The 40,949-nt window shown below is 44.0% G+C and carries 33 protein-coding genes and 1 pseudogene; 26 read left to right on the forward strand and 8 right to left on the reverse strand.

All coding sequences use genetic code 11. From position 1 onward, the window contains the following. Window positions 1–291 precede the first annotated feature (291 nt). The gene (locus BM210_RS32225) at window positions 292–729 is read left to right on the forward strand and encodes a hypothetical protein (RefSeq protein ID WP_091176784.1); all 438 of its coding nucleotides are present in this window, start codon (window positions 292–294) and stop codon (window positions 727–729) included. 190 nt (window positions 730–919) lie between these two features. Here the strand turns inward: BM210_RS32225 and BM210_RS32230 are convergent, their stop codons facing one another. Continuing rightward, entirely contained in the window at window positions 920–1,312 is a 393-nt protein-coding gene (locus BM210_RS32230) for a hypothetical protein (protein WP_091176813.1), read from the reverse strand. 767 nt (window positions 1,313–2,079) lie between these two features. Here BM210_RS32230 and BM210_RS32235 point away from each other — a divergent pair. The 4 genes and pseudogenes from BM210_RS32235 to BM210_RS32250 all read left to right on the forward strand — a co-directional run bounded on the left by BM210_RS32235 (window position 2,080) and on the right by BM210_RS32250 (window position 6,204). Continuing rightward, window positions 2,080–2,904, forward strand: a complete 825-nt coding sequence (locus BM210_RS32235) for a hypothetical protein (protein ID WP_091176785.1) — start codon at window positions 2,080–2,082, stop codon at window positions 2,902–2,904. Window positions 2,905–3,053: 149 nt separating this feature from the next. Next, window positions 3,054–4,418, forward strand: a pseudogene (locus BM210_RS32240) (IS4 family transposase). Between the two features lie 863 nt (window positions 4,419–5,281). Next, window positions 5,282–5,494 (forward strand): hypothetical protein, encoded by a 213-nt coding sequence (locus BM210_RS32245; protein WP_091176786.1) that lies wholly within the window; start codon window positions 5,282–5,284, stop codon window positions 5,492–5,494. 203 nt (window positions 5,495–5,697) lie between these two features. After that, window positions 5,698–6,204, forward strand: a complete 507-nt coding sequence (locus BM210_RS32250; protein WP_091176787.1) for a DUF4188 domain-containing protein — start codon at window positions 5,698–5,700, stop codon at window positions 6,202–6,204. Between the two features lie 760 nt (window positions 6,205–6,964). Here BM210_RS32250 and BM210_RS32260 read toward each other — a convergent pair. The 3 genes from BM210_RS32260 to BM210_RS32270 are packed head-to-tail and all read right to left on the reverse strand — an operon-like array spanning window position 6,965 to window position 10,402. Then, window positions 6,965–7,270 carry a helix-turn-helix transcriptional regulator gene (locus BM210_RS32260; protein WP_091176789.1) on the reverse strand — a complete coding sequence of 102 codons (306 nt, stop codon included), beginning with the start codon at window positions 7,268–7,270 and terminating at the stop codon, window positions 6,965–6,967. 42 nt (window positions 7,271–7,312) lie between these two features. Next, window positions 7,313–8,608, reverse strand: coding sequence for a response regulator (locus BM210_RS32265; RefSeq protein ID WP_091176790.1), 1,296 nt, complete (start codon window positions 8,606–8,608; stop codon window positions 7,313–7,315). Window positions 8,609–8,614: 6 nt separating this feature from the next. Further along, on the reverse strand, window positions 8,615–10,402 hold the full coding sequence (locus BM210_RS32270; protein ID WP_143101140.1) for a sensor histidine kinase: 1,788 nt from the start codon (window positions 10,400–10,402) through the stop codon (window positions 8,615–8,617). A 187-nt stretch (window positions 10,403–10,589) separates the two neighbouring features. Between BM210_RS32270 and BM210_RS32275 the strand changes: the two genes are divergently transcribed. The 9 genes from BM210_RS32275 (at window position 10,590) to BM210_RS32315 (ending at window position 19,669) form a co-directional block, all read left to right on the forward strand. Next, window positions 10,590–12,107, forward strand: a complete 1,518-nt coding sequence (locus tag BM210_RS32275; RefSeq protein WP_091176792.1) for an ABC transporter substrate-binding protein — start codon at window positions 10,590–10,592, stop codon at window positions 12,105–12,107. 64 nt (window positions 12,108–12,171) lie between these two features. Beyond that, the gene (locus BM210_RS32280) at window positions 12,172–13,122 is read left to right on the forward strand and encodes a carbohydrate ABC transporter permease (RefSeq protein WP_218185008.1); all 951 of its coding nucleotides are present in this window, start codon (window positions 12,172–12,174) and stop codon (window positions 13,120–13,122) included. 8 nt (window positions 13,123–13,130) lie between these two features. Then, window positions 13,131–13,967, forward strand: a complete 837-nt coding sequence (locus BM210_RS32285; protein WP_371263576.1) for a carbohydrate ABC transporter permease — start codon at window positions 13,131–13,133, stop codon at window positions 13,965–13,967. Between the two features lie 43 nt (window positions 13,968–14,010). Continuing rightward, window positions 14,011–14,802 (forward strand): SDR family NAD(P)-dependent oxidoreductase, encoded by a 792-nt coding sequence (locus tag BM210_RS32290; RefSeq protein WP_091176793.1) that lies wholly within the window; start codon window positions 14,011–14,013, stop codon window positions 14,800–14,802. A gap of 19 nt (window positions 14,803–14,821) precedes the next feature. After that, window positions 14,822–16,033: an enolase C-terminal domain-like protein gene (locus tag BM210_RS32295; protein WP_091176794.1), complete on the forward strand. Its 1,212-nt coding sequence runs from the start codon at window positions 14,822–14,824 to the stop codon at window positions 16,031–16,033. 240 nt (window positions 16,034–16,273) lie between these two features. Further along, a complete protein-coding gene (locus BM210_RS32300; RefSeq protein ID WP_143101141.1) occupies window positions 16,274–17,038 on the forward strand; it encodes a hypothetical protein in 765 nt (254 codons plus the stop codon). A gap of 546 nt (window positions 17,039–17,584) precedes the next feature. Continuing rightward, the gene (locus BM210_RS32305) at window positions 17,585–18,106 is read left to right on the forward strand and encodes a nucleoside deaminase (RefSeq protein ID WP_305728478.1); all 522 of its coding nucleotides are present in this window, start codon (window positions 17,585–17,587) and stop codon (window positions 18,104–18,106) included. Window positions 18,107–18,606: 500 nt separating this feature from the next. Further along, window positions 18,607–19,053: a VOC family protein gene (locus tag BM210_RS32310; protein WP_091176796.1), complete on the forward strand. Its 447-nt coding sequence runs from the start codon at window positions 18,607–18,609 to the stop codon at window positions 19,051–19,053. 190 nt (window positions 19,054–19,243) lie between these two features. Then, entirely contained in the window at window positions 19,244–19,669 is a 426-nt protein-coding gene (locus BM210_RS32315; protein ID WP_177238135.1) for a GNAT family N-acetyltransferase, read from the forward strand. A 455-nt stretch (window positions 19,670–20,124) separates the two neighbouring features. On the opposite strand, the gene BM210_RS32320 is transcribed toward BM210_RS32315, so the two are convergent. Together BM210_RS32320 and BM210_RS32325 are read right to left on the reverse strand one after the other, a co-directional pair. After that, window positions 20,125–21,351 (reverse strand): MFS transporter, encoded by a 1,227-nt coding sequence (locus tag BM210_RS32320; RefSeq protein ID WP_091176798.1) that lies wholly within the window; start codon window positions 21,349–21,351, stop codon window positions 20,125–20,127. Window positions 21,352–21,871: 520 nt separating this feature from the next. Then, window positions 21,872–22,066, reverse strand: coding sequence for a hypothetical protein (locus BM210_RS32325; protein ID WP_091176799.1), 195 nt, complete (start codon window positions 22,064–22,066; stop codon window positions 21,872–21,874). Window positions 22,067–22,290: 224 nt separating this feature from the next. Between BM210_RS32325 and BM210_RS32330 the strand changes: the two genes are divergently transcribed. The 7 genes from BM210_RS32330 (at window position 22,291) to BM210_RS32360 (ending at window position 31,945) form a co-directional block, all read left to right on the forward strand. Continuing rightward, the gene (locus tag BM210_RS32330; RefSeq protein ID WP_091176800.1) at window positions 22,291–22,599 is read left to right on the forward strand and encodes a heterocycloanthracin/sonorensin family bacteriocin; all 309 of its coding nucleotides are present in this window, start codon (window positions 22,291–22,293) and stop codon (window positions 22,597–22,599) included. A 187-nt stretch (window positions 22,600–22,786) separates the two neighbouring features. Further along, the gene (locus BM210_RS32335) at window positions 22,787–24,706 is read left to right on the forward strand and encodes a putative thiazole-containing bacteriocin maturation protein (RefSeq protein WP_091176801.1); all 1,920 of its coding nucleotides are present in this window, start codon (window positions 22,787–22,789) and stop codon (window positions 24,704–24,706) included. After that, the gene (locus BM210_RS32340) at window positions 24,703–26,643 is read left to right on the forward strand and encodes a TOMM precursor leader peptide-binding protein (RefSeq protein ID WP_091176802.1); all 1,941 of its coding nucleotides are present in this window, start codon (window positions 24,703–24,705) and stop codon (window positions 26,641–26,643) included. The genes BM210_RS32335 and BM210_RS32340 overlap by 4 nt, the downstream gene beginning before the upstream one ends. A 21-nt stretch (window positions 26,644–26,664) precedes the next feature. Continuing rightward, window positions 26,665–28,242: a SagB family peptide dehydrogenase gene (locus BM210_RS32345; protein WP_091176803.1), complete on the forward strand. Its 1,578-nt coding sequence runs from the start codon at window positions 26,665–26,667 to the stop codon at window positions 28,240–28,242. 702 nt (window positions 28,243–28,944) lie between these two features. Beyond that, window positions 28,945–29,751, forward strand: coding sequence for a stalk domain-containing protein (locus BM210_RS32350; protein WP_091176804.1), 807 nt, complete (start codon window positions 28,945–28,947; stop codon window positions 29,749–29,751). Between the two features lie 894 nt (window positions 29,752–30,645). Beyond that, on the forward strand, window positions 30,646–31,482 hold the full coding sequence (locus tag BM210_RS32355; RefSeq protein WP_143101142.1) for an RCC1 domain-containing protein: 837 nt from the start codon (window positions 30,646–30,648) through the stop codon (window positions 31,480–31,482). A gap of 13 nt (window positions 31,483–31,495) precedes the next feature. Further along, window positions 31,496–31,945: a zinc dependent phospholipase C family protein gene (locus BM210_RS32360; protein ID WP_091176806.1), complete on the forward strand. Its 450-nt coding sequence runs from the start codon at window positions 31,496–31,498 to the stop codon at window positions 31,943–31,945. A 397-nt stretch (window positions 31,946–32,342) separates the two neighbouring features. Here the strand turns inward: BM210_RS32360 and BM210_RS32365 are convergent, their stop codons facing one another. Then, window positions 32,343–33,104, reverse strand: a complete 762-nt coding sequence (locus BM210_RS32365; protein WP_091176807.1) for a DeoR/GlpR family DNA-binding transcription regulator — start codon at window positions 33,102–33,104, stop codon at window positions 32,343–32,345. A gap of 207 nt (window positions 33,105–33,311) precedes the next feature. On the opposite strand from BM210_RS32365, the gene BM210_RS32370 reads away from it, so the two are divergent. The 5 genes from BM210_RS32370 (at window position 33,312) to BM210_RS32390 (ending at window position 39,903) form a co-directional block, all read left to right on the forward strand. Continuing rightward, window positions 33,312–34,484 carry an alginate lyase family protein gene (locus BM210_RS32370; protein ID WP_091176808.1) on the forward strand — a complete coding sequence of 391 codons (1,173 nt, stop codon included), beginning with the start codon at window positions 33,312–33,314 and terminating at the stop codon, window positions 34,482–34,484. Between the two features lie 25 nt (window positions 34,485–34,509). After that, window positions 34,510–35,277, forward strand: coding sequence for an SDR family NAD(P)-dependent oxidoreductase (locus tag BM210_RS32375; protein ID WP_091176809.1), 768 nt, complete (start codon window positions 34,510–34,512; stop codon window positions 35,275–35,277). A gap of 74 nt (window positions 35,278–35,351) precedes the next feature. After that, window positions 35,352–39,083: a PKD domain-containing protein gene (locus BM210_RS32380; RefSeq protein WP_177238137.1), complete on the forward strand. Its 3,732-nt coding sequence runs from the start codon at window positions 35,352–35,354 to the stop codon at window positions 39,081–39,083. A gap of 194 nt (window positions 39,084–39,277) precedes the next feature. After that, window positions 39,278–39,580: a Rossmann-fold NAD(P)-binding domain-containing protein gene (locus BM210_RS32385; RefSeq protein ID WP_091176811.1), complete on the forward strand. Its 303-nt coding sequence runs from the start codon at window positions 39,278–39,280 to the stop codon at window positions 39,578–39,580. A 14-nt stretch (window positions 39,581–39,594) separates the two neighbouring features. Continuing rightward, entirely contained in the window at window positions 39,595–39,903 is a 309-nt protein-coding gene (locus BM210_RS32390) for an NAD(P)-dependent oxidoreductase (protein WP_143101144.1), read from the forward strand. 786 nt (window positions 39,904–40,689) lie between these two features. Here the strand turns inward: BM210_RS32390 and BM210_RS32395 are convergent. Next, a partial coding sequence (locus BM210_RS32395) for a transposase (protein WP_143101145.1) occupies window positions 40,690–40,949 on the reverse strand: 260 nt, incomplete at its 5' end.

Consider the following 40,949-nt stretch of genomic DNA (forward strand, 5'->3'; position numbering starts at 1 on the left):
AGTATAAGGAGCACACAATTTATCCTGCACAAATGAGGTTTGACTACAACACTCATGATTACCTACCGCTAAGGTTTGATTATTACCGCTACATCCACTCATAAATTAGGTTTCCTCCTATAAATCAGTATTGAATATATAACTATGTAACTAGAAGATAGCCTGTATCCGCTAGTACCTCTAATAACTTGCCCATTTGCAACGCATATTCGATAAATGGTTATTTGTCTTAGTACGGTTTACCCATAGCATAAATAAACTAAATTCCAAGGATGTTAATGGAGAGCGAGGTTGGGGGATTTGAAAACAGTTACTCAAACGATACGCCAAAAGACCGTTGTTAATGTAAAAACAGGCTGCTGCTCATCAAAGAGGAAAAAGAAGAGATGCAAAAAGAAGCCGAGATTTGATATATGTGGAAAAATAAAAATATGCGGTCGTATATTTCAAAAATGCGATGGAGAGTCCCGTGTTTACTTTCGGACCGTAGGTATTCGCCGCCCATCTACAAGTGTCTTAAAAATCGAAAACGAATCGGACTGCAAAATGAAAGCTACCATAAATATGAAGTCAAAAAAGAAAATTGAGCAGACAATAGATGAATATCAAGAGGCTGTTTTTGTTGTAGGCTCTATTAAAAACTTAAGAATAATGTGCACCAGAACAAGCGAAGAGGGTAAAATTTGCAAAGGTAAATTCGAATTAATGATTCGCTCCAGAAGTGCATAATGATTGTTCATATGTCTGCAAAAAACTGAACATTTATTTTCTTTTTCTTAGACATTCTCGCATTGCCTACTGCAGTCCATTTTATCAGCTAGTCTATTTGCTTATTGTGAAATGCAAAGCTATTTCAGTAGAGTCTGCGGTATGGTAGGCTGACGGGAAACGGGACTTGTGTATGCATTCTATTTCCCTTCTATGCGATTTGCGTAATAACAAGGTGTGCTGAAACAGGCCTTGTTCCTCCAGCGAGAGGAGTGATGGTAAGTGCCGTGGAATTGCCAGCAGGATTACGTACAGTGAGTACTGAACTGATGACTGTTGTTTGCACAAGAGCCATTCCTACTATCTGAGAAGTACCTGTTGCTCGCCCGACCACCGTATAGACTAGGTCAGTACCATTGAGAGTTAAAATCAATTGGCCTGCTTCGGTCACACTCACCTGAAACAAGACCTGATAAGTGCCAATTGCGGACAAGTTAAAAGTACTGGTTCCAGTACGGGTAATAACAGTTCCACTCGTAGGTCCATTTTGCGGGAAACTTACGTCTGTACCTGGAGCAACTGTTGCTGCGTTATCAGAAGGCATCAACGCATAAAAATCTGCAAAGCTTAACATGTTTACTGTCATGCCTCTACAAACGTGGCAACAAGAAAAATGGGAATCACTTACATATATTCTCTGAGACACCTTAACCACACCCTTCGAGTTTATTGATAACACACTAAATAAACATCCTTAATGGTGGAAGAGCTTTTGTAGCCCTACAAACAAACGAAAGGAAGTTGAATCTATTGATAAGCTTGCAGATTAATAGGACAACGCTTTACAAACTAGACGCAAGTCATACCTGAATAATAAGCTCGTTTGTAGATTGAGTTTTTTTGGCTGGATTATCAGCATTTAAATATACCAATTTCCGTTGATGGATTGAGAGAATTTAGTTTATGGTTCAGACACAAAATTTCTTTGATATTTCAAATTATATAATTTAGTTAATCAACAACCTGTTTTATATAGCTATAATATGCATATTAAGATGTTCGGGGATATGCATTAATACTATGGTGTTTTGCACATTTTCATATTATTTTCGATATAGATTTTGTCATTGATTTTGACAAAAGTCTGTACCCATTAATAACTGAAAACGTGTGGGATATTGTAGTAAAGCCAAGGATGAAACTATCTCATCATTAACCTATTTTTCGAAAAATAGTTTTTAGTCTAGCTAAAGCAGGTTATCAGTCCAATCCTGAAATAAACTACCCACGAACACTGAACCAGATCTATAGGGAGATGTCATTAAATGAGTTGTCTAGATGATAAGAAACGGTGTAAAAAGAAAACCATAATTGTTTGCCCTCCGAAGAGAAAAAAAGAAACGTTGTCTTCGAGTAATAAAAAAAATAACTCAGGTAACTTGTCCACCGCCTGAAGTAAATATTACTACTCCAACGGTTGTTGGCCCTCCGGGACCACAAGGCGTACAAGGCCCTGCAGGAGGGCCTCCCGGACCACAAGGAACTCAAGGCCCGCAAGGCCCGCAAGGTGCTCAGGGAATTCAAGGAACTCAAGGTGCACAAGGAACTCAAGGCCCGCAAGGAGCTACAGGTGCACAAGGGGCAGCAGGATCCGGAGGATTAATTCCATTTTCAACGGGTATCATCATCAGCGGTGCTACAGTAGTATCAGCTGCTCCAATTTTAATGGGTTTTGGTAATCACACGGTTGAAGTTATTGACGGTTCTGGAGAATCAACTATGCCACCCGAAGCAGGTGGTTTTGCTTTCCCAATTCCCTTTGCAGGTACTGTTCAAAATTTACAAATAAGTGCTGATTTATTGGTTGCTTCTGTCGTTTCTATAAATACTCTCGGTCTTCAATATGATTTTACAGTATTCCTCGCACCATCAGTTCCTAATAATGGGATTGATCATATTTCTTCACCTTACGTTACAACGCCGCTGACTAGTTCGGTTAGATTCGGATTTCCGAATAATATCATTACAGCTGGTACTTTCCGTACCGCAACGAATATAAATGTTGGGGGATCATTAATAGTTGCTGCGGGTGATCGTATTAATATTCGCGTAAGGACGCTTATGTCGACGGATCCCTCAGCAGCTGATATCACCCAACTATCATTTAGTGCCAGTCTATCTTATACTCCTTCTTAATAAGCCTTCAGCATTGTAATACACCAATAACCGTCCTTATTAGGGGTACCGCCACATGCCCATCAAGCTAAATGAATCTATACCCCAAACTGGAAAAATAATCTATCCTTTCTATATCAAGCATAATTCCATAGAAAGGATGGTTTAACATGAATTCTATTCCACTTTCTATCAGTGAAGAAATGCATTTACTAGCCCAACAGCTTCAATATCATTTTTCTCCTACCCAACTTGAGGAACTCGCTAGAAAAGCTGGCTTCGTCCAACGAAAAAGCAAATATACCGCGCAGGATTTGGTTTCCTTATGTGTCTTTTTAAATGATCATGTATCTATGACTCCCCTCACTCGATTATGTAGCCAACTTGATGCCTCCAATCATCTTTCGATGAGCGCAGAGGGATTGAACCAGCGGTTCAATCCCTCTGCTGTTGCCTTCCTGCAGTCTCTTTTTTCAACGCTTCTCCAAGAAAAAATCTCGGCTTCCTTCTCACTGCCTTGTGAATGTAACTCCTATTTTCATCGAATCCTTATTTTGGATTCGACTGTTTTTCAACTTCCAGATCCCTATGCCGACCGTTACCAGGGATCCGGAGGAAGTTCTCATACGGCTGGTATGAAAATTCAATTCGAATACGAGTTGAAAACCGGAGAATTCTTACAAGTGGATGTTGGCCCCGGAAAAAACAACGACGGTCTATATGGTTCAAAACGAGCAAAAACGGTGGAAATAAACGACCTTTGTATTCGAGATTTGGGCTACTTTTGTTTAGAAGACTTCGAAGAAATAGAGCAGCGAGGAGCTTTTTATGTTTCGCGGTTAAAATTGAATATCCGCGTATATGAACAAAATCAGGAAGTTGAACAATTCAAGGATGGCAAGGTAAAAAAACAATCATTGTTCAAAGAAATCGATTTGGAAGCGATCATGAATTGCCTTCAATCCGGAGAAATGGTAGAACTTCCCGAAGTGTATCTGGGTCTCTATAAAAAATTTCATACACGGCTTCTCATTTGCAAACTTACGGAAGAACAGACTCAAAAGCGGCTCCTGATGCGTGCTAAACAGGAGAAAAAGAAAATCATGACTTACAAAGAACGAACAAAACGCTTAAGTGCCATCAATATCTACATGACCAATGCCCCTGACATTTACTTAAAAAAAGAGCATGTCCATGACCTGTATTCCCTACGCTGGCAAATCGAGATTTTATTTAAAACGTGGAAATCCATCTTCCATATTGACCGATGCAAACCAATCAAACCGAACGTTTTGAATGTCATGTATACGGGCAGTTGATCGCCATTTTGCTTAGTTCTTCTCTCATGTTTCAGATGCGCAGGCTTTTGTTGATGAAAAAGAAAGAAAGCGGCTGATGTCCAGCGGGTGCTTCTCCAATTCTATCGGATGATTGAAAAGAATGGACGCAAGTCACATCGGTATGAGAAGAAAACCGTATTTGACATTCTAGGTGTAGTCTATGAGTATAGACAGAAATCACGATCCGCTGCCTAGGGAAAGAAATTTTTAAAACGAAGCCCCAAGGCTTATTTAAGTTTGTACAAAATCCAGTTCTAAGCTAATTGATTTGGATCAAGTGACGAACGTTAGCATCTGTTCCTTTTTCTTTATTCTTAGCTTGATGGGCATGTGGTGGGACCCCTATAAGAGGTGAAATTGAACCATATTACCTTATTTATGCATTGAGCTTTGTGGCTGGAGCAAGGATATTTGTTGTAGTTGAAGAAGTGATTCCAAGCACACAAGAAAAAGGAAATAAGGATCTCGAATCGGCAGCCTTCTCCAAAGAAATTAGGGATTTTTGAAAACTATTATTTGATGATCGAAAAAACACATTATATGACTTAAAGAGTAATTGTCGTGTGACAAGAATATAGTCCGATTAAGATCCTCGTAAATAGCGACGAGCCAATGACAAGAAACAGATCCCATTCCAGACGGATCGGTTCATGACTTTTTTTGTTATGCAAATGGATGGATAGCTTAAGGATATAAAAAATGAATATGGTGGGATTTTCAAGAGATGATAATCAATTCTCAACTAACGGACAGAAGTGAACAATAACGATATGTATGGTCCATTATAAAAGTGCTGAACGAAAAATTTGACTTCAGGAGACAATAATTCTGCTCTATTGGAAAAAATTGTTGACAGCTTGCGATGGCTCATGTATTTATTAAGTAATAAATATGGAGAGCATCAAGAAGTGGTCAAAGAAGACCGCAAACAACAAATTGTCGAAGCCGCCATAACCGTCTTCGCCAAGTAGGGATATTACACATATCGCTCACGCAGTGGGGATTACGCGGCCGAATGTGTTTCATTTTTCAATACGAAGGAAGATCTGTTTATCGCAGTGCTGCAGCAGTCCGTCCAACGTATTGCAGGCATATTCGGGGAAGTTGTGGCGCCGGCGGAGCAACTGATGGATCAGATGGGTACAGCGTTCTATGACCTGTTGGAAATACACCAGAACAAAACGCTTCTGTCGATTCAGGCGTTCACGACGGCTGAGCCGATCATTCGTCAAAGGTCAAGGAAGGCTTTGCCCATATACATCAGGTGGTAAAGGGAAAATTCGAGCGAGTTCAGATTCCGCAGCCCGGTTTTCAGGCGTCTAGCTTCATTGGCCTTGGGATGGCTGCGGTAATGTCAGAGGTATTGGAGCTGCCCGAGCTTTCACCTTACTGTGAGAAGGACTAACAAACTTTTTCCTATTTTTGATTACATATATATTAATTAATAACGATATGTTCAGGGAGATGAATCTCAATGGCGAAAGTAATACCGGGAAGATACACAGCTCGTATGGAGGGGGATTTCGTCGTCTTCCTAATCGGCATGCGCGTCAATCGGCTCTGGGCTGTACACAAATGGCTACCGGTATTTCTGGCAATGGGACCCATGGTGCGGGAACTTTACACCAATCGCAAGCTCGGCTTCCGTGGCACGGAGTTCATGCTGGGCTGGCGCAGCGTCCATCTGCTCCAATATTGGGATTCGTATGAGCAACAGGAGTCGTATGCCCGAGGAGGGCAGCATCTTACCGCATGGCGAAATTTCAACCGCAAGGTCGGAACGGATGGAACAGTCGGAATTTACCATGAAACCTTTAAGATCAGAGCCGACGAGTATGAGTGCGTATACGGTAATATGCCGGTGTTTGGGCTTGCGAAGGTGTCGGAGCATATTCCGGCTGTTGGCAAAATGGAGACGTCGCGCCGCCGTATGGGAGGGGAGAATGAGCCCGCCGTGCCGACTCCAGTAAATCCTCAATAATCGTCGTAGAGCATTGCGCTAACGAGGTGCTTGGATACTAAAGGAACGTTTAGTAATTGGCACATCTTTTCAATCCGAAATTCAAATCGATGTTCATAGATGAGTCTGAACGTAATTATTTCAGATTTTTCGCAAAGTAGGCGCCGCCTTTTTTAAGATTTCATTCTTTTCTTTTAAGTCTACGAGCTGCTTGCGTAGCTTGCGCATCTCCTCATCTTCAGGCTTTAAATTTCCATTGAAGCGTCGCCAGCTACTGCAGCGCAGCATACCTGAATGCGGTATCACGTGATTGGGCGGAACGCTCGGCTGGCCGGCAACCACTCTTATCCTTATAAACACAATAAGAAATCTTATATTACTTTATTTATCAACAGATATCCGAGATATTCGAGATATCTGTTTTTACTTTTTCCATAGTCAGTTCACGTAGCCTTTTCTTTGGAACAAATAATCGTATCCCAGCGTCTGTTTCATTGGGTACAGGAGTCGGGCAAATAAAATGCAATAAGTTACTGCTCAACCATAATCGGCAACTATACATATACAAATCATAAAACATATCAAAAATTTGCTTTTCCTTAAAAACAAGGACCCTTGTAACAAGTATCGCAAAATTTAGTCATAGTAACAACGCAGCCCCGGTGCAAGTATTTCAATTGCATAAAATAGGAATTGAAACAGAGGAGAGAGAATGGGTTACACAGATAGAACTAATGCCAATAATTGTACAATCGTGCTGGGTATACATAAACAATTTCACCTAACCTCCTTTACGATAAGAGCTGGGGCTACAACCAACGTTTTGGCGGAACAGCCGCGTAAAATAGTTGTAATCGGGAATTCCAATTTTCTCTGCGACCTCCTGCACCAGCAGGCTGGTTTCGGTTAACAACCGTTTGGCCTGAATCATGCGAAAGTTGGTCAAGTAATCGGTGTAATTGATGCCAATTTCTTTTTTGAAAATCGAGCTGAAATAATTCGGAGTAACGTTTACCTGCTGGCAAATGTCGGTGATAGAGAACGGCGTATGGTAATGGGCGGTGATGTACAGCAGAGCCCTCTCCACAACTTCACGGTAATGGACGTTAGGGTCACTTGCGTGTGGAAGCTACAGTTCCGTTTGTCTGTTTCGGGTCAAAAGTTGAAGGAAGGGTTCGACATCATGCAGCGTTTCTACCATTTGCAGCTTTTCTATGTATTTATGCACTGTCGGATCCAACTGGAAGAGGTGTTCTGCCGTCTGCTCCAGCCAAGCCATGACCTGTAAAGGGTGAAACCGCGCTTCTTCTAGTTTGGAGATGAGGAGCTCGTGAATCTCCTTCTTGATATAGCTTGGATCAGCCGCGCTGTTGACGCTTTCCAACGCATTGTTTAGTTGTCGAACTGACTCTTTATCCATAGAGGCGTAGCGGTCGTCCGGCGTGTACATGGAAAAGCTGTTGTTTCCTGAATAAAAGCGCTGCTTGCCCGCAGTCTCCGCTTCCCGAAGAGCTTCCTTTAATGAATGGTGCAAAAATTTCGACAGCGGTAGACCGGGCGGACGCGGCTTTATACTGCTGAAGCTGACCGATAGGGTAAATGGCAAATATTGTATGGCTGCATGGCTCATCTTCGTAAATACCGTTAGAGCCAATCGTTCATACTCTTCGTCTTGCCTTATACAGGCCTCATTCCAGTGAAGGAGCAGCAGAAGCTCACCATCATTCCAAGCCAGAATGTTGCATTTACAGCAGTGAAAAGAAAGTTCCTCCAAGATCTGGGCAAGCGCATATTTAAAGAGCGCCATATCTCGGGTAGAATACGTTTGATGAAGGCCGGTGTAGTCATCAATATGAATAACGGCCGCCGAAAAAGCGGAGGTAGGAGGATGAAGCTTCAAATCGATTAACTGTTGGGCAATTTCCTCATTAGCAAAGGTATTATTCAGCACATCCAGCACAAATTGTTTGCGGAGAACCGGGAGCTGTTTATGCAGCAGATGCCGGACGTTGATTTGGTCCAGCATATGGGAGCGCTCCTCCTCAATTTCTAAGCGGGCTTGCTTCAGCAAGGCCAGCAGCTCTTCATTCCACGACGTCACCTTCAGCATATATCCCAGTGCTCCGAGGGCAACGGCTTTGCGGGCGAACTCGAATTCCTGATAATTGGACAAGATGATGACCTTGATTGTCGGATGCTTTTCTTTTAACCTGAGTGTCAGTTCAAGTCCGTCCATTCGGGGCATGACGATATCCGTGATCACGATATCCGTATGCAATTGTTCACACAGCAGTAAAGCTTCTTCACCGTCCTCGGCGTCGCCTACGATTTCGAATCCATTTTCCTGCAAAGCGAATCCGTAATGGAATCTTTCTCTAACCAAGGGTTCATCGTCGACAATAATCAACCGGATGTTCTGATTCATAAAAATTCACTCCCTTTCAGATCGATTTGGAAACACAACAGGGTAATGAATCTCAACACGCGTACCTTTGTTTACCTCGCTCCGAATCTTTAAGCCGAATTCCGGGCCGAAGTGGAGTTGCAAACGGTCATGCACGTTTTTCAAACCAATGGAGTTATAGCCTGCAAGCTTCGTTAAGGTCGTTTGATCCACCTGTTCCAGCAGAGTAATAATCCGCTCTGGCGGTATCCCCACTCCGTTATCCTCAATGTATAGCATTACCGAAGAACGGTCCGGTAGAACGTCACCTCCAATCTTAATGATGCCTTGCTTTCGCTTCCCTTTGATCCCATGGAAAATGCAGTTTTCGACGATAGGTTGCAAAGTCAGCTTCAAGATCCCCAACTTCAGAAGCTCTTCGCTCAGGTGATACTCGACCCTAAACTTATTGGCGTAGCGGATTTGCTGAAGCTCGACATAATACTGCAGCCCGGTTAGCTCCGTTTCGACAGGGACCCATTCGCCCTGCTTGTCCATCGTATATTGAAATAACCTCACGAGAGAATGAACAATGACCGGTATTTGCTCGGTCCGTTTGAGATCCAACAAAGCGTTAATGGAGTTCAGCGTATTATATAAAAAATGCGGATTAATTTGCGCTTGAAGCGCTTTCAATTCAAATTGTTTTTTCATCACCTCCACTTGCGACTTTTCCTCAATCAGTGTTTCGATCTGGTTCAACATGTCATTGAAGGAATTGCTAAGGGTTAAAAACTCGTCATTGCGCGAAAATTGAATCCGGGTTTGCAGGTTTCCTCTCTTTACCTTTTCCATGTCCCGAATCATTTTGGTGATGGGTTTATTAATATATCCGGACAAATGAAGGGACAGCACAATCATGACCAGTGAACAAATGATGGCCAAATAAGAGGCGAACGATCTCAGATCATTCACTTTGGACAGAAAACTGTTCTCATCCACAAAATAGACTAGGGAGAAATCATTAAAGCCGATAAAGGAACGGGTGACCAAATAACGGGTATGGGTTTCCTTGACCTCGATAAAACCACGAGTATGCTCTTTATCTTGCAGCCATGCTTTGAGTACAGGCATCAAATGGCTGTACTTGTCACTTGTCATTTTGATGTCGGTCAGCACGGGATCGTACTGTTTATTGTACAAAATCATGGAGATATGGCGGTCAAAATTAATTTTGGCGATGGAATCGTTCAGATTGGACAAGTTGACATCGGCTACGAGTACACCATTGATATCGGCGCCGATACGTACCATTCTGGAGAGAGAAAAGGTCAACCCCTTCGCAGCATCCAAATAAGGGCCGATAGAAAACAGGTTCGTATTGTCTTGGACGGTTTCGTCGACTATTTGCTTGAGCTTGTTTTGAGGAGGGTCTTTGGTGCCTAAGGACGGGTATTTGGTTAAATCGTTGGAGATGTAGTAAACTTCCTGCCAGAAAGAGGCAGATCCAAACTTGTATTGCTCCAATACTTTCACAATATCTGCATGTGTCAAGGTCGAACCATTTCGGACAATATCGCTCGACAGCAAACTGAAAGCCATGCGCATATCATACAAATATTGATTCAGCTGGTCATCAGTTCGTTTGGCAAGCATCTGGATACGCTCGTATTCGTTATTCGTAATTATGGTAATGGAATAATGAAACACTATAAACCCTAAGGTCAACGCAGCCGTCAGCGGTAAAATCGAGCTGATTAGAAAAATTTTGAACCGAATTTGGTTGAAAAAAGGGAGAATATTGCGCTTGACCATTTTTTTTAGAATTGAATTCACCTCTGCCGCAAGTTTGACTCCATTTTAATATGCGGTTTCCCCGTTGTAAACACGAATTGTAGATTGAAGAGCGATTCAAAGCATTGATGTTTACACCCTGATCGTAGAATGTTACACAATGGCTTCCCACTGCAAGGTATTATAATGAAGAGGAAGCTGCACAATAGTTAAGGGAGGCGTTAGCCAAATGAAAAGTCCAGAAAGGAACTACAAACGAATCGCAGGCTTGGTTGTACTTACTACGACATTATTTGTAAGCGGTTGCTCCGGCATTGAATCCGGTCCATCCGGTGATTCGGGCAGAGGAAAAAATAGCGACAACTCCAAGAAAGTAGTCAAGCTAGTCTTGCCCACGGGAGGGACAGCGGATGAAGAGCCCTATTACCAAGGCCAGGTAAAGAAATTCAATGACCTCAACCCGGATATTGATTTGCAGGTTCAATTCATTCCTTCCGCGCAGTACGGCAATACGACTACATTAATGTTCGCTTCCGACGATTGGCCTGATATTATTCGGATGAACGGCAGCATAGCGACGAAAATGACGATTTCTTATGAGAAAGGTTGGATTCGTCCGTTAGATACTTATGTTACGGAGGAATTTAAGAAGAGATTTCCGAACAACTTTTTTAGTCCAGGAGGCAGACTGTATATCGATGGCAAATTATACGGCATACCGTTCAACGATAACCGGGAAACGGCATTTCGCCCGCTGTACGTCAATATGGACATTCTTAAAAAGTTCGGATACAGCGCCCCACCGAAAACCTGGTCGGAATTAAGGGAGATGGGGGCCAAGATGACGAAGGATGGTGGCGGCAAAGTATACGGTTATTCTACAACTTCCTCGGTGAACTTGGATGGAATTAACTTGTTTGAAACCAATAATGGCAAATATTTGGATGCGCATTTGACGGAAGGCGCCTTTATTTACGATACGAAGACTGGCAAATCGGCGGCCAGCAATCCGCAGCTGGTGGAAGCGGTCAAATTCCTGCAAAGCATGAATGCAGATAAAACGTTTATGCCCGGGTTTGAATCTGTCGATTTGGCCAAGCTGTACCAACAATTTGCTACAGGAAGTGTAGCGATGTTTATAGGACAAAACTGGGTGGCTCCCGAAATTCGCAAGCTGAACCCGCAAATCAACATGGTGCTCGCACCGATGCCGGTTCCGGATTCAGGAAGAAAAGGATATAAGGCGATTTATGGGGTATCTGAGCCTTTCTACGGCATTACTTCGAAGTCGAAGCACCCTGAAGCAGCCTGGAAAGCGATTGAGTTCTTCAGTACGCCGGAATTTCACGAAGGCTGGTACAATATTGTGCAGCTGCCGACCGTATTTTTCGATAAGTATAGATTCGCGCAGCCGGATGAGGGACGTGACAAGGTTGCCAGACAAATTCTTGAGGGCGCCAAAACCGATCTCCGTGTAGGCCCTTATCCGACCCAAATCGATCCTAATGCCGAAAAGCTGCTTTCCGCTATACAGGCGAATGCGCCCAAGCCGAATCTGAACGAGCTCATCAACCTCGCTGTCATTGGGAATAAAGATTACGAGTCGCTGGCCAAGGATTATGATCAGAAGATGGAAAAAATTGTGGATGAGCAAATAGCGGCCATGGCCAGCAGTGGTATCAAAATTTCCCGCAATGTTCTCATTGCGCCATCGGATTGGGACCCTACCAAAGATTACATCAAGTAAGATTGTGCCTAATCATTGAATGAGGATGAGACAAGATGAATATTAATCTTTTAGGAGCATGCATATGACGACGACCAAGATGAGTCTTTCTTCCGAGGTTGCAAAACCAAGACGGAATAAGCTGCTTTCCCGAATGTCACAGCATACATGGCACTATATCTTCGTTACTCCGATGCTGATCTTGTTTGGGATGTTTACATTATGGCCGATGGCGGGAAGTATTTATTACTCTTTCTTTAATTGGGATGGCGTAGGAGCACCGACGAAATTTATCGGACTGGGTAACTTCAAGGAGATCATTATCGATCCGTATTATTGGAACGCGTTCAAGAATAATTATATTTTCGCTTTTTCCCAAGTCGCCATTCAATATCCGCTCGCTCTAATCTTGGCGATGATACTCAACAACATACTATTAAAGGGAAGAAATGTGTATCGCCTGTTCATTTTCTTACCGGTTATTACAACGACAGCGGTCATTGGCTTGGTATTCACGTTATTGCTACATCCGGTGGGGGGAGCGATCAGCGCCTTTTTAAAAATGGTCGGGATGGAGCCTATTAATTTCTTGGGCAATCCAAAGTTGGCTCTGTCCACAGCTATTGCTGTAGCTATCTGGAAAAATATTGGAATCACGATCATTTATTGGTTGGCTGCGCTGCAAACCGTTCCTGCGGAGCTGTATGAGGCTGCCAAAATTGATGGGGCCACACGGACGAAAGCGCTCATCCACATTACTATACCGTTGATTGCACCGATCGGGTCGGTCATCCTGCTGCTGACGTTTATCGGCAGTCTCCATCCGTTCGACCTAATCAAAACCTTAACGAATGGCGGCCCGATGTATACGACGGATGTGGTGGATACTTACGTTTACCGGTATGCCTTTTCTCCCGAGAGCAACCTTCCGCGCTATGGATTTGCCTCCGCCGCAGGGTTTTTATTCGGAGTCACGGTCATGCTAATCACATTGCTACAGGCCCCAGTTCTGAAAAAAGTCGGACAATATCGTTAAATTGTGAGGTGATTATATTGAGCAGGAAACTCGGCCAATCCGTCTTTCATATCGTCTTTATCCCGCTTGTCGTCCTTTGGAGCTATCCCTTTTTATGGATGATCTCCTCGGCATTCAAGTCACAGAAGGAAATGCTTCTTGGCGGGGCGCATTTAATCCCGGAAACCTTCACCTTGGCTAATCTGGAGCGGGCGTGGGTCAAAGCCAAGTTTGCAGCTTATTTCTTCAATTCCGTAGTGGTCACCTGTTCTGTCGTACTGCTAATTCTCATCATATCTGCGACGGCAGGCTATGCGCTTGCTCGTGGAAATATGCCGGGCAAAAAGTGGATTGTTACAGGGCTGGTGGCTACCATGTTTCTGCCGAAGGGGGTCACGATACTACCTGTATTCGAGCTGATTCAAGGGCTGGGGCTCAATAATTCCTATGCCGCAATCATATTGGCTGAAGCGGGGCCGGCCAACATCGTGGCGATTCTGCTATTCATGGGCTACTTTTCGAACATCCCAGCGGAGCTAGAAGAGTCTGCAGTTATGGATGGAGCCAAATTTCTAGTGATTTTCTCGAAAATTATGCTCCCACTCACGAAGCCGATTATCGGTACGGTAACCATTTTTAATTTCATCGGCTCCTGGAACGCCTTTTTGGTTCCGTTGGTATTCACGCTTTCAAAACCCAAATTAAGGACACTCGGTGTGGGGATGTATTCCTTTTTCGGGGAGAGTGCTGTGGATTGGGCCGGCTTCGCCGCAGGCGCCCTGATTTCGGTTACGCCGACGATCATCATCTTTTTGTTTTTCCAAAGATACTTTATTGAAGGGCTGGCTGGAGCGGTCAAAGGATGACTGCAATGAACGAGAATGGGGAAATGCGAGAGGAGGCGCTGCCATGAAACGAAGTCGAACGGCTATCGTTACTGGAGCCAGTACGGGAATTGGCCAAGGAATTGCTTTGAAACTGGCTTCCTGCGGATACGATATCTTTATGTCACACCTAAATGAGCCGGAAGAGGCTAGAGAAGTCGCACGGGAAATCGAACAGGTTCACGGCAGAAGGTGTGTAGTTTTCCAAGGGGATCTTTGCTTGGCGGAAACGTCAGGGCAGTTAGTTGAAAGTGCACTTAAAGAGTTCGAGACTATCGATGTTTTAGTCAATAATGCCGGAATTACCCGCCTTGGAAAAATTACCGAGTATACCCAAGAGACCATGGACTTCCTCTTTCATTTGAATTATAGAGCTCCGATGCTGATTACCGGCCTTGTCTCCAAGCATATGATCGAAAAGCAGATCGGAGGCAGCATCCTGTATACGACATCGTCTCGAGGAACAAGAGCTTACCCGTCGGACGCAATTTATGGTGGGCTCAAGGCGGCGTTGGATCGTTCCATCCAATCAATCGCTCTCGAGCTCGCACCTTATGGCATTCGTGTCAATGCGATTGCCCCAGGCGCCATCAGGGTCAGACCTGCGGCCGAGTATCATGAGAAGCTGGGAAAGCGGATTCCGCTTGGAAGGATGGGACTCCCCACGGATATCGGTGGCGCCGCAGCGTTCTTATGCTCCGATGAGGCTTCCTATATTACTGGCATCACTTTACGGGTCGATGGTGGTCTGATTTTGCCGGGAATGCCCGAAACACCTAGCGTGGACCCAGACAACATCTGGGGAAAATTGAATTAGAAAAGGACGGTATCAAGCTATGGCGATGAGTGAAAAATTGGTAATCCGAGATGTTAAAACGATATTAACCGCCCCCGAGGGCATCAATCTGGTCGTTGTGAAGATCGAGACAAACGAACCCGAATTATACGGGTTGGGCTGCGCGACGTTTACCCAGCGATATTTGGCTGTTGCTACGGCGATTGATGAATATTTAAAGCCGTTTTTGATTGGAAAAGATCCATCCCGCATCGAGGACATTTGGAATACGGCACTGGTCAGCTCGTATTGGCGTAACGGTCCCGTGCTTAACAATGCGATATCAGGGATCGACATGGCTCTTTGGGATATCAAAGGGAAAATAGCGGGCATGCCGGTATATGACCTGCTTGGGGGCAAATGCAGAGAGGCGGCTGCGGTCTATCGTCATGCTGACGGCACAAGCTTGCAGCAGGTCGAAGAGAACGTCATCCGATATAAAGAGCAAGGCTATAGGTATATTCGCTGCCAATGGGGCGGATATGGTGGTAAGCAGAAAGCCATGCATACCCCCGAAGGGGCAGTTGCGGGAGCTTATTATGATCCGGATGCTTATGCCCGTAGCGTACCTGCCTTGTTCGAGCATATCCGTTCCAAAATCGGATATGAAGTGGAGCTGCTCCACGATATTCATGAACGGGTCGCTCCGATCGAAGCTGTACGTCTAGCCAAGCAATTGGAACCGTATCGTTTATTTTTCCTGGAAGACCCGCTCGCTCCGGAGGATCTGAACTGGTTTCACGCCATTCGTAATCAATGCTCCACGCCGATTGCAATGGGGGAATTGTTCGTTCACCCGCAGGAATGGATTCCGTTGATCAAAAATCAATTGATCGACTTTATCCGCTGCCACATCAGCGCGATCGGGGGCATCACACCTGCGCGAAAGCTGGCTGTGTTGTCAGAGGCGTTCGGCGTACGCACCGCTTGGCACGGTCCCGGCGACGTATCGCCTGTCGGTCATGCGGCTAATCTGCATCTGGATATGAGCTCGCTGAACTTCGGCATCCAGGAATGGTACAATCCCTCCGATGTGATCCGCGAAGTATTCCCGGGCACACCGGAAGTCCGCAACGGCTTCGCTTACTTGAACGGTAAGCCGGGCCTTGGCATTGACATTAACGAGGAGTTGGCGGGCAAATATCCGACCGAGAACAAGCTGCCGGCTTGGACGCTGGCGAGAAGGCCGGATGGCACATCGGCACGACCTTAGGGATTGGAGTGAATTATAGGCTGTCCCTATGTCTAACGATGGGGGACAGCCTTTTTGATTTGGGGGAATGGTTCGCGGTAAATAGGTGGAAATACATGGTATAATAAGACAAAACCAAGGGGAGATTGATCCATAATGTCCAAATGCACTATCACTCTGAGCAATAGGCGAATAAATGTTGAAGTGGCACGCCCTGGTGAAATATATCAGGGTTCCAGATTTGATTGGAGCGGACAGATTATGAAAGTGACGTTGGATGGTGAACACACCTTCACATCCACTGAATCCTTGATTTCTGGTGAGGGAACAGGTGGTTTCGGGCTCTGCAATGAGTTTGGCATGAATCAACCGATTGGATACCACAACTGTCTTCCCGGAGAAACTTTCCTAAAGCTCGGTATTGGTTTACTAACTAAGCCCGATGAAGCGGAATATAACTTCTTTAGAAATTATTCGGTTAACCCATCCCCAATTGAAATCACGCAAACTAATAACAGCATTACATATGAATCGGTTACCCAAGCCTGTAGGGGTTACGGAGCCCGACTGAAAAAAACAATTTGTATTGAAGAAAATATGTTGAGAATAGATTATCAATTGATCAATATTGGCAGTAAAACGCTAGAAACCGATGAATATAACCACAATTTTGTTAATATTAATGAGTCAATACTTGGACCGTCATACCGACTACAATTGCCCTTTCAGATTTCATCCTCGCTTCCTAAGATATTTAAACTAAGCGGTGATATTCTTCAATGGTTGTCAGAACCACATGAAACCTTCTATTTTCGGGAGGATTGTCCTGAAATAAGCAATCCTTCTTGGGTATTAACACATGAACCAAGCGGTGTCGCAATAAAAGAAAGCTTAAATATGCCTTTGGTTAGATTCGCTCTTTGGGGAAGGTCACATGTAGTAAGCCCAGAAATGTTTATAAAAATTAAAGTTGATCCCGGAGAGACCCTTGAATGGCGTAGAGAGTACTGCTTTATATCAAAATAGTGGTTTTGGTGCAACAATTACAACTGTTCTCGTTGAACTTAAACTGCGAGCATGACGGTTTGCTCATCTTGCACGTTCAGTTTCTATGAACTCTGAAATGTTGTTGATCTATCATGGAGATTGCTTCAACAATAATTATTAAAAACCATCACTCACAATTCGTGGATCAGGCATAGAGTATTAAAGTTGTGGAACTCTTCAAAATAAATTGGTTAAAAGTTGAATCGTTATCTGACGTAGGAGTGCAGAACGGCTATGTACTTCGTGACTATTTGGTATCAATATAACCAATCATATTCGCAAAATAACCGGTAGAATATGGCACCCAAAAGAAGGAGTGTGGTCTTTTCCTGATTCAGAAGAATCAATTCAAGGGGTAGTACAGAAACTACCCATTCAAACCGTTCATATTCATCCAGCATTTGCTTGAGGCTGGAACAGAATTGATTCGTGTAACAATCTCCCATGTAAGATTATTACATGAAATAGGTGCAAAGATACAAGAGTTATGTGAAATGACCTAAAAGAAAATTGGAAGGTGATCAAGTGATTGATGATCGTAAATTTTTATTAGAAGCATTTAAAGAAGCTGAAAAATCGAAAGAAGAAGGTACTTACCCAATTGGAGCAGTAATTGTAAATTCAGATGGTATGATTATTAGTAGAGGTAGAAATAAGGTTTTTTCAGATTGTGACACAACGGCACACGCTGAGGTTGATGCAATTAGAATATCTGGGTTGGCTATGCTAGATATAGAGAATAAGAGGTTTTTAAAGGAGGATTTTACTTTATATACAACCTGTGAACCTTGTCCAATGTGTAGTTGTTCAATATTATTATGCTTTAGTATAAAGAGAGTGGTATGGGCGGCGAATGATAAAGAAATGGGTGCAATGAGAAAGTTTAAAGAAGGACCGCACTTTCTAGATAGATTTAATAAGATTTCTTATGATGCTGCTCCCTTTAGAGATTTAGAAATTAGACAAAGGAAAATGATGGCTGAATGGTCAATAAGTCGAGGATTTAAGGATACACCTTGGCAATATGATAATGAAATTGAGGAATAGATATAACAATCATTTTTGAAAGCAGGTTCGAGAGGCCGGTCACTTCTCATAACACCGTGTCTATGCCGCGGGCCATACGGCGCTTGGTCTGCAGTGGAATTTCGAGGAAGCATATTCAGCAGACAGCCCTGCACTGCCTAACCGCGTCGCGGTGACTGGTAATGGTTTTTCTTAGGGTGTGGGAACGATAGAAATCAATGGTTGGATTCAGTGTTTGATGAAAGTGTTGATCAATCAAATAAAGATCAAATGTTATCGGCAATCGAAAAGCATTTTGGTCTGTCATGATTTATTGGAGAGACTTATAGAGCTATCGAAGAACTATAACTCAATAAATAACTAAGACGCGGCTGCTGGCATAGATCGGCAGCCGCATTGTGCTAACGGGAGGATAGTTGAACAGGGGATTATTTCCAAACAAGAAGGAAAGATTATAATAAGCATTGAATTTATCTAGGGGTGAGTGATTACTGCATCTCTATAACAGGAGGTTGTTAGGTATGTCGAGAGAATTATGGTTGAACCTGCCAGTGCGAGAACCAGAACGGGCAAAGGCATTTTATACCCAGCTCGGTTTTCAGTTGAATGAGCAGTATGCGAGTCAAGATGGCTCATTCAGCTTGATCGTCGGCGATAATCAGGTTGTTTTGATGCTCTTCCCGGGATCCGCGTTCCGTAGTTTTGCTGGTAATGAGGTTGCGGATTCGTGGCAGGGCACTGAAGTATTATTCTCTCTGGGGGCGAACTCCAGGGATGAAGTTGATGAGTTCGCTTTGAAAGCCGAACGTGCCGGCGGCACTGTATTCAGCAAGCCGGGCGAAAAGGATGGCTGGATGTACGGCTGCAGTTTTGCCGATCCGGACGGTCATCGGTGGAACCTGTTGTATATGGATATGAGCAAATTGCCGCAAGTAACGGGTGCGTTAGTTGAAGAAAAAAGGACATAACATATTAGTCATATAAAATATGTTGTGTCCTTTAATTTATCTATCTTTTTTCAATTTCGGTCTTGATAATATCACAAAATAAAGTATTAGTCTGGATATAAGCATTAAGCTAACTGACAGGATAACGCATTCTATAGTTCAATAAATGGTATACATTCATTGTTGTGCAAGCCATAAAAAGAGGTGTGTTATGAGTGAAGTTCAGATATGTCCAATGAGGATTGAGGATTATGATAAGATAGCTCATTTTTGGTCAAAAATCTTTGGCAATACTATTTCTTTGGAGTTCGATAGTAGAGAGAGGATTAGCGCATATTTAAAACGTAATCCAGAGTTCAGCACTGTCGCTAAGAAGGGTGATGATATTATTGGAACGGTATTATGTGGTCATGATGGGCGACGCGGCTCTCTATATCATGTTGCTGTTTCGGAAGAGTATCGACATAAAGGAATAGCAAACGAAATGGTTCAGCGAAGTCTTTCTTTACTCAAACAAGAGGGTATTGGTCACGCTATGTTGTTCGCATACCTTGAGAATACAACTGCAATTCAGTATTGGAAAAAGAATAGGTGGGTAGCTTTGCCTAACGTCCTATATCATTACAAGCACCTATAAAGAGGTCTTATTGGACATTAAGCTGTCGTAGAACGATAGTCGAAGAGTTGCTATGCAGCATACGCTATACTTGGTTAAATGAGTCAAGATGATATCCTTTGAAAAAGAATCATGTAAATTTCAGTTTAGGATAGGTTGTATCATAATAAATAATAATAATAATAAGATTCTATTATAAAGGGCAATCGAAAACCAAAGATGGTTTTTACCTGGCGGGACAATTGAAAGAGAAATCTGGGAAGAGTTCGCTGTTTCTGTTATTGACAAAAAACTTATATGGTTAGTGGAGAACGTTGCTTTGCCTCAAGATAGATCGATTTATCTTCAAAAATCTGAATTTATTAGTAACAAATAAGTCCGGCGACACACAAACAAGATGTCATTGTTTTGCCAGCATCTATGTGAAAATCCGGACATTTCTCGCCATCATTTGGTTCATCTTTTGCTTTCTTTAATTATGTACGCACAGATACACGAAGTAATGAGAGGCAAAGTATGCCAAACAACAACATTCCCACGGATGAAGCACCAAGCATAACGCTGACACCAAAGCGATCATAAATGTTGCCCGTTGCTACAGGCCCCAGCCCGCTGCCGAGAAATAATGAAAAAGCAAACACCGAAACAGCCGTTGCCCGTCCTTGCGGAAGAAGGTCCGTGGCATAAGTCTGAAGCGTTGAATGGCAATAGCTGAATCCGAATCCGAGTACGATAAAACCTATTGTCAATGTGATGATGCTTTCCCAGCCCCATACCAAGCAAAAACCAAGCGCCATTAGTAATGAGCCTACTATCGGCATACGTGGAGCTCCGATGTGCTCTATAACCTTTGTTATCGTCCGGCTGCCAAGAAAGGCGCCAGCGCTGTAAGTCGCAGTAAGCAGTCCAATGAATAAATAGGATAAATGAAGCACGGACACACCATAAACGCCGAGAAACGTAAAACCGCCAAAAAACAAAAAGCCCTCAAAAAAAACGAGCATGTAAATCAACCATGCTCTGCGCATTTTTATTAACGTAACATAACGTTGGCAGAGAGGCTGCGGCTTCGCCGAAGGAACAGCACTATGCTTGCGCTGCTGCCATAACAACCATAGGACGGGAAATGCCACAAGTCCAAGAATCAAAAATAATAGCTGGTAGCTGGCGAATTGAGCGACCAGGCCGCCTATTACAATCCCCAATGCTTGACCCGTGGTCGACAACGACATAAAAAAAGCTATCGCCCGCGGCCTCTCAGAAATGTCATACTGATCCCCGATCAATGCCAGCGTAGTCGGAATAATACCCGCGGCAAACATGCCGGTAATAAAACGTAAAAGTAAAAGCCATGCGAAGCTATCGATCAGCCCGCAGGCAATCGTGCCGATTGAAAATAAACTTAAGGAAATTAGAATCGTTTTCACTTTGCCGAACCGATCCACGATCGGACCATAAACCAATTGAAATACACCATAAGGTATCGAATATGCTGTAATAAGCAATGCCGCATCCGAAGCGTTCGTATGAAAGAGGTCTGCGATTGCCGGGAGCATAGGAGTGATCGCCCTGTTATCCGCGTTAACAAGAAAGCTGGCAAATCCGAGTGACCAGAGCATCTGCTGCTGTCTGGCCCTACTTCGCATGGATGCGCTATGTACGTTGGAATCTTCCTGGGTCATATTCTGATTTAATGTGCTCAAAGCTGGATGCCTCCTAGCGATCAACTAGTTTTCATCATATCATTTTTTTGAACAAAGTTTCATATACATTTCGCAAAAAGTCCAAAAAATAATTGGGGAATGTGAGATTCCTGTTATAAAGTAGAGTGGGATCCGCTGATACTAATTGCATATCAAGAAGCAATAGAAAAGCAAAAAGAACAATTATTTCAGAGACGAAATTAAATAAGTACCTTAAAATCGACTATCATACATAAGTCCTCACAAGCGGAAAGTTATTACTAAAATTTTATCTGAACATTCCGATGGAAAGCGGACAACTGAAGCACGGGTGAATTGGAACAACACTAATATATGGACGAAGATCCTGTCGGGCAGCATATCCGACCTCCATGAAACATGTCAAAAGATATACCCGATTCCGCATCAGGTCCTCGACTGTAGCTTCATAGCTTCATGCCCACCTCCAGTGAATGGTGATTATCTTTATAAAAGCTTGATCAGCTTGGAAAATAATCCATACTGATATCGTAATCTGTCCTTATACGGGAAAGGAGCGTTCTTTTTCGTACCTTCTATATGAATTGGTGGATTCGGAATGGCGAAATAGCTCAAACGAAACCCGATATCGTTTCAGATTAAGCGGGTAAATGCGGTTGATCACAGCTTTCATCCCGGGCAGCAGTAACAACGCATGTTTACGTGAAAGCTGCAGCATCTGACCATTCAACAACATTTCACCGCTACCCCAGACACTCGATTGTGCGAATCAATGCTTCATTGGGGAGACTCATCCCATGCTCCTCCGATCACAACAGCTTGATTTAGTACAAATGCCCATAAAATGGGCGTTTGAATCAGGAACAGATGCGGATACTTACCATAGATTGAATATATGTTAAGTTCATTCATTCCTTCATGGTTGTATCTGTGAACAGAAAAAAATAGGAGGTTTTTACAATGAATCAATTCCAAAATGATCTGCAACAATTGAGTGTTTCCCAGTTTCAGTCTGGAGAGATGACACCTTGGAACCAGCAAGGCCAGTACCCGGGAGTTCAGTATCCAAATGGCGTCAATCAGGTGGATCCGTCACGGCAATGCATTGGCTTCGGCGGCTTTTGTGTAGGTTTTTGCGGTGGTTTTTGTGTTGGCGCTTGTGTAGGTTTCTGTGGTGGATGCGGCGGCTTTCGCTGTGGTGGATGTGGCGGTTTTCGCTGTGGGGGCTTTCGCTGTGGTGGATGTGGCGGCTTTCATCGTTGTCGTTAACTCTATTGGTTCAAGATTGTTAATTTAAAATCGCTTCGGCTGTGGAGAAGAGCCCGCCCCTTACAACAACAGGTTGTAAGGGGCATTTATTCATTACAGGCAAGGCATGTGGGACGAATTAACGTACATACAATATGGAAGAGAGGGTTTCACAATAGAGAAATTAGCAACAATTAGGAGGAGACAAATGACAAGTCTAACCCCTGCTGCACGCTTAAAAGTTAAGGATGACACGTTTTTTCTCCCTGTTCCGAACGACGGCGTGTACTTCCGTAATAACGTAGGCACATTCCGCATGGAAGGCGGGATGATCGATCGGTGGATTGAAAAGCTGGTTCCTATGTTCAGTGGAGAACATACATTGGCGGATTTGACAGACGGATTGTCGTACACGCACCGTGAACGGGTTTATGAAATCGCGAATGTGTTATATCAACAAGGATTTGTTCGGGATGTTAGTAAAGACCTAACGCATCAATTAACGGACGGGATTATCCAAAAGTACGCTGGACAAATAGCCTTTTTAGAAAGTTTCGGCGATTCCGGCGCATACCGATTTCAGTGTTATCGAGAGGCTGACGTATTGGCGGTCGGGTCAGGTCCGATCTTCGTTGCATTGATTTCCGCATTAATGGAGTCAGGGATGCCTAAAATCCATATGTTGATAACCGATTCCGTGCCAACGAACCGGAAACGGCTTGTGGAATTGGCAGGGAAGGCCCACCTGACGGATCCTGAGGTGGTTCTTAAGGAAATCATGAAGCGAAGGGAAGGAGCAGACGGTTGGAGGGACGTTGTCCAGCCATTCCAATCGGTTCTGTATGTATCTCAAGAGGGAGATATAGAGGAGTTCCGGCAACTCCATACAGTTTGCAAAACGGAGAAGAAGATTTTGCTGCCGGCCATGTGCCTGCATCAGATTGGAATGGCAGGTCCGGTTGTACATCCGGATGCTGAGGGGTGCTGGGAATCAGCGTGGCGTCGGGTCCACCAGCCAGCCGTTATTAAGGATCCGGAGCTGCATAATTTCTCATCCACAGCGGGAGCAATGCTTGCCAATGTGATCGTGTTCGAGCTATTTAAAACAGTTACCGGGGATTCAGAGCTGAGAAACTCGTTTTTTTTGTTGGACCTGGAAACGTTGGAGGGCAGCTGGCACCCCTTCATGCCGCATCCTCTGATTCATGGTTTTGAGGAAGCCCGAACGGTTCAAGCATCAAAGCTTCGTCTTGATGGGAGTGAAGGGAACGCGAACAAAAATGTACTGCTAACGTATTTGAACCGTTTGACTTCGGCACAATCAGGGATTCTCCATGTTTGGGAAGAGGGAGACTTGAGACAGCTGCCACTCTCGCAGTGTCGTGTTCAGACGGTTGATCCATTATCGCAGGGTCCTGCTGACCTGCTGCCGGAGCTCATCGGTACAGGAATGACACACGAGGAAGCACGGCGGGAATCGGGACTGATTGGGCTTGAAGCTTATGTATCACGATTGGCCGACATCAACCTAAACACGCAAGAGGTTGTCGGAATCGGTGTAGGTGAAACGGCAGTAGAAGGCGTTTTGCGAGGTTTAAAAGCCAATTTGGCCAAGCGGCACGCCATGAAGCAGGTTCATGAGCAAACTGTCACTCGGGTTGAGTTAAATAGGGTGGAGGATCAACGCATCCGGTATTATTTACAGGCTTTGACCACTATGAGGGGAGAACCGGTGATTGGATTGGGAGAGTCGGTGTTGGGCTTTCCAGCAGTATGGGTCGGTACGGGCGAATTTTGGTATGGCAGTACGGACTTGAATATAACCATGGCGCTGCAGAAGGGACTACAAGCTGCACTCCAGAAGGTGCAAAATAATTCCGAATATCCTTCGAATCAGGTGCTGGAGCTGGAAGCTTCGTCCGTGAGATTTGGCAAGGATACCGTTGTTGACCTTGTGATCCCCTCAAGTGAAGGAAATTTACAGTCCGAAATTCTACAGGATGCTTTGCAAATATTGAAAAAGAACGGCAAACAGCTCTTTGTTATGGATCTGGCCGTGGAACCGTTTTTGCAAGAAGAACTCAGAGGAGTGTTTGGCGTGCTGCTGCGAGAGGGGGAGTACCGATGAACAGAGGGCTGGCTATTATCGGAGAGGGAGGGTTGGCGGATCTTGTGACCCGAGAACTGTCCGCCTTATGCAGGATTGTGCGTCTGAGCGACTTTAAGGGAGGCGTACCGAAAGACGTCGATTTCGCTTTGGTGCTGCACGATACATGGCATCCCTCCGTTCATCAGGAAGCGGAAGAGCTTTTCCGGAGAGCAGCTATTCTATGGCTGAGAGGTTTTGTTGCATTCGGCGAAGGTGTGATCGGACCACTAGTCCGACCTGATTTATCCGGGTGTACACAATGTGCTGACACTCGGCGTCTCATGGCGGGACGTGACCGTAAAGAGACGTGGATGCTGGAGCAGCGTCTGAAGACCGGTGCGAATTCTCGTGACGCCTGGTCATCAAGTGCAGGACTATTGCAGCTGGCACACATAATTGTGAAAGAGTCGATGGATGTGCTTCAGGGCAACCCTTCCCGCTTGGAAGAACGAGTGTTTTTCATGGATATGAAAACATTAAGGAGCACCAGCCACTGTTTTCTGCCGGACCCACTCTGTCCATTTTGCAGCTATATGCCTGAAGATACACCAGCAAGGGCCCGCATCTCTCTTCAATCAAGTCCCAAGATAAGCACAAAAAGCTACCGAAGCCGGTCGTTAGAGGAGCTTTCAGGCTTTCTAGTGAAAGATTATCTGGATTATAAGACCGGCTTCTTGAATGGGAAAATGGTTGATCTCATGTCGCCTTTTGCTGATGTGAGTGTAAATCTCCCCATGTTCGACCATGATGAAGCTACAGCAGGCCGTACGCACTCGTATGCGGAAAGCGAACTGACTGCTATTATGGAGGGCTTGGAGCGATACTGCGGTATGGCGCCCCGCGGTAAAAGGGTGATGGTCAACGACAGTTACCGTAATCTGGCGGAGCATGCCCTTCATCCTGCTACGGTAGGTTTGTATGCGAAGGAGCAGTATGAGCGGCCTCATTTTCCTTTCAAGCCATTTCATCCTGACGAGCCAATCGATTGGGTATGGGGCTATTCGTTTGAGCGGCAAAACCCAATATTAATTCCGCAGCAGCTTGCTTATTACAGTTCGAGCTGTGGTCAAGGATTTATCTATGAAACGTCCAACGGCTGCGCATTGGGAGGAAGCTTAGAGGAGGCTATATTTTACGGCATAATGGAAGTGGTGGAACGCGATTCTTTTCTATTGACCTGGTACGCAGAGCTGCCGCTCCCCAGGCTTGATCCTTATTCTTCAGGGGATATGGAACTGGAGCTCATGATCCAACGCTTGCAGACGGTGGCCGGATTTGATGTGTATTTGTATAATGCAACGATGGAAAATGGAATTCCAAGCGTGTGGGCAATGGCCAAAAACATGAAGTCAAAGGGAGTCAACCTGATTTGCGCTGCTGGAGCTCATCCGGACCCCGTTCGTGCTGCGAAAAGTGCGGTTCATGAATTATCGGGAATGACGTTGACACTTGATGGAAAGTTCGAAGAAAACCGGGAGCAGTATACGCAAATGCTCTATGACCCAGCCTTGGTGACCGGTATGGAAGACCATTCGATGCTTTACAGCTTACCGGAAGCAGAAGATCGTCTGCAATTTCTGCTGGAAGAAAACCGACCTCTAAAGACATTTCAGGAGGAATTCAATAGGGTGCCAATGCATTCGGATTTGACCGATGACCTGAAGGACGCCCTTCAGGCGTTCCACCGATTAAATCTCGACGTGATCGTGGTAGATCAGACAACGCCTGAATTACAACGAAATGAATTGTACTGCGTGAAGGTATTGATTCCAGGCATGCTTCCGATGACGTTCGGTCAACATCTCACCCGTGTGATAGGGTTGGACAGAGTGTTAAAGGTACCGGCGCTGCTCGGGTATGTCAAACAGCCGCTGCTCTTGAACCAACTGAATCCACATCCGCATCCGTTCCCTTAAAACGACTGAGGAGGAAGGAAGATGAGTCTGGACACATTCCTGCGTAGTCTCCATGAGGATACAAATGAGTCCGGACCGCAGGACTGGCTAGTCGACTGGGATGACGCGCCACTTCCATATAAGCTATATCGCAGATTGCCAGTCTTTCCTTTATCCCTGGAAATCCCGTTGTCATTGAATAGAAATCGACCACCCGCCAATCCCGATCTGACAACAATCGGTCATTTTCTATGGCATGTATATGGCCTTACCCGATTGAGCCAATACCCTGCGGCCCATTCCATGAACCAAAAGTTAGGCCCGTTGCAGATGTTCCGACGTTTTGTCCCTTCAGGTGGCGGGTTGTATCCAAACGAGCTATATGTATATCTGAAGATAGTCGATGCTCCTGTTGGTGTCTATCATTACGATGCGGCGCACCATCGGCTAGTATTGCTTCGTGAGGGGAACTTTGATTCCTACCTAAATCAGGCACTCGGAAGTAGATCTGAGATATCGGGTTGTTTTGCAACGGTTTTGGTTTCCGTCATGTTTTGGAAAAATTTTTATAAATACAATAACTTTGCTTATCGATTGCAAGGATTGGATACGGGTGTAATGATTGGTCAATTACTTGAAGTGACCCGACAGTATGGTTACGAATCCGGGGTGTATCTTCAATTTCTGGATCGGGCGGTTAATCATCTGCTTGGGATATCCGATAAGGATGAGAGTGTGTATGCGGTGATCCCACTTTCGTCGAAGCCCATGACGTCTTGGTTGCTCAACGGGAGTGATGAAGTGGGGGAGAGTTCTGCGGTTCAATTGTGCAAGGAATTACCAGTAGTTCGACATGAACATTACGTGCGGTCCCTTAAAGTCAAAGCGTACCCGATGCTGACCCAGATGAACGAAGCGTCCATGTTGGACTCAATAGGATCGTTTCGACACGTTGTGGAGACGAAGCATGTTGAAAGCAGACTACAGTCGGTATATATGCCCAACGTGAAGCGGTTATCGTATGATCTGACCTCTATTTGCCAAAATCGGTATTCACCAGAATCGGATTTCGTATTGAGAAAGGTGACGCATTCGGAAGTGGCGGCTTTATTACAACAAGCGACGTCGTCGTTATTTTATTATAATGACCTAAATGCTCCTAATAAAAATTCCGAATCTCGTATGTCATTGTACTGTTGCTTGTATAACGTTGAAGGTATTCCTGATGGTGCCTATCGCTATGACAGTAATGCCCATTTGTTGTGCCGGGTACGTCCAGGAGATCATCGGATAAGATTGCAGCAGGGAATGTCCATGAATAACGTCAACTTGTTTCAAGTACCTCTCTGCCTGCATGTGGTAAGCGCACAGGACTACAACAAATCGGTACTAGGGTATCGGGGATATCGTATTCAGCAGATGGAGGCGGGGATGCTTGTGCAAAGCTTACTGTTAGCGGCGACCGCCATGGGTATGGGAGGGCGACCATTGCTCGGATTTAATACTGCTATTTGTGATGAGCTGTACAAATTGAATGAGAGCGGAAAAACCAGTCTGATTCAGATCCCGATCGGTCACCACCGTCAGCGTCCTCGGTTGGAAGGAAGTTTGCATAGCTAGCTATATCATCACGATGTCAGTTCAGAGCAATCGTTGGAGAAAGCTAAATTGTCTGAACTCAAAATTATGATTACATTAAAGGTCACCTAAATTGAATGGCGGCTTCTTCCGTATGGACAACTGTAAGCATATCCCATTTTAACCTTTGTATTTACACTTGGTGACAGCGACGCTGATCTGAACCCATCATAAATAGTAACAGGATTTAGTTCAGATTTAAGGAATGAGGTTGATATTATGTATCGATTGCTATTACCAGCTTTTGAAAACAAGTAAATGAGACGTAAAACAGGTTTGTCTCAAAGTGAGTAAATATGCAATGGCCACTTGGAAAGCAAAATTAATAAATGAAAACCGTTAAATCCTTTGTTGGATTAACGGTTTTTTTAGCTGGATTGTAGCAACAATACAATCTATCTTTGTAGCCAAAGCTTAATGTAGTCCGCTTAAACCTCATTTTTTATGATATATGTGACTAAAGTATGAACGAGTAATAGAATGTATATTTTTGAATTTAATCCTATTTTAAGATAATATGGAATATTGAGTTATGTTAATGCTGTTAGTATATTTCAAAGATTAATTATATCTCTGTCGAGATTAAGTTTCTTAGGAAGTGTTCTGAATGGAAGACCAGGTTGAAGTAGTTGCCTTATCTATTAAAGTAAACAATAATAATATTCGAAATTAGGGGTGGGAAAATTGAAAAAAATAGTACTAGGCATAATCATCGGGATTTTACTGACGATCTCAACATCCGTCATGGCTGAGGATGGGTTGGAGAAAGTGGAAGCTTATTTAAGAAAAGGGCTTCCCATATTCTTAGACGGTAAGGTGTTGCAATTTAAAGATTCAGCTTTAGTTCTTAATGGAACAACATATCTACCATTTAGGGAAATGGCAAACCAACTGGGTAAAGGAGTTGTGTGGAATGAAAAATTACAACAAATTGAATTATATACCGATTTAAGTATGGATGATGGAAACCAGTCTAGTAATTTGATTCAGAATGGTGAAAGTAGATCGCAAGTAAATGAATTTAATGTACAGGCAGGGTTCACACCTGCAATAAAAATTAATGGGTCAGTATATATGTTTGAAAGAGGATACGACTTATTTAAAGATAGGAAAAATGAATACTATTCAGATTGGAGCAATAGCCCAGTATATACCATCGTAAATGTTGCTTATAATAATTACAAAATTAATGCAACGAATAATCCTTATGCTTCCGGGATCATAACGATTAAGGATGACGGAATAAAGTTTGCAGAATCCCAGGTAAAATATATTTCGGCTGGTCAATCCTATATCGATTTTAAATTTCACAATAAAGAAATAAACAGGTTTTATGAGGTATCCACCAAGCCCGATGAAGAAATTGGATTATTCAAAAGTTCTAATTCAAAGTTTTTATTGCCTGTAAATGGTGTTTTGACAAAACTAAATATTAAATATAAAGTCGAAGTGAATGAATCGAGCAAAATGATAATATTTGATTTGGATTAGATCCATTGATTTGGTAAAAGAAGCGAAACTTCATATCGCTTCTTTTTTCATTCAAGGAAAAAAGGGATAATGGCTACCCTAAAAGTCACATAACCGAAAAAAAGGAGTAAGACTAGTTGGTAGGGCATTTGAAAAAGAAATAGGATGGCTAATTAGAGATCAAGCGGAAAGTGATACTGGAATCGATTCAATTGTTGAAATTTTAGATTTCAGTTCGAAAAGGAAGCTTCTTAAAATCGCTGAGAATATTTCAGATTATGATCGTGGATTCCAGGCATTAGTTGCTGCGAAGCCATTTATGGACGAATTACATGATAGAAATCAATTTATCCTAGAAGCAGAAGAATGGGTCAACATACTTAGAGGTCTTGGTCAATAATCGTGACTGCAGTATAGACCATCAGAATGAATCTGTTTTTGTGTGTTGGTTGCGCTAACGGATGTTAACGGATAACGTTAGTTTAAAAACACCGGCAGTCTGGACATTAATTTTCAGTCCACACGGCTGCGGTTGTCCGGAATGCAACTGGTTTGGATTCAACGTACATGTCGGGTGACAAGAACATATAAACTTAAGAGGCCGCATATCTGCGGCTTTTTTCATTTTAACGATATATGTTCTTATCAAAAGTCAGTGACAAGAACATGTATCGTTTCCCTCTGTGGAGGATTATTCTCAATTTCTAAATGTTTGAAAGTCGGGGTAGAGGAGCGGCAGCGTTTTAATTTAAACTAAATGACAGTTTTGCTTAGTGACTATTTGTATAAAAAGGAATTTATTCTACCCTCACGAATAATTAATTCATTACCCTAATTAAGGAGACTACATATACTCATGAAATTATCAATAAAATTTTAGCTGTATTTTTCCTGTTTTCTGCATTGTTCGGAAATTTGAACCGAGCTTATGCTGGGGTTGGCTCTAGTAGTTGGAAGGATATCGCTGTCGGTGGAGGTTTTAGTCTTGCAATAAAAATGGATGATACCCTCTGGGCATGGGGCAAATCTCCTTCAAAACTCAATGATTTTTCTGACATCATATCTATTTCAAGCGGTTACGGAAATAACTTAATTTCAGCAAAGAAAGACGGCACCGTTTGGACGCTTGATCGCGGAAAAGCAATTCAAATTCAGAATTTAAATGATGTCGTAGCTGTTGCGGCAGCCTCATACGATTTCTACGCTTTGAAAAAAGATGGCACTGTGTGGATTTTTGGTTCTAACGGAGTAGGAAAGGTTGCCGGTGAATCAGTGCATAAGCAATACAGTCCAAAAATAGTTGAAGGTATTGCGGATGTCGTTACCATACAAGCTACGGCAGGTGGACCCCTCTATTTGAAAAAAGACGGAACCGTATGGGCGAGTGGCCGCAACTCCGGCGGGCAATTAGGAATAGGTTCATATGAAGATAGCAACGTACCCGTTCAAGTTAAAGGTTTACATAAAATAATAAAGATTGCGGCACACGGTACAGGTTTTCGTTCCAGGGCTATTCGAGAAGATGAAACCTTATTTTCTTGGGGTGGGGGCTTTACGGGAGATGGAACCAAATGGTATAGGACTGAATCTGTTTGGATTAAAAGCAGTGAGAGTGACGATTTTGTAGAAAACTTAATTAACGTTACAGTTAATGGAAAGCTCCTCGAATTTGAACAACTACCTGTTCTGGTTGATGGAACAACCATGGTTTCCCTACGTAAAATTTTTAAATTGCGTGGTAAAATGCGGTAGAAGGAGGGATTTTATGGGTTCTCGGGTAATGCATTTAATAATTGGTGAGATGGTCGCTTCTAGCCTTGATGTAAAAAACAAGAGAGATTTTTTAATTGGTTCAATTGCTCCTGACGCTGCTTTCTCGTTTGAAAGGAAAGCTATTACTCATTATTTCGAAGGAGATGTTGACAAGAGAACTAGGCAGGTAAACTATCAAAGATACATTGATACATATTTATCAGATGTAAAGGATGATTACTCATTAGGATATTTGATACATTTAATTTCCGATAACGTGTGGATGGAGTATATCTATTACCCATATGAATTGAAGCAGAAGCAAGACTTAGACCCGACTTTTTTATCAAGATGGTATTCAGATTTTAGAAAAAAGAATACAAAATTACTTTGCCATTATGATATGGGATACCTAAAAGATTGGTTGGCGATTGATGCTCTCCCGAGATATAGAAAAAAATAAGGATTGCAAACTTGAAGTATATAATTTTGATGACATTATCGAGTACATAAACTTATCGAAATCTAAGGCTATTGCTGTCATTGAAGAAATTACTTCTGATACCACACACAATTAAGCTAGCGGATACTAGATGACAAGAACATTATCTCATTAAATGCCGCATAAATAGCGGCTTTTCTGTTTTATCCCACTCCCTATCGATGTCGGTAGGAATCATTGCCATTGTTACTTATGGTAAATACAACCTCCAAGCTAATAGAAAGCTCGTCACCACGAACGGAATATTGACGGATGCTAAATACAATACGATTAAATATTCGCAGCCTAAAGAATGTAGAATTAAAGGGCATGTTCGTTGGATAGAGAATGAGGCTGCAGCGGTCAACTGCAGCGGCCTTTATAACTTTTGAATTATTTGAATGCCCATTTCTTGAATTTTTTGCAGAAGTGTCTTTGGTGTTTTATTATCAGTTATTAATACATTTACATCTTCAACTCGGGCAAAGGATATTAAAGCTGTGCGTTCGAATTTTGTATGGTCGGCCAAAAGGACCGTTTTCTTGGAAGACAGAATCATTTGTTTTTTTAATTCAGTTTCTTCGCGATTAAGTATGGACAGACCTCTTTGAAGATCTATCCCCGTACAACCGATAAATGCGATATCCACATTGTAATCCTTCATCATGTTAACCGTATTTTGGTCGGCAATAGTAAAGGTGCCTTTTCTCCGGAAGCCTCCAAGAATGCACAAATCAATCGTATTGCTTTCAATGAGCTCCGCAGCGATCTCGGTATCGTTAGTAATAACCGTTAGTGTACGATGCTTCAGTAATTTAGCCAGCTCGAAGGTAGTCGATCCTGCGTCTAACAGAACTATCTGGCCATCCTCAATAAGCTGATATGCACTCAAAGCGATGTGTTCTTTTTCCGAATGCTCTCTATCGCGCCTTTTGAAAATAGGAAGCATGGAATGAGTGTCTTCAGGTAATATGGCTCCGCCATGGACTTTTTTCAAAATCCCTTTTTTCTCCAATTTTTCTAAGTCCTCACGTATCGTTTTTTCCGTTACTTGCAAGGTTTTGCTCAATTGGGTCACCTTCACGGAACCGTCGGAATTGAGGAAATCGACAATTTTGGAATGTCTTACATCGGATAACATAGTTTCAACCACCTGGCCTTTACATGAGCATACCGCATTAGTTTAACAATTTTTGAATTAAAAATCGAGAAAAACCCTTCTTACGTTCGTTTAGGTATTATTATTACCGAAAATGTTTGATTATGCAACTGTCTTGTGTTAAGTTGGGGATAGACCATCATGCTCAACAAGTATTTAAACTATAGAATTGGCAGGTGATGAAAAAAGATGAGCTTTATTTTTGTGGATCGTGATTTTCCTATAACCATCAAACGAAATATGACGAAAGGTGAAGGCGTTTGGTATACTATTCGTCGTGATTTCAAGGAAAAAGCGGATCAGGCGATGCGTAGGGGACCTTGGAGTGTCACCTATTTTGGGGTCGTTGCACCGAGTGGAGATATTCATGATTACATCAGCGAAGCCCCCTACTGGTGGCCAAACCCTAACGATCCAGATGGTCCCTACATAAGAAAAGACGGCGTTACCCGGCATGACAGATTTATGGGTCATAGGCAATCCATCGATGAATTATCCGAAGCTTTGCTGATCCTTTGCAGTGCGGGTTATTATTTGGACGAAAAGCAATATCTGAGTCGTGCTGCGGAGCTGCTAAACATTTTCTTTTTAGATCCCGTAACCCGGATGAACCCTCACATCGAGTACGGTGAAGCCATAAAAGGAATTTGTTCGGGGCGGGCAGCCGGAATTATCATGCTTCGGCAAATCGACCGGATTGTTCATGCACTTGGATTTTTGGGTGAATATCCGGAGTGGGGCGACGAGATTGAAGGAATGCGGGAATGGCTGTCGCACCTGCTGGACTGGCTAACAACCAGCGAAATCGGTAAAGCCGAAAGCAATTCCGGCAACAACCACGCCGTTTGGTGGACTACTCACGTTGCTGCTTATGCGGCCTTTACCGGCAATAAAGAGAAGCTGCAGCTCGCTATTAACCATTTTAAAAGCGTTATCCTGCCCGAACAGCTTCAGTCGGACGGCAGTCTTCCCAAAGAGCTTGATAGGACACGTTCCTTTCACTATACTTTATTCAACTTGGATGCCATGGCCCTGCTATGTGAAATTGCTTATCATCGAGGTGAGGATTTGTGGAATTACACTACACAGGACGGTCGGGGCATTCGGCTTGCCATCCAATTTGTTCTTCCTCATCTAGATAATCCTTATTTATGGAAATGGCCGCAAATTGACGGTGAGATTCCTAATGAACACCTTTGCATACAGCTGGCAGCCCTGCGTTTGAACATTCCTGAATGCACAGTGTTGAATATCAAAAGACGGGGAGAAAGCAAGTTAATTATGGATTGCGAAGAAAGAATGGGTCCCTTGGTATTTTGGCCGGGCAATCCTTTAGCTGAGGTTTCTGCATTAATAAAATAAAACTATACGATTGGAGCACAGGAACATGAAAATTGATTTAAGCAATCGGGTTGCGTTGGTTACAGGATCCAGCGGAGGTATCGGACGCGCTGTTGCCATCGAATTGGCAGGCTGCGGTGCGAAGGTGATCGTCCATTACCTCGGAAACAAAGAGGGTGCGGAGGAAACCGTAAATACAATTCACAATTCCGGCGGAGAAGCGGTACTTATTCAAGCCGATGTGACCGATCTGGAGCAAATCGAGTCGCTGGTCGACCAATCCGAGAAAGCTTTCGGCAGCGGAATTGATATCCTTGTTAATAACGCAGGCAATTTGGTTGAGCGCCGTCCAATCGCGGACATGGACTATGATCTATATAAATACATTATGGATGTGAATCTGACGTCTACCGTTTTTGTAACTAAGGCTGTGATTCCGGGGATGAAAGCGAAGGGCGCAGGCTCCATTATCAATATGAGCTCGTTGGCCGCACATAATGGGGGAGGACCGGGTTCCGGTATTTATGCCGCTTCCAAGGGTGCTGTTTTATCGTTGACCAAGAGTCTTGCCAAAGAATTGGCTCCACATGCGATTCGCGTAAATTGCATCGCTCCAGGCTTTATTGAAGAAACTAAATTTCACTCCACCTTTACGTCTGCAGAAGGCAAAAAAGCTTCCATTGCCAGCATACCTCTTGGACGCAGTGGCGTACCTCAAGATATCAGCGGTATCGTAGCGTTCTATGCATCCTCCTATAGCGCTTTCGTCACAGGCGAAACCATTGAAATCAATGGCGGCAATAACATGCGTTAAACATCATACCGGGGTTTCAGCCCCGGTCTCTTAAACAGCCTTATAATTAATCGTAATTCAAGAGGAGGATGGCAATGTCCAAGAGAACGAAGAAAAAGTTTATAACAGCGGTGCCATTGTTTCTTGCAGGAAGCTTGCTTTTCAGCAGCGCCAATATAGTGAGCGCTTACAATTATACTAGCTACCAAGGCTTGCAAATTGCTGACCAGGCGCGGATTCCCGCCGAATCGAGAACCTCCGATGCAGATAAAAAAATGGACGTGCTGATCGGCAAGTTGAAAGATCCCAAGCTGATTCTGGCCAATCTGCCGACCGAGGAAGTACATCCGAGCCTTTGGTTCCGTGACAGCGAGCTGCCTGATTTTCAAAAGCGCCGCCATATCAAGGATTCTTACTATGAGAAGCTTTGGGCGAAAATTCAATCGGATGTGGAGCAATACAGCCAATATGACTACACTGATGCCAAATTGCATGAAAACAACCGCAGCCGTGGTGCTAAGCTTTTAGCATTTTACTACATAATGATTAAAGATGATCCTTCGATCAACACCGGCAAAAAAGACATGATTCTCCGCAAGGCCAAAGAAGCAGCGGTATTTATGTATACCGGAACGGTGGAGGAGCGCACGAAGGATGACGGCGATATTTATTGGGCCACTTACCTTCAGGATTATGCGGCCACCTATGACTGGTTATATCCTTTTTTCACTGAAAAAGAAGAGAAGCAGGCCCGCAGCCGTTTGAAAAAGGAAGCTCAATTTATCGCGGAATGGTTGGCAGCCCCGCAGCCGCCCAGGCCTCATAACCACAGATCGAAGCCAGCGCTTGGCTTGGGAACGGTGGCATTAACGTTATCCAAGGAACCGGAAGCCCAATATTGGCTGAATCTTGCTATAGAGCGGACAAACAATGTGTTCGAGTATCAGTTCAGCACCGATGGGATTTCTCGTGAAGGGGCGCATTACGGGCAATTTACTCTTGTAAATCTGATCCCTTTCTTGTGGAATTATCGAAACGTATCCGGCACGCAAGGTGATCAGACTGTTTCTCCTGAAGTATTGATCCAAAAGTCTCAGCCGATCTTTGAATGGGCCGTGAAGACCCGAATGGGCAACGGCTGGCTGCCGAATACAGAGGACAGCTATGTGAAGCCTTACGCGACCCATATGGCTGCCGGATTGTATAAGAACACCGATGCTCCGCATTACGGTAATGGAATGAAGCTGTCGGAAGCGCTTCAATGGAGCTATGCGAATACGCATATTTATTTGGCCGATTACACCGGAGCCACGTCCCAATATCAAATCGCCATCGACGAATATTTAACCTATGATGCTTCGGTCCAAGCCAAACAGCCGACTTCGTCGAGGACCATGTTTATGAACGGGGGCATCAACCCGGTAACGAAACAGCCTTACGGAGGAAATGCTATTCTCGGCAACCAGTGGAACGCCAAAACGGAAACAGACGGAGACAAAACCTTATGGCTTATGTTCAACGGCACGCCCGAATCGGATAACCATCAGCACCAGGATCAGCTGCATTTTAATATTTACGGCCACAATGCGCTTTTCGCGACAGATACCGGCTATGGGCAGTACAGCGCTTTTAATTCCTATTTGAAAACACCGCAGGCGCACAATGTTATTACGTTAAACGGAAGAAGCGTACGCAACGAGAGCGATCCTTATCAATCGCTTGAATCCAAATATGAGATGGATACCCCTTTCTTTGATTTTGCGCAAAAAGAGGGCAGCTATTACGATGATGAATCCAAGGTGATTGGAAGCCATAAGCGGGCGATCGCGTTCCCGGGCCAGCAATATTTTGTCGTGGCGGACCAGGCACAATCGACAAACGGCAAGGCGGACTGGAGCATGTCCCTTCACAGCTTGGGAGCTCTCCGTCTGGAAGGGACCCATGCCCAATGGCAGATTACCAAGGAAGCGACACCAGAGCTTACCAAGAAGCCGGAAGCGGAATTGGAGAGCACGGTTCCTTTTTATGATCTTAACGAAGCCAAGATGGAAACCTATATATTCCCTACATCTCAGACGGTCCAATCAAAAAACGGTGTCATGAGCTTATTTAAAGAGGATCTGCCTGATACATATCTGGAGGCGAAAACGTCTTCCGACAAAACCAGATTCCTCACTGTATTGGTGCCTCAAGGCTTGAAGGAACAGGCGCCTAAAGTACAGGATCTGAGCACCAATGAATTTACGGCAGCTCGCGTAGAGCTTAACGGCAATACGGACACCTACTTGCTGCAGGATAGTTCGGGTAAGAAGAGCATTGCCGGTCATCTCCAATCCGACGGCACATTCGCATGGGCCCGGGAGACCGGTTCCTCGACAACCGGTGTGATGATGCGCGAGGGCAGTCAATTGACGGTATCGGGGACGGATCTGCTTCGTTCCGACGCACCGATGACCGTCGCTTTGCAGACAGCAGCCAACCTGTGGACCATAGAGGTAACCGACCCGGGCAAGGCTTCCCGGTTGTCCTTGATGCTTCCGGAAGGGTTAACCGCAGCGGGATTATCTTTGAACGGTCAATCCGGCGCTGCTTTTGAAACAAAAGGATTAACGGTTGAAATTCCTGTGAAACAGGCAGGCACTTATGAATTGGCGATCCAGGGAATTGGAAAAAGCTTGTCCAACTCCGCTCCGACAGCTGATTTCAAGGTCGATGCGCAGAGCGGCTACGGGGTTCGCGACAAGGGAACAAGGACCATTCAGGTGGATGCTTCGGCTAGCAAGGGAGACGATTTAACATATAACTGGAATTTCGGTGACGGCACGACATCAGATAAGAAGTCCGTCATTAAGGAGTTAAAGGCGTTCGGAACCTATCTTGTCAATCTTACTGTGACGGATAACAAGGGACGTATCGATTCTAAAACGGTCGTTGTAGAGAACCTGGACCCGAACCATGCGCCAGAAGCTAAATTCACTTCCGATGTGAACTCCGGACGGCCACCTTTGACCGTTCACTTCGATGCTTCGGAATCATTTGATCCGGATGAGAAGGATGGAGACCGGGTTGTGAAGTACAAATGGGACTTTGGCGACAAAACACCTGTTATCGAGGGTACTAGTCAACAGAAGGTGGAGCACCTATTCAATAAAGTCGGTTCGTTCCCTGTTACTCTTACAGTATCGGACACATCCGGAAAGGCAGCCGTTTATTCCGAAATCATCGAGGTGGGCAGCTTGTATGGCTACCTAAACGTGGATTTGGCGAATCCGGAGGATGAAGATGTTTATGTTCTTTTTGAAGCGGAAGATTTCACGTATAACTCAAGCCAAGGAGAAGGACAAATTTCTTTAGAAGAGGATGGAGCTTCCTCCAGCGGGAAATATGTAAAAATCGGCTCCAAGGTACCGGATTCGACTAAAGATAGTGTATTGAATCCGGCCTGGAAGGATACATTACCAGCGGATAAAATTCCGAATGGCACACCTTATGTGGAATACGAGTTTAAAGTGAAGCATCCGGGCAGCTACCAGGTGCACCTGTATTCCAAAGGAACTTCTGCGTCAAACGGATCGGTATTTATTCAATTTGACAGCTCCGATCTGACAAGGGTAACGCTCAAGGATAACGATTGGAAGCGGGCCTACGACAATACACAGTTCATATTGAGCGAAGGCACTCATGTTCTGCGTGTTTACTCGAGAAAAGGCGGAGCGGATTGGGATCGGGTTCTGCTTATGACCGATGGGACCACGCATACCAAGGTACAGAGCACGATCATTCCTAAAATCGAACAGTCCTATCCCGTAGAACCCCCTCAAAATTAAGGATGCATATGAAGGCCGAATGAGGGTCAGACGACTCGGATAATCATAGGGCAATCGTCTATGGACCGGTAGCTATAAGCAGCCGGTTCTTTTTCTCAATGCAGGTAGAATAGCTTATCAGAAACAGTTCCTTTTGTTCTGCGAGTGACGGCTGTTTGGCTATGAAGAATCAGGGTTCAAGAGAGTGCAAAACGGTGTGGACATTAATAACCGTATGGGATAAAGAATTGCGCAGCGTAATATTTTCACAGGAATGCCGTAAACAGCTTGAAGCCCTTTCTGAAGTAGACTGGGTGAAGGAAGACACACCTTATAGCCATGATGATCTTCAAAGAGATATCGGTCCGTATGATGCGTGCATAAAGTCATGGGGTTCACCCAAGCTCACATCGGAAGCTCTTGAAAGAGCGGAAAAGCTGAAATTTATCGGCCACGCTGCAGGTAGCTTAATTCCTTATTTGGACCCGGCGCAATTTGAAAAGACATTGTCATTGTAAACGAAAACACAGCATTGGCAAGATCTACAGCTGAGCATGCGGTAAGCTTAATGAAAGCGGGCGCGTGGAACTTGACGGGATACAGCAGAAGCTTAGCGGGTGGAGTTTGGAGAGCTTATAACGATACCGTCATGGGATTGTTCGGAAGGCAAGTGGGGCTAATCGGGTACGGCGAAGTAGCCAGAGAGGTCATAAGACTTCTCAAACCATTCGAGACTCACATTCGGTTGTACTCACCTTATTGTACACAGAAGGAAGCTAAAGAATTGGGAATCGAGCTATGTACACTGGACGAGCTGCTTGTATCAGGGATAAGACGATGATTTTTTTATTTTTTCAGATGGGGAATGAGATTAAGTTCTTGTCATTCAAAAAAACAAACAACCACCATGGATGCAGTTCGTGCGTTTCAACGGGAATGGATCTCCAATATGAACGATCTGAAGAACAGCAAAAAGTCGAAGGACACATGTCGGCTTTATGTTTGTGAAATTTACTCTGGCGATTTAAAACGAGTATATGGATTTGAAGAAGGCAACTTGATGGAGCAATTAAAAGCAGTTGTTTAATCTTGGACACCTTGAGAGGATTAGAGGCGGAATATCACCTCTATTCTTCGATTAGGTAGCCCAAGATTGGTAGCCGTCAATTAAGCAAGGTCGATCGATTCTCCAAGACACAGCTATTATCCAAACCATTACTATTAGTACGAAGACTATCATCTAGCTTAATCACCCGCCCAGGGCCGAGGGTTTTTTTTTATTTGCAGATATCCGGATCAACATGCTGACCTAAACCACTAGAGTTGTATTCAGAAAATAAGAAACTAGAAACTCTACAAAAACGAGCTTCTGATCGTGCAATCTATTTAGTGGTTTGATCTGTCGTTCGGAGAAAATAAAGGATTTTCTTAGTGCTTAGTCTAAGATAAGCACCTTTTAAAGCACTACATGCTACCCGCGTATGTTCTTTATTTAATAATTGGAAATGGAATATAATGAGGAGGACATAGCCCAAGCGAAGGCGCGGGAGCGTCCTTTTTTATTGGGTCTGTCAAATCTTTTGTGTAAACTCATTTAAAAGACTTCTCCCCCAGGGGAGAAAAATTTTCATCGCAGATGCTGGCCGATGCGATCTGGATAGAAAACAGATAGCTGGAGCAGCATTTGCCCCCAGTTTTGGACGCGGCCTGTCCACTTTCGAGTGACATCCATGGTGGCCAAATAGAGCATTTTTAAGAGAGCTTCATCCGATGGGAAGATGCTTTTTCCTTTGGTCACCTTTCGAAGCTGACGATGGTAGCTTTCAATAATGTTGGTCGTGTAAATGAGTTTGCGAATCTCTGGCGGATACTTAAAAAAGGTAGCCA

Origin of the sequence: Paenibacillus sp. 1_12 (genome assembly GCF_900114475.1) — a bacterium.
Taxonomy (GTDB): Bacteria; Bacillota; Bacilli; order Paenibacillales; family NBRC-103111; genus Paenibacillus_S.

Bases quoted from the DNA above. Each gene is read 5' to 3' on its own strand.
- BM210_RS32230 (WP_091176813.1), bottom strand. From the start codon at position 1,312: ATGCCTTCTGATAACGCAGCAACAGTTGCTCCAGGTACAGACGTAAGT.
- BM210_RS32250 (WP_091176787.1), top strand. From the start codon at position 5,698: ATGGCGAAAGTAATACCGGGAAGATACACAGCTCGTATGGAGGGGGAT.
- BM210_RS32265 (WP_091176790.1), bottom strand. From the start codon at position 8,608: ATGAATCAGAACATCCGGTTGATTATTGTCGACGATGAACCCTTGGTT.
- BM210_RS32275 (WP_091176792.1), top strand. From the start codon at position 10,590: ATGAAAAGTCCAGAAAGGAACTACAAACGAATCGCAGGCTTGGTTGTA.
- BM210_RS32280 (WP_218185008.1), top strand. From the start codon at position 12,172: ATGACGACGACCAAGATGAGTCTTTCTTCCGAGGTTGCAAAACCAAGA.
- BM210_RS32290 (WP_091176793.1), top strand. From the start codon at position 14,011: ATGAAACGAAGTCGAACGGCTATCGTTACTGGAGCCAGTACGGGAATT.
- BM210_RS32295 (WP_091176794.1), top strand. From the start codon at position 14,822: ATGGCGATGAGTGAAAAATTGGTAATCCGAGATGTTAAAACGATATTA.
- BM210_RS32300 (WP_143101141.1), top strand. From the start codon at position 16,274: ATGAAAGTGACGTTGGATGGTGAACACACCTTCACATCCACTGAATCC.
- BM210_RS32310 (WP_091176796.1), top strand. From the start codon at position 18,607: ATGTCGAGAGAATTATGGTTGAACCTGCCAGTGCGAGAACCAGAACGG.
- BM210_RS32315 (WP_177238135.1), top strand. From the start codon at position 19,244: ATGAGTGAAGTTCAGATATGTCCAATGAGGATTGAGGATTATGATAAG.
- BM210_RS32325 (WP_091176799.1), bottom strand. From the start codon at position 22,066: ATGTTGTTGAATGGTCAGATGCTGCAGCTTTCACGTAAACATGCGTTG.
- BM210_RS32330 (WP_091176800.1), top strand. From the start codon at position 22,291: ATGAATCAATTCCAAAATGATCTGCAACAATTGAGTGTTTCCCAGTTT.
- BM210_RS32335 (WP_091176801.1), top strand. From the start codon at position 22,787: ATGACAAGTCTAACCCCTGCTGCACGCTTAAAAGTTAAGGATGACACG.
- BM210_RS32340 (WP_091176802.1), top strand. From the start codon at position 24,703: ATGAACAGAGGGCTGGCTATTATCGGAGAGGGAGGGTTGGCGGATCTT.
- BM210_RS32345 (WP_091176803.1), top strand. From the start codon at position 26,665: ATGAGTCTGGACACATTCCTGCGTAGTCTCCATGAGGATACAAATGAG.
- BM210_RS32360 (WP_091176806.1), top strand. From the start codon at position 31,496: ATGGGTTCTCGGGTAATGCATTTAATAATTGGTGAGATGGTCGCTTCT.
- BM210_RS32365 (WP_091176807.1), bottom strand. From the start codon at position 33,104: ATGTTATCCGATGTAAGACATTCCAAAATTGTCGATTTCCTCAATTCC.
- BM210_RS32370 (WP_091176808.1), top strand. From the start codon at position 33,312: ATGAGCTTTATTTTTGTGGATCGTGATTTTCCTATAACCATCAAACGA.
- BM210_RS32375 (WP_091176809.1), top strand. From the start codon at position 34,510: ATGAAAATTGATTTAAGCAATCGGGTTGCGTTGGTTACAGGATCCAGC.
- BM210_RS32380 (WP_177238137.1), top strand. From the start codon at position 35,352: ATGTCCAAGAGAACGAAGAAAAAGTTTATAACAGCGGTGCCATTGTTT.